The 57,671-nt window shown below is 66.3% G+C and carries 43 protein-coding genes, 1 tRNA gene, 1 other RNA gene and 2 pseudogenes (1 of these 47 running past the window's edge); 24 read left to right on the top strand and 23 right to left on the bottom strand.

The window, feature by feature from the left end:
- A pseudogene (gene hrpB, locus HRJ34_RS14545) lies at window positions 1–1,173 on the top strand (ATP-dependent helicase HrpB); it begins 1,267 nt to the left of the window's first position.
- A gap of 60 nt (window positions 1,174–1,233) precedes the next feature.
- Window positions 1,234–1,533: an ETC complex I subunit gene (locus tag HRJ34_RS14540; protein WP_029548591.1), complete on the top strand. Its 300-nt coding sequence runs from the start codon at window positions 1,234–1,236 to the stop codon at window positions 1,531–1,533.
- A 160-nt stretch (window positions 1,534–1,693) separates the two neighbouring features.
- Here the strand turns inward: HRJ34_RS14540 and HRJ34_RS14535 are convergent, their stop codons facing one another.
- From HRJ34_RS14535 to HRJ34_RS14520, 4 genes are all read right to left on the bottom strand, one after another.
- A complete protein-coding gene (locus HRJ34_RS14535) occupies window positions 1,694–2,215 on the bottom strand; it encodes an NUDIX hydrolase (protein ID WP_226948794.1) in 522 nt (173 codons plus the stop codon).
- On the bottom strand, window positions 2,212–2,892 hold the full coding sequence (locus tag HRJ34_RS14530; RefSeq protein ID WP_012049639.1) for a TPM domain-containing protein: 681 nt from the start codon (window positions 2,890–2,892) through the stop codon (window positions 2,212–2,214). Before HRJ34_RS14530 ends, HRJ34_RS14535 begins: the two co-directional genes overlap by 4 nt.
- Window positions 2,892–3,695 carry a TPM domain-containing protein gene (locus HRJ34_RS14525; protein ID WP_226948793.1) on the bottom strand — a complete coding sequence of 268 codons (804 nt, stop codon included), beginning with the start codon at window positions 3,693–3,695 and terminating at the stop codon, window positions 2,892–2,894. The genes HRJ34_RS14530 and HRJ34_RS14525 overlap by 1 nt, the downstream gene beginning before the upstream one ends.
- Before the next feature lie 151 nt (window positions 3,696–3,846).
- Window positions 3,847–4,440, bottom strand: coding sequence for a LemA family protein (locus HRJ34_RS14520; RefSeq protein ID WP_012049641.1), 594 nt, complete (start codon window positions 4,438–4,440; stop codon window positions 3,847–3,849).
- 135 nt (window positions 4,441–4,575) lie between these two features.
- Here HRJ34_RS14520 and mscL point away from each other — a divergent pair, with 135 nt between their 5' ends.
- The 10 genes from mscL (at window position 4,576) to HRJ34_RS14475 (ending at window position 14,427) form a co-directional block, all read left to right on the top strand.
- A complete protein-coding gene (gene mscL / locus HRJ34_RS14515) occupies window positions 4,576–5,004 on the top strand; it encodes a large conductance mechanosensitive channel protein MscL (protein ID WP_012049642.1) in 429 nt (142 codons plus the stop codon).
- Between the two features lie 11 nt (window positions 5,005–5,015).
- Window positions 5,016–5,358, top strand: a transfer-messenger RNA (tmRNA) gene (gene ssrA, locus HRJ34_RS14510).
- Window positions 5,359–5,709: 351 nt separating this feature from the next.
- Window positions 5,710–7,527 (top strand): DUF885 domain-containing protein, encoded by a 1,818-nt coding sequence (locus HRJ34_RS14505; protein ID WP_208631585.1) that lies wholly within the window; start codon window positions 5,710–5,712, stop codon window positions 7,525–7,527.
- 359 nt (window positions 7,528–7,886) lie between these two features.
- A complete protein-coding gene (locus HRJ34_RS14500; protein ID WP_030093295.1) occupies window positions 7,887–8,843 on the top strand; it encodes an IS110 family transposase in 957 nt (318 codons plus the stop codon).
- Between the two features lie 78 nt (window positions 8,844–8,921).
- The gene (locus HRJ34_RS14495) at window positions 8,922–9,620 is read left to right on the top strand and encodes a glutathione binding-like protein (protein ID WP_208631584.1); all 699 of its coding nucleotides are present in this window, start codon (window positions 8,922–8,924) and stop codon (window positions 9,618–9,620) included.
- A 148-nt stretch (window positions 9,621–9,768) separates the two neighbouring features.
- Window positions 9,769–9,903, top strand: coding sequence for a hypothetical protein (locus HRJ34_RS29470; protein ID WP_264319399.1), 135 nt, complete (start codon window positions 9,769–9,771; stop codon window positions 9,901–9,903).
- A gap of 49 nt (window positions 9,904–9,952) precedes the next feature.
- Window positions 9,953–11,143, top strand: a complete 1,191-nt coding sequence (locus HRJ34_RS14490; protein ID WP_208631583.1) for a DUF459 domain-containing protein — start codon at window positions 9,953–9,955, stop codon at window positions 11,141–11,143.
- On the top strand, window positions 11,140–12,552 hold the full coding sequence (locus tag HRJ34_RS14485) for an SGNH/GDSL hydrolase family protein (protein ID WP_208631582.1): 1,413 nt from the start codon (window positions 11,140–11,142) through the stop codon (window positions 12,550–12,552). Before HRJ34_RS14490 ends, HRJ34_RS14485 begins: the two co-directional genes overlap by 4 nt.
- 134 nt (window positions 12,553–12,686) lie before the next feature.
- Complete coding sequence (locus tag HRJ34_RS14480; protein ID WP_208631581.1) at window positions 12,687–14,084, top strand: MBOAT family O-acyltransferase; 1,398 nt, start codon at window positions 12,687–12,689, stop codon at window positions 14,082–14,084.
- A gap of 13 nt (window positions 14,085–14,097) precedes the next feature.
- On the top strand, window positions 14,098–14,427 hold the full coding sequence (locus tag HRJ34_RS14475; RefSeq protein WP_208631580.1) for a hypothetical protein: 330 nt from the start codon (window positions 14,098–14,100) through the stop codon (window positions 14,425–14,427).
- A gap of 74 nt (window positions 14,428–14,501) precedes the next feature.
- Here the strand turns inward: HRJ34_RS14475 and ybaK are convergent, their stop codons facing one another.
- Both ybaK and HRJ34_RS14465 read right to left on the bottom strand, forming a co-directional pair.
- Window positions 14,502–14,975 (bottom strand): Cys-tRNA(Pro) deacylase, encoded by a 474-nt coding sequence (gene ybaK, locus HRJ34_RS14470; protein ID WP_208631579.1) that lies wholly within the window; start codon window positions 14,973–14,975, stop codon window positions 14,502–14,504.
- A gap of 190 nt (window positions 14,976–15,165) precedes the next feature.
- The gene (locus HRJ34_RS14465; protein WP_012049650.1) at window positions 15,166–15,735 is read right to left on the bottom strand and encodes a cell wall hydrolase; all 570 of its coding nucleotides are present in this window, start codon (window positions 15,733–15,735) and stop codon (window positions 15,166–15,168) included.
- A 383-nt stretch (window positions 15,736–16,118) separates the two neighbouring features.
- Between HRJ34_RS14465 and HRJ34_RS14460 the strand changes: the two genes are divergently transcribed.
- The 3 genes from HRJ34_RS14460 (at window position 16,119) to HRJ34_RS14450 (ending at window position 18,910) form a co-directional block, all read left to right on the top strand.
- Window positions 16,119–17,339, top strand: coding sequence for an AI-2E family transporter (locus tag HRJ34_RS14460; protein ID WP_012049651.1), 1,221 nt, complete (start codon window positions 16,119–16,121; stop codon window positions 17,337–17,339).
- Window positions 17,340–17,401: 62 nt separating this feature from the next.
- Window positions 17,402–17,478, top strand: a tRNA-Asp gene (locus tag HRJ34_RS14455).
- Window positions 17,479–17,734: 256 nt separating this feature from the next.
- A complete protein-coding gene (locus HRJ34_RS14450) occupies window positions 17,735–18,910 on the top strand; it encodes a GGDEF domain-containing protein (RefSeq protein ID WP_226948792.1) in 1,176 nt (391 codons plus the stop codon).
- A gap of 217 nt (window positions 18,911–19,127) precedes the next feature.
- Here the strand turns inward: HRJ34_RS14450 and HRJ34_RS14445 are convergent, their stop codons facing one another.
- The 5 genes from HRJ34_RS14445 to HRJ34_RS14425 all read right to left on the bottom strand — a co-directional run bounded on the left by HRJ34_RS14445 (window position 19,128) and on the right by HRJ34_RS14425 (window position 30,890).
- Window positions 19,128–19,478 carry a hypothetical protein gene (locus HRJ34_RS14445; protein WP_012049653.1) on the bottom strand — a complete coding sequence of 117 codons (351 nt, stop codon included), beginning with the start codon at window positions 19,476–19,478 and terminating at the stop codon, window positions 19,128–19,130.
- A gap of 357 nt (window positions 19,479–19,835) precedes the next feature.
- The gene (locus tag HRJ34_RS14440; RefSeq protein WP_208631577.1) at window positions 19,836–20,441 is read right to left on the bottom strand and encodes a hypothetical protein; all 606 of its coding nucleotides are present in this window, start codon (window positions 20,439–20,441) and stop codon (window positions 19,836–19,838) included.
- A gap of 200 nt (window positions 20,442–20,641) precedes the next feature.
- Window positions 20,642–24,913, bottom strand: a complete 4,272-nt coding sequence (gene rpoC / locus HRJ34_RS14435; RefSeq protein WP_016745217.1) for a DNA-directed RNA polymerase subunit beta' — start codon at window positions 24,911–24,913, stop codon at window positions 20,642–20,644.
- A gap of 76 nt (window positions 24,914–24,989) precedes the next feature.
- Window positions 24,990–29,357, bottom strand: a complete 4,368-nt coding sequence (gene rpoB / locus HRJ34_RS14430) for a DNA-directed RNA polymerase subunit beta (RefSeq protein WP_208631576.1) — start codon at window positions 29,355–29,357, stop codon at window positions 24,990–24,992.
- Between the two features lie 453 nt (window positions 29,358–29,810).
- Entirely contained in the window at window positions 29,811–30,890 is a 1,080-nt protein-coding gene (locus HRJ34_RS14425) for a GGDEF domain-containing protein (protein WP_226948791.1), read from the bottom strand.
- A 158-nt stretch (window positions 30,891–31,048) separates the two neighbouring features.
- Between HRJ34_RS14425 and HRJ34_RS14420 the strand changes: the two genes are divergently transcribed.
- Window positions 31,049–32,041, top strand: a complete 993-nt coding sequence (locus HRJ34_RS14420; protein WP_012049657.1) for a L,D-transpeptidase — start codon at window positions 31,049–31,051, stop codon at window positions 32,039–32,041.
- Window positions 32,042–32,177: 136 nt separating this feature from the next.
- Here HRJ34_RS14420 and HRJ34_RS14415 read toward each other — a convergent pair whose 3' ends face one another.
- Window positions 32,178–33,602, bottom strand: coding sequence for a hypothetical protein (locus HRJ34_RS14415; protein ID WP_152523672.1), 1,425 nt, complete (start codon window positions 33,600–33,602; stop codon window positions 32,178–32,180).
- A gap of 26 nt (window positions 33,603–33,628) precedes the next feature.
- Window positions 33,629–34,945 carry a KGGVGR-motif variant AAA ATPase gene (locus HRJ34_RS14410; protein WP_208631575.1) on the bottom strand — a complete coding sequence of 439 codons (1,317 nt, stop codon included), beginning with the start codon at window positions 34,943–34,945 and terminating at the stop codon, window positions 33,629–33,631.
- Window positions 34,946–35,958: 1,013 nt separating this feature from the next.
- Between HRJ34_RS14410 and HRJ34_RS14405 the strand changes: the two genes are divergently transcribed.
- Window positions 35,959–36,768: an SDR family NAD(P)-dependent oxidoreductase gene (locus HRJ34_RS14405; RefSeq protein WP_208631574.1), complete on the top strand. Its 810-nt coding sequence runs from the start codon at window positions 35,959–35,961 to the stop codon at window positions 36,766–36,768.
- A gap of 50 nt (window positions 36,769–36,818) precedes the next feature.
- Here HRJ34_RS14405 and HRJ34_RS14400 read toward each other — a convergent pair whose 3' ends face one another.
- From HRJ34_RS14400 to acs, 5 genes are all read right to left on the bottom strand, one after another.
- Complete coding sequence (locus tag HRJ34_RS14400) at window positions 36,819–38,594, bottom strand: SLC13 family permease (protein ID WP_208631573.1); 1,776 nt, start codon at window positions 38,592–38,594, stop codon at window positions 36,819–36,821.
- Window positions 38,595–38,816: 222 nt separating this feature from the next.
- Entirely contained in the window at window positions 38,817–39,197 is a 381-nt protein-coding gene (gene rplL, locus HRJ34_RS14395) for a 50S ribosomal protein L7/L12 (protein WP_012049663.1), read from the bottom strand.
- A 56-nt stretch (window positions 39,198–39,253) separates the two neighbouring features.
- A complete protein-coding gene (gene rplJ, locus HRJ34_RS14390) occupies window positions 39,254–39,769 on the bottom strand; it encodes a 50S ribosomal protein L10 (RefSeq protein WP_029995434.1) in 516 nt (171 codons plus the stop codon).
- A gap of 311 nt (window positions 39,770–40,080) precedes the next feature.
- Complete coding sequence (locus tag HRJ34_RS14385; RefSeq protein ID WP_016745224.1) at window positions 40,081–40,623, bottom strand: cytochrome b; 543 nt, start codon at window positions 40,621–40,623, stop codon at window positions 40,081–40,083.
- A 53-nt stretch (window positions 40,624–40,676) separates the two neighbouring features.
- Window positions 40,677–42,614 (bottom strand): acetate--CoA ligase, encoded by a 1,938-nt coding sequence (acs, locus tag HRJ34_RS14380; protein ID WP_208631572.1) that lies wholly within the window; start codon window positions 42,612–42,614, stop codon window positions 40,677–40,679.
- 131 nt (window positions 42,615–42,745) lie between these two features.
- Between acs and HRJ34_RS14375 the strand changes: the two genes are divergently transcribed.
- Window positions 42,746–44,650, top strand: a complete 1,905-nt coding sequence (locus HRJ34_RS14375; protein ID WP_208631571.1) for an ABC-F family ATP-binding cassette domain-containing protein — start codon at window positions 42,746–42,748, stop codon at window positions 44,648–44,650.
- Between the two features lie 350 nt (window positions 44,651–45,000).
- On the opposite strand, the gene HRJ34_RS14370 is transcribed toward HRJ34_RS14375, so the two are convergent.
- The 3 genes from HRJ34_RS14370 to HRJ34_RS14360 are packed head-to-tail and all read right to left on the bottom strand — an operon-like array spanning window position 45,001 to window position 48,356.
- Window positions 45,001–45,936, bottom strand: a complete 936-nt coding sequence (locus HRJ34_RS14370; protein ID WP_208631570.1) for a hypothetical protein — start codon at window positions 45,934–45,936, stop codon at window positions 45,001–45,003.
- 1 nt (window position 45,937) lies between these two features.
- Window positions 45,938–47,014 (bottom strand): hypothetical protein, encoded by a 1,077-nt coding sequence (locus HRJ34_RS14365; protein ID WP_208631569.1) that lies wholly within the window; start codon window positions 47,012–47,014, stop codon window positions 45,938–45,940.
- Between the two features lie 10 nt (window positions 47,015–47,024).
- On the bottom strand, window positions 47,025–48,356 hold the full coding sequence (locus HRJ34_RS14360; RefSeq protein WP_208631568.1) for a DNA cytosine methyltransferase: 1,332 nt from the start codon (window positions 48,354–48,356) through the stop codon (window positions 47,025–47,027).
- Window positions 48,357–49,011: 655 nt separating this feature from the next.
- On the opposite strand from HRJ34_RS14360, the gene HRJ34_RS14355 reads away from it, so the two are divergent.
- The 5 genes and pseudogenes from HRJ34_RS14355 to kdsA all read left to right on the top strand — a co-directional run bounded on the left by HRJ34_RS14355 (window position 49,012) and on the right by kdsA (window position 54,344).
- On the top strand, window positions 49,012–49,299 hold the full coding sequence (locus HRJ34_RS14355) for a hypothetical protein (protein WP_208631567.1): 288 nt from the start codon (window positions 49,012–49,014) through the stop codon (window positions 49,297–49,299).
- Between the two features lie 85 nt (window positions 49,300–49,384).
- Window positions 49,385–49,483: pseudogene (locus tag HRJ34_RS29625) on the top strand (HGGxSTG domain-containing protein); the annotation flags it as partial.
- A gap of 438 nt (window positions 49,484–49,921) precedes the next feature.
- Window positions 49,922–51,448, top strand: a complete 1,527-nt coding sequence (locus HRJ34_RS14350; protein WP_226948790.1) for a glucan biosynthesis protein — start codon at window positions 49,922–49,924, stop codon at window positions 51,446–51,448.
- 133 nt (window positions 51,449–51,581) lie between these two features.
- Window positions 51,582–53,456, top strand: a complete 1,875-nt coding sequence (mdoH, locus tag HRJ34_RS14345; protein WP_208631565.1) for a glucans biosynthesis glucosyltransferase MdoH — start codon at window positions 51,582–51,584, stop codon at window positions 53,454–53,456.
- 36 nt (window positions 53,457–53,492) lie between these two features.
- Window positions 53,493–54,344 carry a 3-deoxy-8-phosphooctulonate synthase gene (gene kdsA, locus HRJ34_RS14340; protein WP_208631564.1) on the top strand — a complete coding sequence of 284 codons (852 nt, stop codon included), beginning with the start codon at window positions 53,493–53,495 and terminating at the stop codon, window positions 54,342–54,344.
- Here the strand turns inward: kdsA and HRJ34_RS14335 are convergent, their stop codons facing one another.
- Complete coding sequence (locus tag HRJ34_RS14335; protein WP_208631563.1) at window positions 54,345–55,667, bottom strand: glycosyltransferase family 4 protein; 1,323 nt, start codon at window positions 55,665–55,667, stop codon at window positions 54,345–54,347.
- Window positions 55,668–55,704: 37 nt separating this feature from the next.
- On the bottom strand, window positions 55,705–56,877 hold the full coding sequence (locus HRJ34_RS14330; RefSeq protein WP_208631562.1) for a glycosyltransferase family 4 protein: 1,173 nt from the start codon (window positions 56,875–56,877) through the stop codon (window positions 55,705–55,707).
- Between the two features lie 86 nt (window positions 56,878–56,963).
- On the opposite strand from HRJ34_RS14330, the gene HRJ34_RS14325 reads away from it, so the two are divergent.
- Window positions 56,964–57,626 (top strand): ABC transporter ATP-binding protein, encoded by a 663-nt coding sequence (locus HRJ34_RS14325; RefSeq protein WP_012049678.1) that lies wholly within the window; start codon window positions 56,964–56,966, stop codon window positions 57,624–57,626.
- The last annotated feature ends 45 nt before the right edge of the window (window positions 57,627–57,671 follow it).

Below are 57,671 nucleotides of genomic sequence, written 5' to 3'. Positions count from 1 at the left end.
TGATCCGCGCCGCCGAGGGCGGTTTCGCCGAGACCGCGGCCGAGGTCGCGGTGCTGCTTTCGGAACGCGGGCTCGGCGGCTCGGATGCCGATCTGGAGCTCAGGCTGCGGCGCTGGCGCGGCGAGCGCGGCAAGCGGGCCGAGGGCGCGCGCCAGCTCGCCGGGCGCTGGGCGCGGCTGGCGGGGAAGGGTGGCCGCGACGACGCGATGATCGCCGACTGCGTCGCGCTCGCCTATCCCGACCGGGTCGCGCGGCGGCGCTCGGCCTCGGGCGAGGACTGGATCTCGCGCGGCGGGCGCGGCTTCCGGCTCGATCCCGCCTCGCCGCTGGCGCGCAACGAATGGCTCGCCGTTGCCGAGATCCAGGGCGCGGCCTCGGGCGCGCGCATCCTGTCGGCGGCGCCGATCGACCCCGACGAGGTCGAGCGGCTGTTCGCCGATCATATCGAGGTCCGCCGCACCGCCCGCTTCGATCCCGCGACCGGCGCGGTCGAGGCTCGGCGCGAGCGTCGGCTCGGCGCGATCCTGCTCGCCGCCGGGCGCGACGAGACTGCTTCGCCGGCGATGATCGGCGCCGCGCTGATCGACGCGGTCCGCACCCGCGGGCTCGACCTGATCGACTGGTCCGAGGGCGCGGCGGCGCTGCGTGCCCGCGCCGCCTTCGCGGCCGAACAGGGCGGCGAGCTGCCCGACCTGTCCGATGCGACGCTGATGCTCACCCTCGACGACTGGTTCGCGCCGCTGGTCGAGGGCAAGCGCCGCCTGTCGGACATATCGGCGGCCGAGCTGTCGAACGCGCTCCACGGCCTGCTCGGCTGGGACGGGCGCCAGGCGCTCGACCGGCTCGCGCCCGAGCATCTCCAGTCGCCGGCCGGCAGCCGCCACGCGATCGACTATGCGGCCGAGGGCGGCCCGGTCGGTGCGGCCGCAGGCGCTGTTCGGCCCGTCGGCGCATCCGATGGTGGCGGGCGGGCGGGTGCCGCTCACCCTGCGGTTGACCTCGCCGGCCGGCCGGCCGATCCAGACGACCAGCGACCTGCCCGGCTTCTGGGCGGGAAGCTGGACCGCGGTCGCCAAGGAGATGCGCGGCCGCTACCCCCGCCATCCCTGGCCCGACGACCCCGCCGCCGCCGATCCGACCCTGCGGACCAAGAAAGCGGCGCAGCGTCCTTGACGGGGGCCGCCGCGCTGCGGCATGGCGCGGTCAACACGGACTCTCTTCGGAAACGGTCACATGGCGCACGCACGTATCTATCAGCGGATCAAGAACGCGATGCAGTCGGGCCGCGCGCGCACCAACAGCTGGGTGCTCGAATATGAGCCGACCGAGGCGAAGCGCCCCGATCCGCTGACCGGCTGGGCCGGTTCGGGCGACACGCGCGGCCAGGTCCGCCTGTCCTTCCCGTCGCTGGAGGCGGCCAAGGCCTATGCCGATCGCGAGGGCCTCACCGCCCATGTCGTCGCGGGGCCGGAGCGGACGCTCAAGCTCCAGGCCTATGCCGACAATTTCATGGTCGGCCCGATCAACCTCTGAGGCTTTTCCGAGCCCGCTTCTCTTCGTCATTCCCGCGAAGGCGGGAATCCACCGGGCAGCGATTTCCGAAGCAACAGAGGCTCGACCAAGCGGCCACATGGATTCCCGCTTTCGCGGGAATGACGGTTGGGGGAGGCTCGGGCGGCCTCAAAAACGATGGTCAGTCCGCCACGATCCCGCCGGCGAGCAGCAGTAGCACCCGCACGTCGATCATCTTGCCCAGCGCCCGTTGCTCCGCGACGAACGCTTCGACGCCGTCGAGGGGCACGCGGTGGACGACGATGTCCTCGCCCTCGACCCCGCCGCCGTCATGCACCCGCTCGAGCCCGGTCGCGCGGACCAGCGTGAAGGTCTCCGACACCATGCCGGGCGAGGAGGAGAATTCGCCGATCTCGTCGATCCGCGCGGCGCGATAGCCGGTCTCCTCCTCCAGCTCGCGGGCGGCGGCGGTCTCGACCGGCTCGCCCTCGGTCTCGTCGCCGATCAGCCCGGCGGGAAGTTCGATGCAGGCGCGCTTCAGCGGCACGCGATATTGCTCGACCAGCAGGACATGGCCGTCATCGATCGCCAGGATCACCGCCGCGCGGATGTTGCGCGCCCGGCCGACATATTCCCATTTGCCTTCGCGCTTGGCCGTGATGAAGCGGCCCTGCCACATGATCTCGACCGGGTCGGCGGTCACAGATAGATCATCCGGTTGGGGATCTCGTCGGGGTCGGTGCCGGTGCGGGGGAAATGTTCGGCCAGCACGTCGCCGATCGCGCCCACCGCCGCGACCATGCCGTCGGCCGGGCGGTCCGCCTTGCAGCCGTCGATCAGCAGCGCCATCGCCGCGCCCCAGGCGTCGGGCGAGACCTTCGCGACGATCGCCTCGTCGGCGACGATCTCGGCGCGATGCTCGGCCAGCGACAGGTAGAGCAGCACCCCGGTGCGGCTCAGCGTGCGCTGCTCGGTCGACGCCTTGAACAGCGCGACCGCGCGGGCGCGCACCCGCCGGGTCTTGGTCCGGCCCGGCGTGAACGCCATGCGCAGCGGCCACCAGCCGACGATGTAGCGGGTGCCGAGGAATTTGATCGTCGTCGCGAACACCAGCACGGTCATCCACTCGCGCATCGTCCAGACGTGCCAGCCGCCGGTGACGCGGTCGAGCAGGCCGATGTAGAATCCCGGAAAGGCCGCGTAGACGGCGAGCGCGAGCAGCGCGACCAGCGCCGCCCAGATCAGCGGCACGTCGTTGTAATTGTCCGACCGCTCCGAGACGATCGTCGCGATCTCGGCGTCGGAGCGCGCCTCGGCCGCGGTGACGGCGTCGGTCACGCGCTGGATGTCGGCCTCGCCGATACGCACCTTCTGGGCCATCACCAGCTCCCCGAGGATCCGCCGCCGCCGAACGACCCGCCGCCGCCGGAGAAGCCGCCACCGCCACCGCCCCAGCCGCCGCCGGAACCGCCGCCCCAATGATCGTCGTCGCCGCCGCCCCAGCCGGGGCCCCACAGCACGATCGGCCCGCTGCCGCCGCGATAGCGCCGGCCGCCGCCGAAGCGGCTGGCGATGCTCGACCCGACGATGAACAGCAGCACGATGATCCAGAAGATCAGCGCGACGGGCACGCCGCCTTCATTCTGCTTGCGGTCGTCGGCGACGATCTTCTGCGCGCGCGCCTGGGCCTGGTCCGGGGGAAGCTGGAGCAGCTGGATCAGCGCGTCGGCGCCGGCGGCGATGCCGCCCGCCATGTCGCCGTCGCGGAAATGCGGCAGGATCTGGCGCTGGATGATCACGCTCGACAGCGCGTCGGTGACGATTCCCTCCAGCCCGTAGCCGACCTCGATCCGCACCTTGCGCTCATTGGGGGCGATGAGCAGCAGCAGCCCGTCATTGGCCTTCTTGTCGCCGATCCCCCAGGCGCGGCCGAGCTTGTAGCCATAATCCTCGATCGGCTGATCCTCGAGGCTGGGCACCGTCGCCACCACCATCTGCCGCCCGCTCTGCTTGTCGAGCTGCTCGAGCTTGGCGGTCAGCGCCGCCTGCTGCTCGGGCGAGAGCAGCTTGGCGGCGTCGACCACGCGCCCGGTCAGCGGCGGGAATGTCTGCGCGAAGGCGGGGACGGCGAGGAAGAAGAGGGCGAGGAGGAGGGCGAAAAAAAGAGTCCCCCTCCCTTTCAAGGGAGGGGCTAGGGGTGGGTGGCGGAGCCGGAGGCTCGATGCCTCCGGCGCAGCATGGCGCGACGACCGGGGACGCTCGCTACGCTCGCGACCCACCCCTGCACCCCTCCCTTGGAAGGGAGGGGAAATTGCGCTTGCCGGCACGCTACCCTCAGAACTGCACCGTCGGCGCCTTGTCCGAACCGGCGCTCGCCTCGAACGGCTGCATCGGCTGGGCGCCGTGGAAGACCTTGGCGCCGATCGCGGTCGGGAAGGTGCGGATCAGCGTGTTATAGGCGCGCACCGACTCGTTATAGTCGCGGCGGGCGACGGCGATCCGGTTCTCGGTGCCCTCGATCTGGCTCTGCAGCGCCAGGAACTGGTCGCTCGACTTGAGCTCGGGATAATTCTCCGACACCGCCAGCAGCCGGCCCAGCGATCCGCTGAGCTGCGCCTGCGCGTCGGCGAAGGCCTTGACCTTGGCCGGGTCCTGCAGGTCGGCGCCCGAAAGCTGGATGCCGGTCGCGCGGGCGCGGGCGTTGGTGACGTCGGTCAGCACGGTCTTCTCCTGGGCGGCATAGCCCTTCACCGTGTTGACCAGGTTGGGGATCAGGTCCGCGCGGCGCTGATATTGCGCCTGGACGTCGGCCCATTTCGCCTTCGCCTCCTCCTGCGCGGTCGGCACGCTGTTGATGCCGCAGCCGCTCACCGCGATCGCGGCGACGGGGGCGAGCAGGGCGGCGGAAAAACGGCGGTCGATGGTCATATGCGGATCTTTCCCTGATATCGACAGTATTAGCCGGCAGGTAAGCGCGGCGTAACGAACTTCAATGGCCTGCTTGACCTTTATGGCATGGGCGTGATGATCGCGCCACGGCCAAGCAAATGGGGAACAGAACATATGTTGCAGGATTTCAAGGCCTTCATCAACAAGGGCAATGTCGTCGATCTCGCCGTCGCGGTGATCATCGGCGCGGCCTTCGGCAAGATCGTCTCGTCGCTGACCGACGACCTGATCATGCCGCTGATCGGCTACTTCACCGGCGGGCTCGATTTTTCGAGCCACTTCATCCGTCTCGGGGAAATCCCCGCCAACTTCACCGGCTCGGTCACCAGCTATGCCGACCTGAAGAATGCCGGCGTCCCGCTGATCGGCTTCGGCCAGTTCATCACCGTCGCCGTCAACTTCCTGCTGATCGCCTTCGTGGTGTTCCTCGTCGTCCGCGCGGTGCAGCGGTTCAACAAGGCCGAGGAAGCCAAGCCGGCCGAGCCCGCCGAGGACGTCGTCCTGCTCCGCGAGATCCTGGCCGAGCTCAAGAAGAAGGGCTGATCGCCAATAGGGGCCTTCAAATCCGCTGCGCACCCTCCTATATCGGGGGTGCCGGGTTCGCCCGGCTATGGCGATAAATGATGTCGTGGAATAGATGCAGCGGACCCGGGGGCAGTACCCGGCGGCTCCACCACAAATCCCGGATTTCCGGGGCTCGTGACGGGGCCGAACCAGGATCGACGTGTATTCAAAGACGATGTTTTTGCCCGGCCTGAATGCGCCGTTAAACCGTTCGAACCTACAAGTGCCAACGATAACGAGGCGCTCGCGATTGCCGCGTAACTGAGTCCTAACGGACGACGTTACAAGGCTTAAGCGCGGTTCGGTCCGCACCGGGCAACAGAAGCGGAATCCAGCGGTTCGGGGAGCACCGGGCAACAGAAGCTCCCCACTCTATTCGAGTGGCCTCAGGCGCCGGCGCGGACATCCGTCCGCTTGGCTTTCCTCGGATAAGCTCGGGCGGCCATTCGGCCTTGCGGGACGCTGCGCGTCCCGTGCCATCGCATGAGATGATCGTCGGAGCCCGACAGGGCTCCGCAAGCGCGAACGCGCGCCCGAGCTTATGCGAGGAAAGCCAAGTGCGCGGATGCGCACGCCGGCGCCTGAGGCTAAACAGATACTGTCTTTACACCGTAATACACTCTTGCCTCCGGCGATTCCGCCGATAGTCTCCCGCGCCATAACCCGCTCAGGGAGAAGCATTTCATGGATAGACGTCAATTCATCGGCTCGACCGGTCTCGCCCTTCTCGCCGGCATGATGCCGCGCCTGGCCGAGGCCGCGGCGACCGGCACCGCGGCCGACAAGCAGCTCGCCGCGATGGTCGAGAGGATGTTCGAGAAGCAGCTCGACGACAGCCCCGAGACCGCGACCAGCCTTGGCCTCGACAAGGGCGCCCGCGCCGGACAGAAGAGCAAGCTCGACGGCTACACCAAGGCCGACCAGGCCAGGACCCTTGCCGAGGACAAGGCTTCGCTCGCCGCGCTGCGCAAGCTCGACCGCGCCGCGCTGTCGCCCGCCGCGCAGCTCAACTACGATGTCGTCGTCTATATGGTCGAGCAGACCACCAGGGGCGGCTCCAAATATCCCTATGGCAGCAGCAGCGAATATTATGTCCCCTATGCGATCAGCCAGCTCAGCGGCCCCTATGCCTCGGTCCCGGACTTCCTCGATTCGCAGCATGTGATCGAGACCAGGGACGACGCCGACGCCTATGTCGCGCGCCTGCACGAATTCGCCCGCGTCCTCGACGAGAGCACCCGCTTCCAGCAGGACGACGTCCGCTACGGCGCCTTCGCCCCCGATTTCTGCCTCGATCTCGCGCTCGGGCAGCTCCGGGCGCTGCGCGACCAGCCGGCGGCGAAGACCGTCCTCGTCGACTCGCTCGTCCGCCGGACGGCCGAGAAGAAGATCGGCGGCGACTGGGGCGCCCGGGCCGAGACGATCGTCACCGCCGAGATCTTCCCCGCGCTCGACCGGCAGATCGCGCTCGTCACCGGCCTGCGCAAGGCGGCCAGCCATGACGCTGGCTGCTGGCGCCTGCCCAAGGGCGACGAATATTATGCCGACGCGCTGATGAACGCGACGACGACGACGCTCTCGCCCGAGGAGGTCCACCAGATGGGCCGCGAGCAGGTCGCCGAGATCAGCGGCCAGATCGATGCGATCCTGAAGAAGGAGGGCATGACCAAGGGGACCGTCGGCGAGCGGCTGACCGCGCTCAACAACGATCCGAAGCAGCTCTTCGCCAACACCGACGCGGGCCGGGCCGAGCTGATCGACTATATCAACGGGCTGGTGAAGGCGATGGAGGCGAAGCTGCCCGAGGCGTTCGCGACCCTGCCCAAGGCGCCGCTCGAGGTGAAGCGGGTGCCGCCCTTCATCCAGGACGGCGCGCCCAACGGCTATTACAACTCGGCCGCGCTCGACGGTTCGCGCGGGGCGATCTACTATATCAACCTCAAGGATACCGCCGACTGGCCGCGCTACGGCCTGCCCAGCCTGACCTATCATGAGGGCACGCCGGGCCATCACCTCCAGATCAGTCTCGCCCAGGAGGCGAAGGACCTGCCGATGCTGCGCAAGGTCGCGCCGTTCGGCGCCTATGTCGAGGGCTGGGCGCTCTATGCCGAGCAGCTCGCCGACGAGATGGGCGTCTATGAAAAGGACCCGATCGGCCGCGCGGGCTTCCTGCAGAGCTTCCTGTTCCGCGCGGTCCGGCTGGTCACCGACACCGGCATCCACTTCAAGCGCTGGAGCCGCGAGCAGGCGACCGACTACATGGTCGAGGCGACCGGCTTCGCCCGCCCCCGCACCCAGCGCGAGGTCGACCGCTACTGCATCTGGCCGGGCCAGGCGTGCAGCTACAAGGTCGGCCATATGAGCTGGGTCAAGGCGCGCGAGAAGGCGAAGGCGATCAAGGGCGCGGCGTTCGACCTGCGCCAGTTCCACGAGGTGCTGCTCGAAGGCGCGCTGCCGCTGACCATCCTCGAACAGGTCACCGAGGCGCGGGCGAAGGCCTAACTTCCCTCTCCCCTGGGGGAGAGGAGTTTGACCTCGATCCGCGATGCCCCCTTCCGTCATTCCCGCGAAAGTGGGAATCCACGGTTGCGGGGCATCCGTTCTCTTGCGGGCCGCCGTCCATGGATTCCCGCTTTCGCGGGAATTGTCTCTCGGGAAAATGATTTAAGAGTGGGTGGCTGGCGAGACGAGCTGCGGGGTGGCCACCCCGCAGCTCGTGGCGGCAAGGCGCCCGTGCGGGAATAGGTCGAAACGACCGACGTCATCCAGGGCTCTTGTCGCCCCAGCTTCGCATCGCTTGCTGACTTGAATGGGCCGCCTTTCGGCACGCCCGCAGACAATTCGAAGCATGGGACCCCAAGATGATACGATATGCCGACGAAATCCAGACAGCTCTTGGCCTCGACGTATCCCAGGACAGCGTGACCCTGTTCGACAGCGTAACCGGCCAGACCCTCACCATAGCCAACGAGACCCAGGCCCTCACGGCCGCGCTCGATCCGCTGCGCAACCGCGATCTGGCCGTATGCGAAGCGACCGGAGGCCATGAGGACAAGCTCCTCGCCGTCCTCTGCGGCCTCGCCATCCCCGTTCACCGCGGTGATGCCGCCAAGATCAAGGCCTATATCCGCTCCTTCGGCAAACGCGCCAAGACCGACCCCATCGATGCCCGCTGGCTCAGCCGCTACGCCATCGACCGCAGTCCCGGCCTGATGCGCTGGCAACCTCCCGAGCCTTGCCAGGCCCAGATCAGCCTCCTCGTCTCACGACGCCTCGATCTCGTCGCCATGAAGCGCCAGGAAACCAATCGCCTCAAGGCCCCTCGTGGGCATCTCGTCGCCGACGACATCCGCGACCATATCGCCGATCTCGAACACCGTATCCGCACCATCGAGGTTCAGATCGAGGAGCTCATCAACCAACACCGCGACCTCAGCTCCCGCGCTCGCGCCTTGCGATCCATCCCAGGCGTCGCCGCCGTCCTCGCTCCTCTCCTGATCGCAACCATGCCCGAACTCGGCTCTCTCAACCGCCGGCAGGCCGCAAGCCTCGCTGGTTGCGCCCCTCATCCCAGAGACAGCGGAAAACTCCAGGCCCGCCGACACAGCTCAGGCGGACGAAGGCAGATCAGGCCCGCCCTCTTCATCGCCGCCCTCGCCGCCGCTCGCGGCAAAAATCCTCTCGCAGACTTCTACAACGCACTCGTCCGCGCTGGAAAACCCAAACGCCTCGCTCTCGCCGCCCTCATGCGCAAAATCATCTGCATCGCCAATGCTCGCATCCGCGACGCTGCCAATCTCCAGCCTCAACTGACTTGATGACGGAAGAAGAACGGGCTTGACTCCCGCCTCTGGCGTACCGATCTGTAACATCCTCGACGCCATGAGGAGCTTGCGATGATCGACGTCTATTATTGGGGCACGCCCAACGGCCACAAGGTCACGCTGTTCCTCGAGGAAGCCGGGCTCGATTACCGCATCCATCCGGTCAACATCGGCAAGGGCGACCAGTTCGCCCCCGACTTCCTCAGGATCGCCCCGAACAACCGCATCCCCGCGATCGTCGACAGCGATCCGGCGGGCGGCGGCGCGCCGGTGTCGCTGTTCGAATCGGGCGCGATCCTGCTCTACCTTGCCGAGAAGACCGGCCGCTTCCTCCCCGCCGACCTGCGCGGCCGGGCCGAGGTGCTGCAATGGCTGTTCTGGCAGATGGGCGGGCTCGGGCCGATGGCCGGGCAGAACCATCATTTCAACGTCTACGCGCCCGAGAAGATACCCTATGCGATCGACCGCTACGTCAAGGAGACCGCCCGGCTCTACGGCGTGCTCGACAAGCGGCTCGCCGATCGCGCCTATGTGGCGGGCGGCGATTATTCGATCGCCGACATGGCGAGCTATCCCTGGATCGTGCCGTACGAGCGCCAGGGCCAGGACCTGGATGCCTTCCCCAACCTCAAGCGCTGGTTCGACGCGATCGCCGCGCGGCCGGCGACGATCCGCGCCTACGCCATCCCCGACCGCTTCCGCGACCTCCCCGAACCGAGCGAGGAGGAGCGCCGCCGCAACCTGTTCGGAACCCAGCCGGCGAACGCCTGACGCCCCGAACCACCCCCACCACCGTCATGCTGAACTTGTTTCAGCATCCACCAGGCCACATGCCTTGGCCATGAGGCTCTTGCGGCACGGTCTCTCCCGATCGCCGGGCTCATCCCCGCTCGCCGGTGGATGCTGAAACGAGTTCAGCATGACGAAGAAGGGAAGGCGATCCGCGCTCGCCAACCTGCCCAGCCGTGACCCTGCCGCGCCGAGCCGCCCGAAGCGGCTCGACAGGCGCGCGCGCGCCATATTAAGGACGGGGACGGCGATCGCGTTCCGCTGAGTTCCTCCAGCCGCGTCGGTTCGTTTCGGGAGTGTGTGCGGGTGGGTCGATGAAGTCGGCGCTGTTTCTGTTCGATCGGACGGCGGTATTGTTCCTGGGCGTCGCGGCCGGCGCCGCGATCGGCTACGCCTTCGGCGTCCGGCAGCAGGTCGAGGTGCCCGTCGCGGCGCCGTCCGAACTGGCGGTCGCCGGGCCGGAAGGCGCCGTCCCCGGCGCCGCGCCCGCGACCGCGCCGGACGGGAAGCCCGCGCCCGTGGCGCCCGGCCAGCTTCCGCAGCCGCCGGTGGTCGCCGAGAACCGGCCGATCCAGCCCGGCATCGTCAACGCGATCGCGGCCGGCCGTCCGGTCCGCGTCGGCGTGTTCGGCGACAGCTTCGGCGACGGCATCTGGTCCGCGCTCTACAACCAGCTCAGCCGCAAGGCGGGCTACCAGGTGATCAAGTACAGCCAGCAGGCGACCGGCTTCACCCGCTACAAGACGCTCAACCTCGAACAGCATGACCGCGCCCGTCTCGCCGACGCGCCGGTCGACGTCGCGGTGATCTCGTTCGGCGCCAACGACATGATGGGCGTCGCCGACGGCGGCCATGTCTATGCGCTGCTCACCCCCAACTGGAAGGCGGCGATCGCGCGCCGGGTCACCTCCTACGTCGCCATGCTCCGCTCGCAGGGGGCGATCGTCTACTGGGTCGGCCTGCCGAAGATGCGCGAGGCGGCCTATGACGCCGACGTCGTCCGCATGAACGCCTTCTATCGCGACCTGATGGGCCGGCTCGGCGTCGCCTTCATCGAGACCGCCCCCTATTCGGTCGATGCCGATGGCCGCTACGCCGCCTATCTGCCCGATCCGGCGACCGGCAAGCCGCAGCTGATGCGCGCCAATGACGGCATCCATATGTCGATGAACGGCTATGTCCGCATCACCCGCGGGCTGGCCGGGCGCATCCGTTCCTATGTCGATCAGGCGCGCGGCCAGGCGGGCGACGGCGCGCCGCCGCCGCCGGCCGTGGCGCCCGCGCCGCTGCCCACGCCGCTGGTGGTCCCGCCGCCGGTCAAGCCCGCGCCCGCGCCGAAGGCTCCCCGGATGGAGGACCCGCTGGCCGATCTGCCCGAGCCGCCCAAGGCCGCCAAGGCGCCGCCGCCCGAACCGGCGATGGCGCCCGCCAAGGGCGCGCCGGCCGACCTGCTGCCCCCCGAGATGCGCGACGAGGCGACCCGCCCCGACGCCGATCGCCGATGATCGGCCTGTTCGCCCTGGCCGCCGCGGCCGCTGCGGCGCCCGCCGTCACCGCCGATTGCGCGGGCGGCCTGTGCAACTATGCGGTGCTCAAGCCCTATTTCGACAAGCTGGCGGCGGCGCGCGGCGGCGGCGGCAAGCCGGTCCACATCCTCCAGATCGGCGACAGCCACACCGCCGGCGACGCGATCACCGGCGCCTGGCGCGACATGCTCCAGGCCCGATACGGCAGCGGCGGGCGCGGGGTGATGCCGCCGGGCAAGCCCTTCCAGGGCTATAATCCGCGCGGCGTCAGCGTCGACATGTCGGCGGGCTGGATCGTCTCCTCGATCTTCGGCCCCGGCTCGCAGAGCCCGCGCGGCGCGCGCGGCCTGTCGGGGTTCAGCATCACCTCGACCGCCGAGGGCGCGCGGATCGGGCTCACCGCCTCGGCGCTCGAGACCTTCAACCGCTTCGTGATCTGCGCGATCGCCGAGCCGGGCGCCGGCACGCTCGCGATCAGCGTCGGCGGGGAGGTCGAGCGGATGGAGCTCGGCTCGCTGATCACCCGCCCCGAATGCAAGGAGATGCGCTTCGACCGGCTGCAGCCGGCCGTGTCGGTGGTGACCGAGGGCGGGCCGGTGACGATCACCAGCTGGGCCACCTTCCGCGACGCGGGCGGGGTCGCGCTCTCCAACGTCGGCGTGGTCGGGTCGCAGTTCATCCATTTCAGCCGCAACGACGACGCCGTCGTCGCCGAGGAGCTGCGCAGCTACGATCCCGACCTGATCGTCATCGCCTTCGGCACCAACGAGGGCTTCGCGCCGCGCGTCAACCCGCAGGAATATGAGATCGCGCTGCGCAGCCAGATCGGCCGCATCCGCCGCCTCGCCGGCCGGGTGCCGATCCTGCTGCTCGGCGCGCCCGACGCGCTCAGCCGGCGCAGCGAGCTGCTCAACAACGCGCCGACGGTGACGCCGGCGCCGTGCATCGAGCCGGTGACGCTGCCGCCGCTCGCCGCCGAGCCGCCCGAACAGCCGCGCGCGCCGGACGGCATCGACGACGTCCTCGACGCGCTCGGCGAGCAGGCCGCGGTGGCGAAACCGACCGCGCCGCTGCTGCCCGCGCCCGCCGCCGCGGTGGCGAGCCAGCCGCGCATCGGCTGGGCGATCACCGCCCGCCCGCTCTTCCCGCCGCCGGGGCTGAAGGTGGTGCGCGAGGTCCAGCGCAAGGTCGCGCGCCAGCTCCGCCTCGGCTTCTGGGACTGGGAGGCGCGGATGGGCGGCCGCTGCACGGCGGTGAGCTGGGTCAAGCTGCAACCGACCCGGATGCGGCCCGACTATGTCCATTTCAACACCGCCGGCGGCCAGGAGATCGCCACCCGCCTCCAGGCCGACCTCGACGCCGCCGCCAATGCCGGGGGGCGCTGGTGAAGGGCCCCTCCCTTGACCGTCATTCCCGCGAAAGCGGGAATCCACGGTCACGGAGCATCCGGCCTCCTGCGGGCCGCCGTCCATGGATTCCCGCTTTCGCGGGAATGACGGCGGGGGCGGGGATGGCTCGCTAGATGCTGTTCCCCACCCTCGACTTCGGCCTGTTCTTCCTCGTCGCCTTCGTCCTCGTCTGGGCGGTGTCGGCGAGCAACGAATGGCGCAAGATCCTGCTGCTCGTCGCGAGCTGGGTGTTCTACGGCGCGTGGGACTGGCGCTTCGTCGCGCTGCTGATCGCCTCGGCCTTCCTCAACTGGGGATCGGCGCGGCTGATCTACGAGGCGCGGTCGCGGGCGACGCAGAAGGCGATCGTCGCCGTCGGCGTGGTCGCCAATCTCGGCATCCTCGGCTTCTTCAAATATTACGACTTCTTCCTCGAACAGCTCGGCGCGCTGCTCGCCGGCTGGGGGATGGCGCGCGATCTGCCGCTGATGCAGATCGTGCTGCCGGTCGGCGTGTCCTTCTTCACCTTCCAGGGCATGTCCTACCTGATCGACGTCTATCGCGGGCGGCTGCGGTCGGCGTCGCTGCTCGACATCACCCTGCTGATGTCCTTCTTCCCGCACCTCGTCGCCGGCCCGATCGTGCGCGGCGCCGACCTGCTGCCGCAGTTCGAGAGGACGCCCCGGCTCAACCGCGAGATGGTGGCGATGGGGCTGCTGCTGATCGTCTGGGGCCTGTTCAAGAAGGCGGTCGTCGCGTCGGAGCTGTCGGTCAACCTCGTCGATCCGGTGTTCTTCGACCCCTCGGCCCATTCGAGCCTCGACCTGCTGCTCGCCGCCTATGGCTATGCGGTGCAGATCTATTGCGACTTCTCGGCCTATAGCGACATGGCGATCGGCATCGCGGCGCTGTTCGGCTATCGCTTCCCGCGCAACTTCAACCAGCCCTATCGCGCCGCCTCGCTCCAGGATTTCTGGCGGCGCTGGCACATCAGCCTGTCGAGCTGGCTGCGCGACTATCTCTATATCGGGCTGGGCGGCAATCGCGGCGGCCTCGCCATGCAGTGCCGCAACGTCATGATCACCATGCTGCTCGGCGGCTTCTGGCATGGTGCCAAGTGGACCTTCCTGATCTGGGGCGGCCTCCATGGCGGCGTCCAGGTGATCGAGACGCTGTGGCGCAAGGCGGGGCTGCGCGGCCTGCCCCGGCCGCTCGCGATCCTCGTCACCTTCCATGTCGTGACGCTCGGCTGGATCTTCTTTCGCGCCGACAGCTTCGAGGGCGCGATCGCCTTCCTCGGCGGGCTCGCCGGCGGCGACTGGAGCAACGGGCTGACGACGCCGCTGCTCGCCGGACTGATGCTGCTCGGCATGGCGTTCCACTTCACCCCGCCGCTGCTCGCGCAGGGGATCGCGCTGCGCCTGCGGCTGCTGCCCGCGCCGCTGCTCGGCCTGTTCGTCGCGGCGGCGATCATCCTGATCGACGCGATGCGCTATGAAGGGGTCGCGCCCTTCATCTACTATCAGTTCTAGAGGAACCGGTCCGATGGCGCGCGAGATCAAGGATCATGAGCTGGCCTCCCCGGTCGATCTGCCCGGCGAGCCGGTCGAGCGCGGCGATCCGCTCGCCTGGACGGCGGTGACGATCATCGTCGCGGCGCTGGTCCTGCTGTTCGCCAATGCCGGGACGCTGTCGGCCTGGGTCGACGAGAAGCCGGTGACCCAGGCGCAGCAGCAGGCCTCGGGGCTGGCGGCGGGCTGGAAGGACATGATGGCCGCGACCGGCCTCACCGCCCCGCGCGAGGCGCTCCACGCCCGCTGGAAGCAATTCCAGGCCGCCCGCTTCGGCGACGAGGCCCCCGGCGGGACGCAGTAGCCCCGGAAGTACGGCCGCTCCCTCCCCCGTCATTCCCGCTTTCGCGGGAATGACGGTTGGGATGTCGACCCATCCTAAGCCACCAGCTCCGCCACCACCGCCCCCAGCGCCTTCGCCGCGTCCGTGGGCGACAGCCGCACCTGCAACCCGCGCTGGCCGCCGTTGATATAGACCAGCACCTCCGCCATCGCCGCCCGCTCGATCGCGACGGGGACGCGTTTCTTCTGGCCGAACGGGCTGATCCCGCCGACATGATAGCCGGTGATCCGCTCGGCGTCGGCGGGCTTCATCATCTGCGCCGCCTTGGCGCCGAGCGCGGCCGCCGCCTTCTTCATCGACAGCTCGCGGTCGGACGGGATCACCGCGCAGGCGGGGCGGCCGTCGATCTCGATCATCAGCGTCTTGAGCACCCGGCACGGGTCCTCGCCCAGCGCCTCGGCCGCCTGCAGCCCGACCCGCTCGCCGCCGGGGTCATAGTCGTAGCTGCGGACCTCGTGGGCGATCCTGGCCTGGGTCAGGAACTGGGTGGCGCGGGTCGAGCGGGACATGGCGCTACTTAAAGCCTTTCCGTCATCCCGGCGAAAGCCGGGATCTCACTTCTCTTCGTCCCGTGGCCCTTGGCGCGGAGAAAGGCAGGGAGATCCCGGCTTTCGCCGGGATGACGGGAAAGATACCTTCTTACGCAAAGGGCCCGGCGTTTCCGCCGGGCCCTCCGCACCCTCTCCGATCTGGTGTCGGTTAACGATAGAAGACGTGGTCGCCGACCATGGTCAGGCGCTCGCGCGTCCGGAAGAAGCGGTTCGGCGACTGGTGCGCCGAATGGTAGAAGACGGCGCCGGGGACGACCTGGTCGCCATTGCCGGCCATCGCCTGCCGCGAAACCTCGACCGCGGTGGCCCAGCGATCGGTGTCGCGGCGCGGATTGTAGGCCGCGGTGCGGAAGAACTGGCCGGGCTGGTTGACCACCTCGCACACGGTCTCGCCGAAGCGATCCTGGCCGACGCGGTTCATGATCAGCTGGGCGACCGCGAGCTGGCCGCTGCGCGACTGGTTGGCCGCCTCGTGCAGCACGACCTTGGCCATGCATTCGAGCTGCCTGTCGACGTTGGTGGTGGTGACCGCCTCCTTGAAGAGGACCTGGTCGATCCCGTCGTCGGCGACGACGTCGTCGGCCACCAACTGGGGTGTAACTTCATAAGCCAGCGTCGGCGTCGACGCCGGAATGGCCGCTAAGCCCATCGCGCCCGTGGCGGCAACGACGAACATCGCAGCCAGCATGAGCGGGTGTTGAGCCAGTTTGGCGGTCATTCAGTACTCCACATCATGCGCAAAAGCCCACGCTCGCCCAGAACCTCAAACATGAGGGCGAGGTGCTCTTTCACGTCTTGTCGGCAGGAGGCGGTAAGTACGTCGTGCCCCAGGCGACCGGATTTCGCCGCGCAATGGGGCAGGGGCTTCACGGAGTCAAGAAAGGCACGATGAGTCGTTTCGTCGCCAAGATGGACCGAGGAACCCCAACATATGGTGTTTTTGTGCAACTGCTAACGCAACCGGCCATATCTTTGCCACGAAGCTGTTGTGCTATCGCAATAATCCGCAAGCAGCGCTTCGCGGCCCGAAAACAATCCGCTGGCGACAGCGGCCGAGGAGGACGGTAGTCGGAATCGGGAGGGAAATAGCGGAGCGAATCGATGCAGGACGACGGCGGCGACAGGCAGGGGCAGCCGGTTGCGGCAAGCTCGCAGCCGGTGGTCGACGCGCTGCGCGAATCGACCGCCCGCCAGGCGGAGATGGCCTATCGCCGCGATCGCCTGCTCGCCTGGCTGGCGCTGACCGCCGGCGCGGGCATCATCCTGGCGATTCCCTTCGCGCTGCGCTCGGGCTCCGAATTCTTCCTGCCGGTGACGATCGCGCTGGTGATCGCGGTGGCGATGGTGCCGCTGCTCGAATGGCTCGAGCGGCGCGGCCTGCCGTCGCCGCTCGCGGCGCTGCTGTGCGTCCTCATCTTCCTGGGCCTCGCCAACGCCGCGATCGCCTCGGTGATCATCCCGGCGACCGAATGGTTCGCCCGGCTGCCGTCGCGCATCCGCCTGATCCGCAAGAACCTGTCGCCGCTGATCGACATCTATTCGGCGTTCGAACGCTTCGTCGACGAGACGATGGGGTCGCTGCTGCGCAACACGGCGCATGGGCGGACGGTGACCGTCCAGTCGCCCAACTCGCTGTTCGACTATGTCGCCAGCTCGGCCCCGCACGCGCTGGTCCAGCTCGTCTTCGCGACGCTCGTCGTCTATTTCTTCCTGTCGAGCTGGACGCGGATGCGCCGCCGCACGATCACCAGCCGGGGCAGCTTCTCCAGCGCGATGACGACCGCGCGGGTGATCCAGGACATGGTCGACCGCACCTCGGCCTATCTGGCGACGATCACGGCGGTGAACATCGGCATGGGCATCCTCGTCTCGCTGATGCTGTGGTTCGCCGGCATGCCCAGCCCGATCATGTGGGGCGGCCTCGTCGCGATCCTCAACTACATCCCCTATTTCGGGCCGATCGTCGCGGCGGGCCTGCTCGCGGTCGGCGGGCTGATGACCTTCTCCGACCTCGGCTACGCGCTGGTGCCGGCGCTGCTGTTCGTCGCGGTCCACCTGGTCGAGGCCAATGTGCTGACGCCGATGCTGGTCGGCCGGCGGCTGACGATCAACCCGCTGCTGATCCTCGTCGCGCTGAGCTTCTGGAGCTGGGTGTGGGGGACCGCGGGGGCGCTGCTCGCGGTGCCGCTGCTGATCATCCTCAAGACGATTCTCGACGCGGCCGGCTGGCCCGACATCGCCGGATTCCTGTTCGCGGACGGCACCTTCACCAACACGCAACAGGACGAGGAAGCGGCTTTGCCGCCCGAGTTCAGAAAATGATGCCGACCCATGTTGACAGGGGGGCGGGGCTCCACTAGGTGCCCCCTCCACCGACACAGTTCGCGGGTGTAGCTCAGTTGGTTAGAGCGCCGGCCTGTCACGCCGGAGGTCGCGGGTTCGAGCCCCGTCACTCGCGCCACTTCTCCTGAAAAAGTGGCCTTTCGACCGGAGCGGACGGTGCGCCGTCCGCCGTGCTCGCGCGTCCGGTAAAACGATCCCCGATCGATATCTTTCGCCGCCTGGGGGCCTCCGTTCGCGGTCCGTCGCGGACTTCAGCCTTTCTTAAACCAATTGCCCGGAAATGGTCTCGTAATGCTTGGTACTCCTGCCGGCCGTTTTCTGCTATGGGTCGGATCGGGATCGGCCGCGTGACACGGGTTGGAAGGAGCCCCTGGTTGAAGCTTTTGCGTGCCCTCATCCGCGGTCGCCGTCGCGTGGTCCGGCCCGGCAGGGAGCGCTTGCCCGAAGGCACCTATATCGAACTCGTCCAGTCGCTGTTCGGTTACACCTTCCCGGCGATGATCATGACGCTGTGCTTCGCGGGCACCGGCGCCTATCTGACGGCGCGCACCGACGACCCGCTGATGCTGCTGTTCTACGGCCTCGGGCTGATCGCCTCGGCGATCCGCCTGTTCGTCCTGTTCGGGCTCCGCCGCAAGGTCCAGACGCCCGGAATCGGCCTCCACGTCGCCCGTTCGATCGAGCGCAGCTTCGGCCTCGCCTATGTCGGCTTCGCGGCGGCCTTCGGCGCCTTCGCGGCGCGGGCCTATGGGATCATCGACCCGGACCTGCACGTACCCCTGGTCGCGCTGGTCTACGGCTATGGCGCCGGGGTGGCGGCGACGGTGGCGCTGCGCCTGTGGGTCAGCGTCCCGGCGGTGGTGATCGCGACCGTGCCGATGATCTTCGTCGCGCTGCTGATGCCGGGGGAGGCGCATTGGGCGGCGGCGCTGCTCACCACGCTGTTCCTGGCCGGCGGCGTCCTGTCGATGATCCAGCGCTATCATGAGACCGCCGCGCAGATATCGATGCGCCGGCTGATGGAGACGCTGGCGCGGCAGGACGACCTGACCGGTCTGCCCAACCGTCTCGTCCTGCGCGAGCGGTTCGAGCGGCTGATCGCCCGCGCCGACGAATCGGAGCTGATCGCGGTCCATTGCCTCGACATCAACCAGCTCGAACCGGTCAACGAGATGTACGGCCACATGGCCGGCGACGCGCTGCTCAAGGCGGTCTCGCAGCGCCTGCGCCGGGTGGTGAAGGGCGACAACCTCGTCATCCATCTCAACGGCGACGATTTCGTCGTCATCCAGCCCGGCATGACCGACGCGGCCGAGGCGCAGGGACTGGCGCACCAGATCGTCGCCACGCTCGACAAGAGCTATGCGGTGGCGGGCGAGGACATCATCATCACCGCCAATATCGGCTATGCCATCGACCTGCAGCATGGCGCCGACCTCGAACGGCTGCTGCTCGGCGCCGAACGCGCCCTGACCGGCAGCAAGCGCGCCGCCACCGGCGTCGCCGCCTATGACGGCACACGCTGGGGCGGAGAGACGGGCGCGGGCTGATCGGGCCCTTTCCGGGATTACTGCCACCCTCTTTCGTCATTCCCGCGAAAGCGGGAATCCACGGTCACGGCACATTTCGTCTCTTGCGAGCCGCCGTCCATGGATTCCCGCTTTCGCGGGAATGACGGACAGGCGAGGGCGTCCGCATCTAACCGCCGCCATGAAAAAGGCCCGCAGGATCGCTCCTGCGGGCCCTTGAAAGCGTCGGCGAGGGGGATCAGTCGATCATCGCCAGGGCGCCGGCCATGCCGCGCTGGGCGACCTCGTGCGAGGTCGCGTTGCCGCTGAGCGTCGCCATGTCGACATTGGGCTGATCGAGCACCGCCTTGTACAGGTCGCGCGCCTCGGCGCCGCGCTTCTCGCCCAGCCGGATCGCGGCGAGGTTGAGCAGCACTTCCGGCGAGCGGTCGCCCTTCTGGTAGGCCGTCTCGAGCTTGCGCTCGATCGTGCTGTAATGACCCTTCGAGATCGATCCCGCGCCATAGGGATCGGCGACCTCGGTCGGCTGGGCAAGAGCCGGAGCCGCGATGGCCAGGGCCGCACCGACGAGAACGCAATTGAACTTCATGGCATCCCTCCGATTCGAAATCGCTGTTTGTTGCATCATGATGACAGAATCGGCGGAATTCGGAAGAATTTTGTTGTTACACTTTTATGACGCTTTCGAAGGATAAAATCGATTGGTACGCTCTTCTTGAGAATTGAGATCGATCAGTGAAGAGGACCAATAAAGGCTGTCGACGAAGGCCATTCTATTGAACGGAAGCGTCGGTGTTTCAGCGGAACGAAAACCATCACCTTTCTATATCCTTCGTTCTCGCTTCCGTTCATCCTGTAGGGCCGTTAAACGAAAGCGAAATCGCGTCTTGGAAGAATCCGTTGATCCCAATCTCGCGAGGGCAGATATGCTGGGTGAATATACCGCTCAGTCGGTAAATTCCTTCGCCTTTTCGGCCATCATATCGGCAATTTCAGCACATTGCTTAGTAAGAATTTCCTGAGCTTCTATGTATTTTTTTTGCACATCAACGCCTGTCATGGAAGATAAATCTTCAACAATTCCTTGAAGCTTTTGGAATTGTGCGCGCATTTTGTTTAGATGTTTACGATTGGCGATAACACTTACCATATCTAGAAAGTCGAGTGCGCTAGAGCGTCGTTCAGCTTGTTTGAGAACATCAATACTAACCTTCATTGCGACTATAAATGTCGTCATTAACCTGATGGCATCCGAGGAATTCGCAGTTGAAAATTCGTGAGATGTATTTTTTGCAACCGCCGAAAGTCTCGCGAACGCGGCGCGAAGTATCCCGCGCTCAACCTTAGCGACCTGTGCACTCTTGCGATGCTCGAAAAAGATTGCACCGAGAACGGCGGCTGCAGCGCCAGTAGCGCCGCCCAAAAGCGTCAGGATCGAGGTCGCATCCGAAATACCCGGATAAGCAATGCCTACGACAAGCCCGAGACTGGCACCCATCCACGCCGTCATGCCGTAAATGATCTCTTGATGAGTGGGTTTTCTCATTTTCATCGCTGCGCCTCGCCCCCGCTGCGTCCGGAACCGCTTATGAGCACTGACGAGAGTAGCGGCAAGACGGGCGCTGCGCTCAATAACGCACAAGCGTTGGAAGATAGTCCCGCACGCTCTCGTCCGCCCACAAAGAAAAACCCCGCCGGATCGCTCCGGCGGGGCCTTTCTCGTTCGACGATCCGACCGTCGGGCCGGGAGGATCACTCCTCGGTCAGGTAATCGCCCGCATCGGCGTCGGTGCCGTGCGATTCGCCGACCACCGCGCCGAGCGGATCGTCGCCGGTGTCGGCCTGGACCGGCTGGCGCAGCTCGGCGGCATGCTCCTCGGCGGCGGTCTGCGGCGCGATCAGCGACTCCTGCCAGTTGCGCTGCGCGGCGCGGAGCGCGGCGTCGCGGCTGCTGGCGGTGACGCGCAGGCGGCTCATGCCGGCGCCGGTGCCCGCCGGGATCAGGCGGCCGACGATGACGTTCTCCTTGAGGCCGTTCAGCGTGTCGACCTTGCCCTGCACCGACGCGTCGGTGAGGACGCGGGTCGTCTCCTGGAACGACGCGGCCGAGATGAACGAGCGCGTCTGGAGCGAGGCCTTGGTGATGCCGAGCAGCACGGGCTTGCCCTGCGCGATCGTACGGCCCTCGGCATCCGCCTTGGCGTTGATCTCGTCCATCTCCTCGCGGTCCACCTGCTCGCCGGGGAGCAGGGTGGTGTCGCCGCCGTCGGTGATCTCGACCTTCTGCAGCATCTGGCGAACGATCGTCTCGATGTGCTTGTCGTTGATCTTCACGCCTTGGAGGCGATAGACCTCCTGGATCTCCGACACGAGATATTCGGCGAGCGGCTCGATGCCGAGCACCTCGAGGATGTCGTGCGGATCGGGCGAGCCGCCGATCAGGTTGTCGCCGCGCTTGACGTAGTCGCCTTCCTGGACGTCGATGACCTTCGACTTCGGCACCAGATACTCGACCGGCTCCGAACCATCGTCCGGACGGATGATGATCTTGCGCTTGGCCTTGTAGTCCTTGCCGAATTCGACGCGGCCCGAGACCTTGGCGATGATCGCGTTCTCCTTGGGCTTGCGCGCCTCGAACAGCTCGGCGACGCGCGGCAGACCGCCGGTGATGTCGCGGGTCTTGGCGGACTCGCGGCTGACGCGGGCGAGCACCTCGCCGGCCTTCACCTCCTGGCCGTCCTCGACCGAGAGCATCGCGCCCGGCGCCAGCATGTAGCGCGCGGTCTCGCCCGAGCTGTCGTCGAGCAGCGTCAGGCGCGGACGGAGGTCTTCCTTCCGGCTGGTGGCGCGATACTCGATGACGACCTTCTGGCTGATGCCGGTGGCTTCGTCGGTCTGCTCGGTGAGCGTCTGGTTGTCGATCAGGTCCTGATACTTCACGATGCCGCCGGTCTCGGTGATCACCGGCATGGTGAAGGGGTCCCATTCGGCGATGCGATCGCCCTTGGCGACGGCCGCGCCGTCGTCGAGCAGCAGGTGCGCGCCATAGGGCAGGCGATGGGTCGCGCGCTCGCGGCCCTCGCTGTCGATGATCGCCACCTCGCCGCTGCGGCTCAGCGAGACGCGGCGTCCGCGCGGATCGGTGATCGTGCGGAGCTCGCGATACTCGATGCTGCCGTCGGCGACCGATTCGAGGTTCGACTGCTCGTTGAGCTGCGCCGCGCCGCCGATGTGGAAGGTCCGCATCGTCAGCTGGGTGCCCGGCTCGCCGATCGACTGCGCCGCGATGACGCCGACCGCTTCGCCGATGTTCACCGGCGTGCCGCGGGCGAGGTCACGGCCGTAGCAGGCCGCGCAGACGCCGCCCTTCGATTCGCAGACCAGCGGGCTGCGGATCTTGACCGACTGGATGCCGATCGCCTCGACCGCCGCGACCATCGCCTCGTCGAGCAGCGTGCCCTCGGCGATCAGGACCTCGTTGGTCTTCGAATCGACGATGTCCTCGGCCGCGGTGCGGCCCAGGATGCGCTCGCCGAGCGACGCGATGGTGGCGCCGCCCTGGACGATCGCCTTCATGTCGAGCGCGCGGTCGGTGCCGCAATCGACCTCGACGACGACGCAGTCCTGCGACACGTCGACCAGGCGGCGGGTCAGATAGCCCGAGTTCGCCGTCTTGAGCGCGGTGTCGGCGAGACCCTTGCGGGCGCCGTGGGTCGAGTTGAAGTACTCGAGGACCGTCAGGCCTTCCTTGAAGTTCGAGATGATCGGCGTCTCGATGATCTCGCCCGACGGCTTGGCCATCAGGCCGCGCATGCCGGCGAGCTGCTTGATCTGCGCGGCGCTACCGCGGGCACCGGAGTGCGCCATCATGTAGATCGCGTTGATCGGCTTCTCGCGGCCGTCGGCGCCCTTCTTGACCGCCGAGATCTCCTTCATCATCTCGGCCGCCACGCGGTCGCCGCAACGCGACCAGGCGTCGATCACCTTGTTGTACTTCTCCTGCTGCGTGATCAGGCCGTCCTGATATTGCTGCTCGAAGTCCTTCACCAGCAGACGGGTCTCCTCGACCTCCTTCTCCTTGGCTTCGGGGATGATCATGTCGTCCTTGCCGAACGAGATGCCGGCCTGGAAGGCGTGGCGGAAGCCCAGCGCCATGATCGCGTCGGCGAACAGCACCGTCTCCTTCTGGCCGGTGTGGCGATAGACGATGTCGATGACGTCGCCGATCTCCTTCTTGGTCAGCAGGCGGTTGACCGTCTCGAACGGAACCTTGTGGCTCTTCGGCAGCGTCTCGCCGAGCAGCATGCGGCCCGGCGTCGTCTCGACGCGCTTCATGTACTGGTTGCCGTCCTCGTCGGTCTGCGGAACGCGGCTGATGATCTTGGTGTGCAGCGTCACCGCCTTGGCGGCCAGCGCCTGGTGGACCTCCTGCATGTCCGCGATCAGCGATCCCTCGCCCGGCTCGCCTTCCTTCAGCATCGACAGATAATAGAGGCCCAGCACCATGTCCTGCGACGGGACGATGATCGGCTTGCCGTTCGCGGGCGACAGGATGTTGTTGGTCGACATCATCAGGACGCGCGCTTCGAGCTGCGCCTCCAGCGACAGCGGCACGTGGACCGCCATCTGGTCACCGTCGAAGTCGGCGTTGAAGGCCGAGCAGACCAGCGGGTGGAGCTGGATCGCCTTGCCCTCGATCAGCACCGGCTCGAACGCCTGGATGCCGAGGCGGTGGAGCGTCGGCGCGCGGTTGAGCAGCACCGGATGCTCGCGGATCACCTCGTCGAGGATGTCCCAGACCTCCTTGCGCTCCTTCTCGACCCACTTCTTGGCCTGCTTGAGCGTCATCGACAGGCCCTTGGCGTCGAGCCGGGCGTAGATGAACGGCTTGAACAGCTCGAGCGCCATCTTCTTCGGCAGGCCGCACTGGTGCAGCTTCAGCTCCGGACCGGTGACGATCACCGAGCGGCCCGAATAGTCGACGCGCTTGCCGAGCAGGTTCTGGCGGAAGCGGCCCTGCTTGCCCTTCAGCATGTCGCTGAGCGACTTCAGCGGGCGCTTGTTGGCGCCCGTGATCGTCCGGCCGCGGCGACCATTGTCGAACAGCGCGTCGACCGACTCCTGCAGCATGCGCTTCTCGTTGCGGACGATGATGTCCGGCGCGCGCAGCTCCATCAGCCGCTTGAGGCGGTTGTTGCGGTTGATGACGCGACGATAGAGGTCGTTGAGGTCCGACGTCGCGAAGCGGCCGCCGTCGAGCGGCACGAGCGGGCGGAGATCCGGCGGGATGACCGGGATCACCTCGAGGATCATCCACTCGGGGCGGTTGCCCGACTCCAGGAAGCTCTCGACGACCTTGAGCCGCTTGATGATCTTCTTGGGCTTGAGCTCGGACTTGGTCTCGGCGAGCTCCTTGAGGAGGTCCTCCTTCTCGCCTTCGAGGTCGAGCTCCTCCAGCATGCGGCGGACCGCCTCGGCGCCGATCCCGGCCGAGAAGGCGTCCTCGCCATATTCGTCCTGCGCCTCGAGCAGCTCGTCCTCGTTGAGGAGCTGATACTTCTCCAGCGGGGTCAGGCCCGGCTCGATGACGATGTAGCTCTCGAAATAGAGCACCCGCTCGAGCTGCTTGAGCTGCATGTCGAGCAGCAGGCCGATGCGCGACGGCAGCGACTTGAGGAACCAGATGTGCGCGACCGGGGCGGCCAGCTCGATATGGCCCATCCGCTCGCGGCGGACCTTCGAGACGGTGACCTCGACGCCGCACTTCTCGCAGACGATGCCCTTGTACTTCATGCGCTTGTACTTGCCGCACAGGCACTCGTAATCCTTGATCGGACCGAAGATGCGCGCGCAGAACAGGCCGTCGCGCTCGGGCTTGAACGTGCGGTAGTTGATCGTCTCCGGCTTCTTGATCTCACCGAAGGACCAGCTGCGGATGCGCTCCGGGCTGGCGATGCCGATCTGGATCTGGTCGAAGGTCTCGGGCTTCGCGACCGGATTGGCGAAATTGGTCAGTTCGTTCATTTTTCAGTCCCTCTGAAGGGTCGATCTCTCGGGCGGGGGAGGGGGCGGCGCCGGCCGGAACCGGCGCCTGCCCGGATCACTCCGCTGCTTCGGCCAGGCCGTCGTCGTCGTCGGACTGGTCCTCGATCGAGGACAGCTCGACGTTGAGGCCGAGCGACCGCATTTCCTTGACGAGCACGTTGAAGCTCTCGGGGATGCCGGCCTCGAAGGTGTCGTCGCCCTTGACGATCGCCTCGTAGACCTTGGTGCGGCCGACCACGTCGTCCGACTTCACCGTCAGCATCTCCTGCAGCGTGTAGGCGGCGCCATAGGCCTGGAGCGCCCACACCTCCATCTCGCCGAAGCGCTGGCCGCCGAACTGCGCCTTGCCGCCCAGCGGCTGCTGGGTAACCAGGCTGTACGGGCCGATCGAGCGCGCGTGGATCTTGTCGTCGACGAGATGGTGGAGCTTCAGCATGTAGATGTAGCCCACCGTCACCTTGCGGTCGAACTGGTCGCCGGTGCGGCCGTCGAACAGTTCCACCTGGCCGCTCTCGTCGAGCCCGGCGCGGCGCAGCATCTCGGCCACGTCCGCCTCGCGGGCGCCGTCGAACACCGGCGTCGCCATCGGCACGCCGTTCTTCAGCAGGCCCGCCATCTCGACGATCTGGTCGGTCGAGCGGCCTTCGATGTCGGCATGATATTCCTTGCCGTACACCTCCTTCAGCCGGTCGACGACCGCCGCCGGCGGGGTCGCCGCCTGCGCGTCGGGATTGGCCTCGCGCCAGGCTTCGAGGGCGCTCGTCACCTGCTTGCCCAGGCCGCGGGCGGCCCAGCCGAGGTGCGTCTCGAAGATCTGGCCGACGTTCATGCGGCTCGGCACGCCGAGCGGGTTGAGCACGATGTCGACGGGGGTGCCGTCCTCCAGGAAGGGCATGTCCTCCTGCGGCAGGATGCGGCTGATCACGCCCTTGTTGCCGTGGCGGCCGGCCATCTTGTCGCCCGGCTGCAGCTTGCGCTTCACCGCGACGAACACCTTGACCATCTTGAGCACGCCCGGGGGCAGCTCGTCGCCGCGCTGCAGCTTCTCGACCCGGTCCTCGAACTTCTTGACGATCAGGCCGACGGCGTCGTCATACTGGGCCTTGACCGCCTCCAGGTCCGCCTGGCGGGCGTCGTCCTGCACCGCGAACTTCCACCATTCGCGCTTCTCGACCTCGGCGAGCAGCTCCTCGTTGATCTCGGAGCCCTTCTTGATGCCCTTCGGCGCCGCGGTCGCGATCTGGCCGAGCAGCATCTCCTTGAGCCGCGCGTAGTTGGCGCGGTTCAGGATGGCGCGCTCGTCCTCGCGGTCCTTGGTCAGGCGGTCGATCTCCTCGCGCTCGATCGCCATCGCGCGCTCGTCCTTGTCGATGCCGTGGCGGTTGAACACGCGCACGTCGACGACGGTGCCCGACACGCCCGGCGGCAGCCGCAGCGAGGTGTCGCGGACGTCCGACGCCTTCTCGCCGAAGATGGCGCGGAGCAGCTTCTCCTCCGGCGTCATCGGGCTCTCGCCCTTCGGCGTGATCTTGCCGCACAGGATGTCGCCCGGCTCGACCTCGGCGCCGATATAGACGATGCCCGCCTCGTCGAGGTTGCGCAGCGCTTCCTCGCCGACGTTCGGGATGTCGCGGGTGATGTCCTCCGGCCCGAGCTTGGTGTCGCGGGCCATCACCTCGAACTCGTCGATGTGGATCGAGGTGAAGACGTCGTCCTTCACGATCCGCTCGGAGATCAGGATCGAGTCCTCGTAGTTGTAGCCGTTCCACGGCATGAACGCGACGAGGACGTTGCGGCCCAGCGCCAGCTCGCCGAACTCGGTCGACGGGCCGTCGGCGATGATGTCGCCGGCGTTGACTACGTCGCCCACCTTCACCAGCGGGCGCTGGTTGATGCAGGTCGACTGGTTCGAGCGCTGGAACTTCATCAGCGTGTAGATGTCGACGCCCGACTTGCCGGCGTCGACCGCGCCGGTGGCGCGGACCACGATGCGGGTCGCGTCGACCTGGTCGACGATGCCCGAGCGCTTGGCGGCGATCGCGGCGCCCGAATCGCGGGCGACCGTCTCTTCCATGCCGGTGCCGACGAACGGCGCCTCGGCGCGGACCAGCGGCACCGCCTGGCGCTGCATGTTCGACCCCATCAGCGCGCGGTTCGCGTCGTCATTCTCCAGGAACGGGATCAGCGACGCGGCGACCGAGACGAGCTGCTTGGGGCTGACGTCCATCAGCGTGACATGGTCGCGCGGCGCCATCAGGAACTCGCCGGCCTCGCGGGCGGAGATCAGGTCCTCGACGAAGCGGCCCTCGCCATCGAGCTCGGCGTTCGCCTGCGCGATGGTGTGCTTGGCCTCCTCCATCGCCGACAGGTAGACGACCTCGTTGGTCACCTTGCCGTCGACGATCTTGCGGTACGGCGTCTCGATGAAGCCGTATTTGTTGACCCGGCTGAAGCTCGCCAGCGAGTTGATCAGGCCGATGTTCGGGCCTTCCGGCGTCTCGATCGGGCAGATGCGGCCATAATGGGTCGGATGGACGTCGCGGACCTCGAAGCCCGCGCGCTCGCGGGTGAGGCCGCCCGGCCCGAGCGCCGAGACGCGGCGCTTGTGGGTGACTTCCGACAGCGGGTTGGTCTGGTCCATGAACTGCGACAGCTGCGACGAGCCGAAGAATTCGCGCACCGCGGCGACCGCCGGCTTGGCGTTGATCAGGTCGTTCGGCATCGCCGTCGACACGTCGACCGACGACATCCGCTCCTTCACGGCGCGCTCCATGCGGAGCAGGCCGACGCGATACTGGTTCTCCAGCAGCTCGCCGACCGAACGGACGCGGCGGTTGCCGAGATTGTCGATGTCGTCGATCTCGCCCTTGCCGTCCTTCAGGTCGACCAGCGTCTTGACCACCGCCAATATGTCCTCCGAGCGGAGGGTGGTGACGGTGTCCTCGGCGTCGAGTTCGAGGCGCATGTTGAGCTTGACGCGGCCGACGGCCGACAGGTCGTAGCGCTCGGAGTCGAAGAACAGCCCGGCGAACAGCGCCTCGGCGGTCTCCTTCGTCGGCGGCTCGCCGGGGCGCATGACGCGATAGATCTCGCTCAGCGCATGGTCGCGGTCCTCGACCTTGTCGGCCTTCAGCGTGTTGCGGATCCACGGGCCGGTCGAGACATGGTCGATGTCGAGCAGGTCGACATGGTCGAAGCCGGCCTTGTCGAGCGCTTCCAGATTCTCCGGCGTCACCTCGTCGCCGGCCTCGATGTAGATGCGGCCGGTCGACTCGTCGATCAGGTCATAGGCCGAATAGCGGCCGAAGATCTGGTCGGTCGGGATCAGCAGCGTCTCGAGCCCGTCCTTGCCGGCCTTGTTGGCGGCGCGGGGGCTGATCTTGGTGCCGGCCGGGAAGACGACCTCGCCGGTGTCGGCGTTGACGACGTCGAACGCCGGCTTCTGGCCGCGCCAGTTCTCGGCGACGAAGGGGACCTTCCAGCCGTTCTCGCCGCGCACGAAGCGCTGCGTGCGGTAGAAATAGTTGAGGATGTCCTCGCCCGACATGCCCTGCAGGCGGATGCGCGCGACATGGCCGATCTTCTCGCCCTCGGCGGTCTGGATCAGGCCGCCCGGGATGATCGCGCCGGTCGGGTCCTCGACGGTGACGAGCCTGCCCGCGACCGCCTTGACCCGGCAGGCGCGGTTGACGCCCGAGATGGCGACGATGTCGCCGGCCTCGAACTTGCCCTTGTCGGGATTGACCTCGATCACCGCGTCGCCCAGCGCGCGCAGCAGCGAGGTGACCGGCAGCTTGCGCTTGCGGTCGATGCGGACGTTGACGATGTCCTTGGCGTCGAACTCGAAGTCGAGCCACGAGCCGCGATAGGGGATGACGCGCGCGGCGAACAGATATTTGCCCGAGGCGTGGGTCTTGCCGCGGTCATGGTCGAACAGCACGCCCGGCGAGCGGTGCATCTGCGACACGATGACGCGTTCGGTGCCGTTGATCAGGAAGGTGCCGTTCTCGGTCATGAGCGGCATGTCGCCCATGTAGACGTCCTGCTCCTTGATATCGAGGACCGAGCGGGTCTCCGTGTCGGGATCGACCTCGAACACGATCAGGCGCAGGGTGACGCGCATCGGCGCCGCATAGGTCATGCCGCGCTGGCGGCACTCGTCGGTGTCGTACTTCGGGTCCTCCAGCTCGTACTGGACGAAGTCGAGCTCGGCGGTGCCGGCGAAGTCGCGGATCGGGAAGACCGAGCGGAGCGTCTTTTCGAGGCCCGAGACATAGCCGTCGGCCGGGCGCGACCGCAGGAACTGCTCGTAGGATTCGCGCTGAACCTCGATCAGGTTCGGCATCTGGACGACTTCGTGGATGTTCCCGAAGACCTTGCGGATGCGCTTCTTGGCGGTCGCCGGAACTGCTTGGGTGGCCATGCGTATCTTCCCTCGCGTCAAAAACTTTTTTCCGCCTCGCAGCGGCCCGCAGCCCGATTCGCGGGGGAGCCCCCACGACGAAAAGTGCGGGTCCGGGCTGATCGGAACCGCACTGCCAGCGTTCTGGAAACCCTTGAAAACCTTCTCCAATTCGTCGCGGACCATTCGCTGGACGGTCCGTGTCCCGGAGGGCCAAGGGCGGCACCCGCGCTCTGCGCGTCGGGCATCTGCCGATGTAAGTAGGACGCGCTATATAGTCCCGGCCATGGGCTTTGGGAAGGGGGTGGGGCTGCTTGCCCCCTCTTTCCGTCGTTCCCCCATTTTCTTCCGTCATTCCCGCGAAGGCGGGAATCCACGGTCACGGCACATTTCGTCTCCTGCGGGCCGTCGTCCATGGATTCCCGCTTTCGCGGGAATGACGGCGGGGAGCGGGATGATGCCCCATGTCCTCCCTCAGCCCGCCCCGGCCAGCGCCACCCGGTTGCGCCCTCCGCGCTTCGCCTCGTACATCGCGGCGTCGGCGGCCTGCAGCAGCGCGTCGATCGTGTCGAACGAGGACCGCGACGCCGCCAGCCCGATCGACACCGTCACCGACAGCGTGGCGCCGCCCGCGTCGACCTGCATCGCCGCCACCGCGGCCCGCATCCGCTCCGCCGCCGGCGCGGCCTCGGCCAGGTCGGCGCCGGGCAGCAGGATGGCGAACTCCTCGCCGCCGATCCGAGCCACCTCGCCGGGCGCGCGCACCGCCGCCTCCAGCGTGCGGGCGAGGGCGACCAGCACGGCGTCGCCGATCGCGTGGCCGTAGCGATCGTTGATCGCCTTGAAATGGTCGACGTCGACGAAGGCGACGCTGAAGCCGCTGTCCGGCCGCAGGTCGCCGGCATGGGCCTGCATCGCCTCGCGGAAGGCGCGGAGGTTCAGCAGGCGGGTGAGATGGTCCTGCTTCGCCGCGGCGTCGAGCGCGAGGTTCTGGCGGGAGATCATGGTGAGCGCCCGCGTCGTCTGATGGCTGAACGCCTGGAAGAACAGCCCGATGATGCAGAGGGTGATGACGAAGGTGCTGGCGGCCAGCGGCGACACCCGGATGCTGCCGTCGGCCGACGCGGCGGCGAACACGCCGATCGCCACCAGGATGGCGATCCACGCCGCCGCGCGGCCGATGATCAGGAAGATCGCCCCGACCAGCGGGAAGAACAGCAGCATGCGGAGCTGGTCCTCGACCACCAGGAACTGGGCGGCGCTCGCATAGAGCAGGGCGCCCGCGAAATAGACGACCGCGACCGGCAGGAAGCTCGACGGCCGGCGCCAGGCGACCAGCAGGGTCGCGCTGCTCATCGCCACGAACAGCAGGTTGTTGCGCGTCTGCTCGGGGCCCAGCGGCACCCATCCCAGCGAGGCCGGGATCTGCATCAGCCCGCCCCAGAGCAGGCCGCACAGGATCACGATGATCAGGAAGCGGCGGCGAAGCCCTGCCGTCTCCTCCATCGCCGGACCCCTTTCGACACTATCCCCGCCGGGCAGCACGACCGACATCCCTCCCGCCGGATTCGACCTGTCCCCTCTGCTCTATAACGCTCCCGGGGGCATGCAATCCCTTTGTTCCGGCACGGGACCGCTGCGAGGCTCTTGCGATCCGATCGGCGCTGCAACAATCTGGGGACGACCCGAACCGTAGTTGTAGAGATGCGATCATGACCCGGACCTTCTTCCTCCTCGCCGCCGCCGCCGCTGCCGTGCTGGTCGCGCCCGCCGCGCCCGCCGCCGCCGCCCAGCTCCAGGGCGCGCCCTCGCTCCAGGGCGCGACGGTCGGGGAGACGGTGGCGGCGATGAAGCCGGGCGACTTCCTCTGGGCGCCGCAGGTCGCGCCCGAGGGGCCGGTGGTGATCGTCGTGTCGATCGCGCAGCAGCGCGCCTATGCCTATCGCAACGGCGTGCCGATCGGCATCTCGACCGTGTCGACCGGCAAGAAGGGGCATGAGACGCCGACCGGCGTGTTCACGCTCCTCCAGAAGAATGTCGACCACAAGTCGAACCTCTACAACAACGCGCCGATGCCCTACATGCAGCGGCTGACCTGGGACGGGATCGCGCTGCACGCGGGCAACCTGCCGGGCTATCCCGCCTCGCACGGCTGCGTCCGCCTGCCGATGGGCTTCGCCAAGCTGCTCTACGGGGTCACCAAGCTCGGGCTGACGGTGATCGTCACGGCCGGCGCCGACGTGCCGCGCTTCGCCCCGAGCCCCGCGGTGCTCAGCAACACCGCGTCGAAGGCCGAGAGCGATCTGTTCGGCGGTTCGCTGTGGCAGCCCGAGCGCTCGACGACCGGGCCGGTGTCGATCGTGATCAGCAGCGCCGACAAGCGGATGCTGGTGCTGCGCAACGGCGTTCCGATCGGCTCCGCCCCGGTCAAGATCGCCGGCGCGGTGACCGGCACCACCGCCTACACGCTCGGCGCGATCGAGGGCGACAATTACAAGTGGATGAAGCTGCCGATGCCGGGCGAGGCATTGAACGCCCCGGTCGAGGTCACCCCCGACGAACGCGCCCGCCTGACCGTCCCCGAGGACATCCGCGTGGCGATGGCCGCCGTCGTCGCGCCGGGGACGACCGTGGTTGTCACCCCCGACACCCTCCAGACCGGCGGCGCCGGCAAGAAGATGACGGTGATGACGGCGGGGAAGTGAGGGGGGGCGGAGCGTGACTGATGTTCGGACGAAAGTGGGGACATGTGATGGCTATCCTGTCGTCGATTTTTGGCAGTTAACGAGCAGGCAACTCCTTGATAATTAACGCGTAAAGCTGCAACTTAGGGTAAAAAGGTTACGAGCGTCGCCTCGGTGCAAGTCCCCCTTTTCGTTTGATCTTGGCCGTTACGCGAAAAATGTCCGGAACGTTGACGCGGCCTTCGCTGCGACGCTCTATCACCCCTAGCTCCTCAAGGGCTTGAAGAAGGGCGGCCTCCGCAGCGCGAGGGCTGCCATCGTCCGTCAGCGTTGATAACTGGACTGGAGCTGCCGGCCTCTCAGGATCATGCCGACGTCTAATCTTTTGAACAGTGTTGGCATCATGCCAACGTGTAATGAGCTCCTGATCCGGACAGGGCACGATTAACCCTTCCAGGGGCGGAATGGCATCTTCAACCCAAGGGTGATCTTCCTTAATCTCCTCGCGTCGCGTTTGCGACGCCTTGAGTACACCCTGATTGATGCTGACTCGATCAACGGCGAGCGGATTGCGGTCCGACGTACTCTCGGCCGCCTCCTTAAGTGCGATCAGAAAGCTTCTCAGGCTGGTTTCGCCGTGACCGTCCGCCAAGTGTCGTGGCAGCCACAAATAGGTCCGGCCGCGTTTGGCATTAACTCCCATGAATTCGCCTGCGATGAGAGCAAATAGGCGCTCTTGCGCCGCTTCGTCCTCTCTGAGCAGCAGAGGGACAGCTCCCCCTGATTTGCCCACGATCCCCGCTTCCTGCGCAAGAGTTGCGAGGGCTTTACTTGATCCCGTATCTTGCCAGAGGCGAGAAAAAAGGGCGCCAAATAAATCTTTATATGACCAATCAAGTTCGACCGCTGCGGTTCGCAGCTTCGAAAAGTCCGCAAATGTCTTTTGTCGCATGTCGTTGAATTGGTCGCGACGCATGAACATTTTGAGACGAATCGTTTTACTGGAAACAAGTTCCAGTGCAACGCGAGCTAAGCCTACAGTGAGTTCTCGGATAGTATTCCAATCGTTGGCCATCACGTCCAGTGCGTCGAACACGATGAGTGCCCGCCGCTTGCTTGCAAGCAGGCGATTTTCAACATCGCTGATCAGTTCTGAATATTCCTCAGGGTCATCCATCAGCCATTGGACCCGGTCAGTAAGTCGATCTGGCCCTTCCTTCGGTGCAAGCGCCTTCAGAACGACGCTTCGCCATATCCACGCAGGATCATCGCATACCTTAAGTGCTTGCTTCAAAACGGGTGCGGTGGGCGCGATCGAACTGGAAGCGATCGATCCCTCATGGAAACCGAGGAACACATCAAAAGAGTTTAGATCGAGCTTGGGATATGAGGCGGCTGCGGCGGCGCGCGTTTTGGGGTCTGCCAGAACGGCAGCCCAAAAACTCTTACCTACGCCGCGGCTACCAACCACAAGTACTCTATCTGGGTCGAGGGCGTCCGCATGCGAAGGCGGCGCATAAATCTCATTGATATCAGGCGTTTCAGCCGCGCGATGTGCGACTGACGGGTTCAGTGCCTTCATCACGGATCGTATAGATGTCTGGTCGATCACCGCGGGCTGCTTTCTTCGGGAAAGGAGAGGGCAAATAGTCGATCGACAAAACTGCCAAATGTTCGATCGTAAAAATCTCTTTGCAAGGATGATCGCCGATTGGTTGGATCAAATTCAGCAAAATCGGCATCCAGCGGAATTGGCCATGGAAAATGTGGCGCTTCGGGATCGTCGATATCGAAGTTGAATACAGATAAGGAGGGCTCAGCCTCCTCTTCATAAAGACTGGCGGCAAATATCTCGTAACTCAGCTCGCGATAGGGTCGCCAAGCCTCTTCTCCGCGGCCCGCTTTAGCATGTATCATTCTGAGCTTGGCGCGCCAGTCGTGCGCATTATCCTCCTCGGGCACAAATTTTGCGAGATGGGCGAGTAGATAGCCGTAGCACTCAATTGTTTGGGGCGTGTTTACACCAAACAATAAAACATCACCTCCAAGACCTATCACGGCTGGGGCAGTGCTTTCGCTGAGGCCTGAACGAGCGTCGACAAATATTACGTCACTACGACCTCGCTTTTCTAGTCTCTCTATGAGAGATCGCATCTGCTTTAGATAGGAAATCGGTTCTGCAGCGTTGCTAGACTGGCTGAGGTATGCACGACCAAGTTTTGGGATAGTACTACCAGGACTATCTTGCCCGCTGCGGCCTAACGCAGGCATGACTTCAATGAGGCCACGACCAGCTGTGAGCGGTGACGGCGCCAAACATTGTTCGAGAAAATCGTCCGAGACGCCTGACATACGGTTCTCGATAAGATAGTCGAGGAGGCCATAGGGTGGCAAATCCATTGATCCAAGAAGAATGCTGCCGAGACCGGGAGCCTCCAGATCACAATCTATGATGAATACATTCTTGCCGCGTGCAGAGAAGTCGGATGCAGCGATTGCAAGGGCCGTCGATCTACCTACCCCGCCCTTACAGCTAAAAAAGGTTAGGAGAGGTAATGAGGAGGCTGGGTTGAAATTTGGACGAGTCCAATCTTGTCCGATGATTTGTCGATCAATAAGTCTCACTTCGACTACTCGGGTTTCATCGATCGACACCCGTTCTAGAATCGTATCGGTGTTCCCTTTAAGGCTGTCGTCGAAAAGTTCCTCCGGAGTCGCTGAGGGGAGCTCTGCATACGCCGACAGCACAGTTCGCACGCGTTTATCAAACTGGGCACGCTTAGAACCAGCGTAATTGCCCCTGATCACGAATGTCAGCGTGCCGGCCGCGTCTCTCAACACGAGACCGGTCGCAAGGCATTTATCGCCAAGTATCTCAAGGATCAGGCGCGTCATTGCGGGTAGGGCTTGATCAAAAGTCATCATCTATTCGGGACCGCTTAACTTGAGTCTCGCTGCACCAAGCGTTCGACGGGCTTGATCGCGCCACCGATTGTAGTGTTCTTTGCCGATAGTACCATCCTGACTGTAACGGTCGTTTACCGACCACCCCGAAAAGAATGCCGATCCGAACATAGTCAGTAGGCCGTGCATCGCCGCCTGGTTGGGATCTCGTGCTGAGAACCGGCGTCGCATTGCCGCCGCCAGATCGGGCAGATGGGTTTTTGGTGTGTCCGACAGTGCGGTAACACCAAAATGATATTTGAGCGCACACTCTGCCGCAAAGCCGATCAGATGGCTTGCATTGTCAAATCGCTGATCGTGGGCAAGCCTTTCCGAATCATGATAGTGTCGAAGCGCGGCATCGCGATAGTTTTCAACTATTCACCATAGTAGCGGTTTTTCAATCGTCTCTGCAACGGCATGCGCAGGCTGGGCGATGGCTCTGGAGCTTCACCGGTTGTTACAGACCTGCAAACTGAATGAGCCCCCTTTCCAGATTTGGTCCGCAGTCCTGAATGGCTGCTGTTGGCAGCGCCAGAACCTCCACTGCAACGGCCACATCCATATCGCCAGCGCGGCGTTGCCACCAGCACGACGAACAGCGACAGTAGCGCCCCAGACGGGCGCAATCTTTGAACTCGTAGCCGCCCGGGCCCAGCATCAGCGTGTTGCTCTGGTGGCTGATCGGCTGAGGAAGTTGCAACCGGCGCCGAAGGAAGGCGGAGCGTAGCGAGGTCGCGCGCGAACATCGCGCCGAACGGGGCCATCATCATCGCTGGCGCCGCACTATCGAGGAATGGTAGGAATTCAGGCATCGGGGGGCAACGCTATCCCCTCTCCTTTCCGCTTCGTTGGCCAACGCAATGATCCGCCGGCTTGGCTCATGGGACTCCCTGCACACCACCGGCTATGTGATGTCTCGCCTTCTTCGGAGGCGCCCCACTAGTCCTTGTCGCCCGGAGCGGTAAGGTCGCGGGCCAGCACGGGAGAGGCGAATGGACCTGGAACTTCGTGGCAAGCGCGCCTTCGTCAGCGGCAGCAGCTCCGGCCTCGGCAAGGCGATCGCCCTCGAACTGGCGGCCGAGGGGTGCGATGTCGTCGTCCATGGGCGTGACCGGGCGCGCACCGAGGAGACGGCGCGCCTCGTCGCCGAAAAGGGTGTGCGGACGGCGGCGACCTTCGGCGACCTTGCCGATGCCGACGCGGGCGATCGGGTAGCCCGCGATACGCTGGCCGCGTTGGGAACGGTCGACATATTGGTCAACAATTGCGGCGCGGTTCTCCAGATGCACAACCCGTCCTGGGACGAGGTGCCGGCGGAGGAGTGGGAACGCAGCTACCGCGTGAATTTCATCGCCGGCCTGCGCCTCGCCCAGCATTTCGTGCCCGGGATGAGGGAGCAGGGCTGGGGTCGCGTCATCAACATCTCCAGCACCGGCGGCTCGCACATCGCGGGCTTCATGCCGGACTATGCCGCGCCCAAGGCCGCGGTGAACAATTTCACGGGCAACCTGTCGAAATCGCTGGGCCCGCATGGCATCACCGTCAACGCGGTGATCCCCGGCACCATCCTGACGCCAGCGGTCGACCGCTGGCTCGACGAGTTGAAGACCCAACTGAACTGGGGCGACGACTTCGCGGAGAATGAACGCATCTATACGTCGGAGATCACGCCGCAGTCCGTGAAGCGTCTGGGCCGTCCGCGCGAAATAGCGGTAGCCGTCGCGCTCCTGGCTAGTCCGTTGTCCGGCTATACGAACGGCGCGGCCATCCGCGTCGACGGCGGCAGCGCCCAGTTCTTCTGAATCCTTGTCGGATCGCGGGGGGCCTCCATTCGCCGGCCGCGTCCCGCCCCTCACCGCAATGGCCACACCCACATCACCAGCGGCGTCCCCACCAGCACGACGAGCAGCGACAGCGGCGCCCCCAGCCGGGCGTAATCGCCAAACCGGTAGCCGCCCGGGCCCAGCACCAGCGTGTTGCACTGGTGGCCGATCGGCGTGAGGAAGTCGCAGCCGGCGCCGATCGCGGTGGCGATCAGGAAGGCTTCGGGGCGGTAGCCGAGGTCGTGCGCGAACACCGCCGCGATCGGGGCCATCACCAGCACCGTCGCCGCATTGTTGAGGAACGGCGTCACCGCCATCGCCGCCACCAGGATCAGCGCCACCGCGCCCCACGGCGGCAGCGTCGCCGCGACGTCGGCCAGCCGGGTCGCGATCAGGTCCGACGCGCCCGTCGTGCGCAGCGAATCGCTGACCGGGATCAGCGCGCCGAGCATGATCAGGATCGGCCATTCGACCGCCTCATAGGCCTCGCGCAGCGGCAGCGCCCCCGTCGCCATCACGATCCCCGCCGCCGCGAAGAAGGCGACCGCCACCGGCACCAGCCCCGCCGCGGTCGCGGCCATCGCCACCGCCAGCACGATCAGCGGCAGCCAGCTCCGTCCCGACGCGCCCAGCCGCAGCGGGCGCTGCGCCAGCGGCAGCACGCCGAGGTCGCGGAGCCGGTCGGGCAGCAGCGGGAGCGGCCCTTGCAGCACGATCACGTCGCCGGCGCTGAGCTTGGTCTCGCCGAGCTGGCGCGTCAGCCGCTCGGCCGCGCGCGACACCGCGATCAGGTTGACGCCGTAGCGCTCCTGCATCCGCATCCGGCCCGCCGTCTGGTCGATCAGCACCGACGAGGCGCCGATCACCCCCTCGATCACGCCGATCGCGTCGCCCTCGCTGCCCTTCGGCCGCTCGCGATCGTCGCCGACCAGCGCGAGCCCGTCCCCCGCGATCGCGCGCTCCAGCGCGTCGGGCGCGCCGGTCAGGATCAGCGTGTCGTCCTCGTGCAGGACGAGCCCGGCCGCGGGCACGGTGCGGATGCCGGCGCGCAGCACCCGGGCGATGCCGATGTCGCGATCGTGCCGCTCGACGAATTCGCGGACGGTCTCGCCCTCGGCCGGCGATCCCGGGGCGATCGTCGCCTCGGTGACGTAGCTGGAGATGTCGAGCGCCTCGCCCAGCGTCGCGGTCGCCCGGCGCTCGCGCGGGAGCAGGCGATAGCCGAAGCGCAGGAAGAGCAGCCCGACGAGCAGCAGGCCGAGGCCGGTCGGCAGATAGTCGAACATGCCGAACGGCTGGCCCGTCATCTCCTCGCGCACGCGGCTGACGATGATGTTGGGCGAGGTGCCGACCAGCGTCATCAGCCCGCCGAGCAGCGACGCGAACGCCATCGGCATCAGGAAGACCGACGGGCTCGCGTCGTTCTTCTTCGCCATCTGGACCGCGGCGGGCATCAGCATCGCCAGCGCGCCGACATTCTTGACCAGCGCCGAGGCGAGGCCGACCGAGGCGGTCAGCACCAGCAACTGGCTCCGCACCCGCTTCACATGCCCACCGACGAAGCCCAGCGCGCGCTCGATCAGGCCCGATCGCTGCATCGCCGCCGACAGGACCAGCGCCGATCCGACGATGATGACGATGTCGTCGGAAAAGCCGCTGAACGCCTGCTTGGGGCTGACGATGCCCAGCGCGATCGCCGCCAGCAGCGCGAGGATCGCGGTCACGTCGTAGCGGAACCGGCCCCAGACGAAGAGGCCCATCATCCCGGCGAGGGTGGCTATCGAGAGCCATTGCGGCGTGGTCATCCCCGACATAACGCGCCAGCGCGGCGTTGTTCCCAGAGCGATTTCCAGGCAGCTGGAAACATCTGCCGGCCCGGAAATCGCGGGTAGACAATAAGCTGGAGCGGCCGCTCTAGCCCGGAACGTCGGGCGGGCCATCACCTCGGCAACGGACGCGGGCAAAAGGAAAGGGCGGCCTCCCCTCGGGGAGACCGCCCTTCCTGAAATCGCAAGAAGCGAAAAAGCTTACTTGAGTTCGACGGTCGCGCCGGCTTCCTCGAGCTGCTTCTTGAGCTTCTCGGCCTCGTCCTTGTTGACGCCTTCCTTGACGGCCTTCGGAGCCGACTCGACCAGGGTCTTGGCTTCGGTGAGGCCCAGGCCGGTGATCGCGCGGACTTCCTTGATCACGTTGATCTTCTTGCCGCCGTCGCCGGTCAGGATGACGTCGAACTCGTCCTTGACTTCGGCTGCCGGGGCGCCGGCGCCGGCGCCGCCGGCCGGGGCCGCAACCGCGACCGCCGCAGCGGCCGAAACGCCCCACTTCTCTTCGAGGAGCTTCGAAAGCTCAGCGGCCTCGAGGACGGTGAGGGCCGAAAGATCGTCAACAAGCTTCTGCAGGTCTGCCATTTTAAGTCTCCATGCGGGCCATCGGCCCAATATGTTTCCGTGATGCTATCGAAAGATCAGGCGTCTTCTTTCGCCGCATAAGCGCCGAACACCCGGGCCAGCTGGCCGGCCGGGGCCTGGACGATCTGGACGACCTTGGTCGCGGGCGCCTGGATGAGGCCCACGATCTTGGCGCGCAGCTCGTCGAGCGACGGCAGCTCGGCCAGCGCCTTCACGCCGGCCACGTCGAGGACGGTCTCGCCCATCGCGCCGCCGACGATTTCCAACTTGTCGTTGGTCTTCGCGAAATCCACGATCACCTTTGCGGGGGCGACGGGATCGGCGGAGGTGGCGAGCGCGGTCGGACCGACCAGGAGATCGTTGATCGCCTGATAGGTCGTGCCCTCGAGGGCAATGCGGGCGAGCTTGTTCTTCGATACCTTGTAGCTGGCGCCGGCTTCGCGCATCTTCGTGCGGAGCGCAGTGGACTGCGCGACCGTCAGGCCGAGATTGCGGGTGACGATCACCACGCTCGTGCCCTCGAAGGTGCTCTTCAGTTCGGCGACCAGCTCGGCTTTTTGAGCTCGATCCATGCCTTACTCCTTAGAACCACCCCTGCAGCACATCCGCAGGGGCTGTTGAGCCAAGGGACCGATACGCCGTCCCCTGACCCGTCCGAGGGGTCGGTCGCCTGGCCGGGGCCCTGGAAGGAGCACGGCAGACCCGGCCTGAACCCTGAGGCGCGGCCGGTAAACTTTTCCCCGTCTGGGCAGGAGATTAAGCGGGGCATAGTCCCCGCACCTGCTGTCTCGGACGGTACAATCCCGCACCCGCTTCAGGCGGATTCGGAATATGAAGGCGCGCCCCTACAGGATCGGGGCGGCGCTGTCGAGTCTCGCGAGGCCTAAGCCCCCGGCGCCGATCGCCACATCCGCGTCAGCACCCCGTTCCTGAGGATGAAGTGGTGGCGGAGCGCCGCGCCGACATGGCCGACCAGCAGCGCCGCCCACAGGAAGCCGAGCACGACATGCGCGCTGTGCGCCCCCGCGACGATCGGCGATCCCTTCTCGACCGCGAACTTGGGGATGTCGAACAGGAAGAAGAAGCTCAGCGGATATTTGCCGGCCGAGCTGAAGATCCACCCGGTCAGCGGCATCGCGATCATCAGCGCGTAGAAGGTCCAGTGCAGCCCGCGCGCCGCGCGTTGTTCCCAGCCGGGCACCGACGCGGGCAGCGGCGGGGCGGGGTGGGTGAGGCGCCAGGCCAGCCGGCACAGGCTCAGCGCCAGCACCAGGAAGCCGATCGACTTGTGGATCGGCATCGCCGGGAACAGCTCGCCCAGCGGATCGTGGAAGATGCCGAGGATCAGGTTGGTGAGGACCAGCGCCCCGATCGTCCAGTGGAGCGTCCGGGCGACGCGGTTATAGTGGAGCAGGGCCTCGGTCATGGCGTCATCCTGTGCGGGGCACGGCCGGATCGGCCGGACCTGCCCCGATAGGATCAGCTTTTGATCCGGTTCGCAACCAGATCGTCGACCACCGCCGGATCGGCGAGGGTCGATGTGTCGCCCAATGCGGAGACGTCGCCCTCGGCGATCTTGCGGAGGATGCGGCGCATGATCTTGCCCGAGCGGGTCTTGGGCAGGCCCGGCGCGAACTGGATCGCGTCGGGCGTCGCGATCGGCCCGATCTCGGTCCGCACCCAGTCGCGCAGTTCCTTGCGTAGCGCCTCGCTGGCTTCCTCGCCCGCGTTCAGCGTCACATAGGCGTAGATGCCCTGGCCCTTGATGTCGTGCGGGAAGCCGACCACCGCCGCCTCGGCGACCTTGGCATGGAGCACCAGCGCGCTCTCGACCTCGGCCGTGCCCATGCGGTGGCCCGAGACGTTGATGACGTCGTCGACCCGGCCGGTGATCCAGTAATAGCCGTCCTCGTCGCGGCGGCAGCCGTCGCCGGTGAAATACTTCCCCTTGTAGGTCGAGAAATAGGTCTGGAAGAAGCGTTCATGGTCGCCCCAGACCGTCCGCATCTGCCCCGGCCAGCTGCGCGTGATGCACAGATTGCCGTCGGTCGCACCCTCCAGCACCTGGCCCTCGGCGTCGACCAGCTCGGGCACCACCCCGAACAGCGGCCGCGTCGCGCTGCCGGGCTTGAGGTCGGTCGCGCCCGGCAGCGGCGCGATCATCGCCGCGCCCGTCTCGGTCTGCCACCAGGTGTCGACGATCGGGCAGCGCCCCTCGCCGACCACCTCGTGATACCAGCGCCACGCCTCCGGGTTGATCGGCTCGCCGACCGTCCCGAGCAGCTTGAGCGATTTGCGGGAGGTCCGCGCCACGAACTCGTCGCCGTCGCGCATCAGCGCGCGCAGCGCGGTCGGCGCGGTGAAGACGATCTCGACCTGGTGGCGGTCGACCACCTGCCAGATGCGGCTCGCATCGGGCCAGTTCGGCACGCCCTCGTACATCAGCGTCGTGCCGCCATTGGCGAGCGGCCCATAGACGATATAGCTGTGCCCGGTGACCCAGCCGATGTCGGCCGCGCACCAGTATATCTGCCCCGGCCGATAGTCGAAGCACAGCTCATGGGTCAGGCTCGCCCAGAGCAGATAGCCGCCGGTGGTGTGGAGCACCCCCTTGGGCTTGCCCGTCGATCCGCTGGTGTAGAGCACGAACAGCGGGTCCTCCGCGTCCATCGTCTCCGCCGGGCAGTCGGCCGACACGCCCTGCGCCGCCTCGTCGTACCAGACGTCGCGCCCGGCCTGCATCGGCACCTCGGCGCCGGTCGCGCGGATCACGATCACGGACGTCAGGCTCGGCGCATGCTGCGCGGCCGCGTCGACGTTTGTCTTGAGCGGCACCAGCTTGCCGCCGCGCCGCCCGCAATCGGCGGTGATCACGATCGAGCTGTCGCAATCCTGGATGCGGCCCGCCAGCGCCTCGGGCGAGAAGCCGCCGAACACCACCGAATGGATCGCCCCGATCCGCGCGCAGGCGAGCAGCGCGAACGCCGCCTCGGGGATCATCGGCAGGTAGACGGTGACGCGGTCGCCCTTCTTCACCCCCTGCGCCTTCAGCACGTTCGCGAAGCGGCAGACCTCCGCATGCACCTCCCGGTAGGTGAAGCGCCGCGGTTCGTCGGTCGGCGCGTCGGGCTCCCAGATGATCGCCACCTGGTCGCCGCGCTCGGCGAGATGGCGGTCGAGGCAGTTGGCCGCGACGTTGATCTGCCCGTCGGCGAACCACTTCACCCCGAAATCGGCCTCGTCGAAGCTGCTCTCGTTGGTCCTGGTCGGAAAGCGCACCCAGTCGAGCCGCTTCGCCTGCTCCAGCCAGAAGGCGTGGGCGTCGTTGATCGATCGGGCGTAGAGCGCCTTGTAGTCGGCATCCTTCACCTTCGCCCTGGCGGCCCATTCGGCGGGAACGGGATAAAGATCGGTCATGCGGCCCTCTCGCTATTTTCGAATCGCCGCTCCCTATTGGTTCAGCCTCGTCGCGGCTTCAAGCGCCCCGCCGGAATTCCGCCGCATCGGGGCGGTTTCGCTGCGCCGCGAAATCCTCTATCGGGCGCGCCATGCTGAATTTCTCGAATCTCACCGTCCGTCTCGGCGGCCGCACGATCCTCGACCGCGCCTCGGCGGCGCTGCCCCCGCGCGCCCGCGTCGGGCTGATCGGCCGCAACGGCGCCGGCAAGTCGACCCTGATGAAGGTGATGATCGGCTCGCTGGAGGCCGACGACGGCGATCTCGACAAGCCGCGCGACCTGCGCATCGGCTATATCGCGCAGGAAGCGCCGAGCGGCAGCTCGACCCCGATCGACACCGTCCTCGCCGCCGACAAGGAGCGCGCCGCGCTGCTGCTCGAAAGCGAGACCTGCGAGGATCATGATCGCCTCGGCGACGTCTATGAGCGCCTCCTCGCGATCGACGCCTACACCGCCCCCGCGCGCGCCTCGACCATCCTCGTCGGCCTCGGCTTCGACGAGGAGATGCAGAACCGCCCGCTCGACAGCTATTCGGGCGGCTGGAAGATGCGCGTCGCGCTCGCCGCCCTGCTCTTCTCGGAACCGGACCTGCTGCTGCTCGACGAGCCGTCGAACCACCTCGACCTCGAAGCGACGCTGTGGCTGGAGAATTTCCTGAAGAGCTACCCGGCGATGATGGTCGTGATCAGCCATGAGCGCGATCTGCTCAACAATGTCGTCGACCATATCCTCCATCTGGAGGGCGGCAAGACCACGCTCTACACCGGCGGCTATGACAGCTTCGAGCGGCAGCGGGCCGAGCGCGCCGCCCAGCTCGCCGCCGCCCGCGCCGCGCAGGACGCGCAGCGCGCCAAGCTGCAGGACTATATCGCCCGCAACAGCGCCCGCGCCTCGACCGCGAAGCAGGCGCAGTCGCGCGCCAAGGCGCTGGCGAAGATGCAGCCGATCGTCGCGATGGTCGAGGACCCGAGCCTGTCGATGGACTTCCCCTCGCCGGCCGACGGGCTGAAGCCGCCGCTGATCACGCTCGACATGGCCAGCGTCGGTTATGTCGCGGACAGGCCGGTGCTGCAGCGGCTCAACCTGCGCCTCGACCCCGACGACCGGATCGCCCTGCTCGGCCGCAACGGCAACGGCAAGACCACGCTCGCCCGCCTGCTCGCCGCCCAGCTCAGGCCGATGGACGGCGGGATCGCCGCGGCCGGCAAGATGCGGGTCGGCTATTTCACCCAATATCAGGTGGAGGAACTCGACGTCGACGATACCCCGCTCGAGCATATGACCCGGATCATGAACGGCAAGACGCCGGCCGCGGTGCGCGCCCAGCTCGGCCGCTTCGGCTTCTCGGGCGACCGCGCGACGCAGAAGGTCGGCAAGCTCTCGGGCGGCGAGCGCGCCCGCCTCGCGCTGGCGCTGATCACGCGCGACGCGCCGCACATGCTGATCCTCGACGAGCCGACCAACCATCTCGACGTCGACGCGCGCGAGGCGCTGGCCCAGGCGCTCAACGCCTATGAGGGCGCGGTGGTGATCGTCAGCCACGACCGCCACATGATCGAGCTCGCCGCCGACCGGCTGGTCCTGGTCGACGGCGGCACCGCCCGCGAATTCTCCGGCACCCTCGACGACTATACCGACCTGATCCTCGGCAAGAACCAGCCGAAGGGCGGCGAGAGCGCGGGCGCCGGGAACGGCGGCAACGGCGGCGGCGCGGGCAAGGCCGCGAAGAAGGACAAGAAGGCCGCGGCGCAGGCGCGCGAGCAGCTCTCGACGCTGCGCAAGTCGGTCAAGTCGATGGAGGACCGCATCGCGACGCTGACGGCGCGCCGCAGCGAGATCGACCGCGCGATGTTCGATCCCAAGTCGGCCAGCCCGGCCGACGCCAAGCGCACCACCAGCGACCTGATGAAACTCCGCGCGGACGTCGAGCGCGAGTTGGAGACCGTCGAGGCGGAGTGGCTGGAGGCGAACGAGGCGTTGGAGGCGGTGGGGTGAGGGGAGCGCACGTCTGAATATGGGCTGGTAGTTGACCGTCGGCCTCCGATCGCAACGAGCGACAAGTGGATATTGCATGATTGCGACGACAGCCGCACGCTGCTGAGTTGAATTGGAGGGGAATTGAGTGCGCTTCACACGCGATACCTCAACAAGGACTTCGATGTTGGCATAAGCGTGGCCTGGATCCTGGAGGCCTGCGCGCGCGGATACGAAATCACCCCCCCCTTGCGCATTTGAGTGCCGAATGAATGATCTTCGCCTGCCTTTCAGAGCGGGTGGTGCACCGTCACCGGCGAAGATAAGCACTATCTTTTCGCTTTGGTGCTCCAGGATTATCCAACTCTCGCTTAAGCGGCGCGAGGCAACGCATCCACACGAGGCTGCATCCAAGCAATCACCTCCGCGCTAAGCTCGTCCTCAAGCTGAAGTGCACCGCCCTGCACTGCACTCAAAAGGCGAAGGCGATCAAAAACCACAATCTGTCCGATCAACGCGGCTGTTTTGAGTTCTTTGGGATCCACGACAAACGGAGCTGCTATCCCGGTGCTCGGCCTGACCGCTGCGTTGAGCAGCTTTTGCCACAGGTCAGGATTGGGCGTACTAACCTTGGTCCGCCAGTTTTTTCCACTTGCGCATTGGAGAAAAAACATCGGCGCAGCTTCGCGCTGATCAGGAAATTCGCGATAGCAGACTAAGTCTAAGCCACCGTCGTTTCCGGCCGTCAGCAGCCAATCATCAAGGTCGGCTGCTCCAGCGGTATAAATCCGCTCGCACAAAGCAGCTACGATGCCGGGAATATTCTTGGTGTCGTCAGGAGACCAACCTGCTCGATACGTGGTCCATCCCGGAAGCAGGTGCGGGCAAATCTGTTCGACGACTTTCTCAAAAAGATCGCCTTGTACTCCATGAGCTTGGTGGCCCTTCGCCCACTCGGGATAAATGCGTAGAATTGACAGCAACACGAGAAATGACCGGACAGGATCATCTTGCCACGTTCTGCCAGATTCAATTCTTGATCCCGTCATCGTAACGTAATCCGGAACCCCACCCCAGCGCTTTCTCCGGTCCATTTCGTCCCAACCTTCATCAGCAATCAGATGGGCCAAATCCTGATTGGTATCGGGACAAATCTGGTTCTCCATCAGGAGATCGACCACATCTCCCTTGGTTACCACTTGATCGTCGAACAGGGTGCAGGCTTCGAGCCAATCACACATTGCGTTGGCATCTACGTTGGACTGGTTGGCCGAGTAGCCGAATTTAACCTCCGGAATTGAGAGCATACTATTCGATCTCAAGCGTCTTACGGATTTGATCCGCGTTCGCGATCATGCGCTTAGAGATCGCCAGAAGCTTCTCGTCATCCTTGTATAGGTGTATCGATGAGAGGGCTTCTTGAAGGTTGTACGCTGCGGTGGAGATCAAATCGTACACCTGCTCCTGATCGCCGCCCGCAATTATGAATGCCTTCTCGAGGCTTGGGCGCCTAACGCTACGGAGATAATCCAATCCTTCCGTAGATGCTAAGACCCGCGCAAATCTATCTACTTCGCGAGAATCCGGAACGATCGGGGCTGTCTCCTGATCTCCAAACAGCCAGAGCGAAAATTCCTTGAGCTTGTCGAGGTTCTCGTCCTCGACCGGATTTTTCACATCCTTAGGTTCGATGCCGAACTTGCCCTCGATCCCGAGAAATTTTTGGACGTTTTTCGACCGCAAAGACAGAAAAAGCACACTAAACCGGTTCTCTACCTCTTTGGCGTCTAGGCCTTCGGTCTCTTCCATCTGAACTAGGATTCGGTAGGCGATGTAGTTGCGTTCGACGGTATCGGTTTTGCTGCCGATTTTTCGCATCACCTCGCGATAGGTCAGACCTTTGTCGTCGATAAGCTTAGCAATGAATTGGGCTTTTTCGGGGGGCGCCCATTCCTTGATGCCAGTGACATGTCGGAATCCAAGGAACGCATCCACCTCCCCTCGGTCAGCATATCTGATGAACGGCACATCGTCGAAAAGGCCCGCTGGCTGGGGCACGCCTTCGATCATTTCGAGCCATTTGCGCGAGGTTTCCTCGCCCGCATAGGTCTTGCGAAGGCGCATCAATGCCGCGATGCGCCTATTGCCCTCGACTACGACAAGATCTTTATCGCCAATTTTCTCTTCGATGCAGAGGACCGCTTCATGGGGCCAAAATCCGCTCTCCAAAAATGATGTCGCGAGTTCTTCGAGCGACCAGTCCTTCATCAGATCGTATATCTGATCTTGAGCAAGGTCCTTTGAATGAGCCGTTCGTCCCAATCGAGGGTTTAGCGGGTCAAGGGCGATTGCATCGAGTTTCGTATATTCGATTTTGCTTGGCACGAACTCGCTCCTAGTGGCTTTGCGCCGCTTGCAGGACTGTCAAAATCTTATTCTCGCCGCCAGCAGCGCTAGTCTGCAAAAGTCGCTCCGCGACCAAGGCAACCACATCCGCATTGACCGCGTTTCCTAGCGCTTTGAACGCTGCTGTTTTCGTTTCAGGCAGATGTGGCAACTCTTCCAAGCTCTGCAAGCGCGCACATTCCCTGACCGTCATATAGCGCCTTTCCCATGCGATGACTGGAACCTGGCTTGTGGTCAGCGCCACTAGGGATGGAGCTGCAGAGGGATTCTTCACTCGTATACCGGATGCCCTAAACTGAATCACCTTATCCCAGATTGTCCTTTTCCCGTCTTTCCAGTTCCATTCGAGTTTCTGGAAGCTCGTCGGAAAGCTCTGGACTTCGGGCAACCAATCATGGAGGCGGTCCCGATTATCCGAAAAGAACTGGCGGTTCTGTTCGATAAAACGAACCTTCCACTTCGGCAGCGGGCTCATCGCGCTTGAGACGTAAGCTGGCAAAGTTTCAATTTGCTCAACCTCTGTCAGCCCTGATAGTTTTTGGCCGAACGCCCCTTTGAATCTCGCCAAGTAGCGGCGATTGAGTTGGCGCGGTGCGCGAGGTTCAAGAGGATAGTTGGCGCCAAACTCCATTGCCCAAATCGGAAACGAGGGGAGCGATTCGACCTGTTTGGTGCGATCTAGAAATTCTTCCCAGACCTCCAGATACTTCACGTACTGGTCGGGAAGCGGAGTAGCTTCGTTCGGCCGGCGATCTAGGACCGTGTTGATGTGGAGCGGGCTGTCATTCGCAATCTTGTCCGGCCACGTGAAACCTCCAAGCCCGCCCAAAGAGGCGACAATGATTGCGCGGTTCCGTATCTGGGGCACGCCGATTTCATGGGGTGAGATCTCCGCGCACGCGACATCGTAGCCTCGCTCCCCCAAGCTATCCCGTATGCGCTGCCACGTTTCGCCGCGGTTGTGGCGCAGGATATTGGGGACGTTCTCGAAAAGAAGATGAGCCGGGCGATGCCGGTCGATGATTTTCAGTATGTAATCGAACAGGTCACCAGAGTCCGGACAGGCGAAACCCATCTGATTGCCAGCCTTAGAAAATGGCTGGCAGGGAAAACCCGCACAAAGAACATCATGTGCCGGGACATCCTTCCAGCAGAACCGTATGTCGGCGGCTGGCCGAATCTCGAAGTTCTGAAAATATAGATCGCGAAGGTTCGCATCGATGTCGGCAGCGAAAACGCATTCATGCCCCAAGCGAGACAAGGCGACATGGAAGCCGCCTAGCCCCGCAAACAAATCGACAAATTTGAGTTCAATTCCCATCGCGGTAACGCACCCCATCTCCAAAGGCATCGGAGACAAGAAACGTCACTCCGAGAACTTCAAATGCCCCTCTGATATCCCTCAGGGTTCGATCGTATGGTACACGCTTGCCAAGTTCGAAATCCGAAAGGGTAGCGACAGAGATATTCGCTCGGAAAGCAAATGCGGGTCGTGAAAGGCCAATGGCAGCTCGGGCCATTCGACACTGACAAGGCGTCAACATTCCGTCTCCCCAAACCTCAGTCGGAATATCTAAGGTTGGCCTCTTAGACTGATCTTGGCGAACTGCCTAGTGCCATTCAGCATTGGGACCGTCGCATGTTGCTGGCGAGCCCCCTTAGGTGTGTGGGGTGATCAAAATTAGTCGCCACGCTTTGGAATCTGCTCGTTCGAGCCTGACCAAGTCAAATCAGGTACCGGGATGCATCGATCTTCGGAATCCTAGGGTCGGCTTTTGGCTATGGCCAGCACCGGCTGCGACGGCCGACATTAAGGCGCAGAGCTGACGAATGCGTTCTGTTTAAAGGAAATTGAGCGCGTGGTTTGTTGGGGAGTGGCGCCAAGCCGGGGTTGAACCTTTGTTATTGTTCTTTATATGTTCTTGAATTTTGCCTGTGTTGATGCTAAATATGTCAGCCCCGGCAAAAGGCATCCGATGAACGAAGTGCACAAGCCCAAGGCGCCTGACCGCAAGGCCGCCAGCGACCCGCCCGATCCCCTGGCCCGCATGAACGAGATGCTGATAGCCCAGGCGCTCTCGCTCGATGCGATGTTCACCGAGCTGGTGGGGCATGCGGCGGACAACTACACCAAATGGCCCACCTCGGCCGCGCGCTATGCGCGGCTCGCCTTGCGGGCGCAGGCGAATTGCCGCGCCTCGGTCGAGACGGTGGCCAAGGCCGATCGGGCGAAGCGGCGGGCGCAGGGCGGCGGCACCGCATGATGCCGGACCGGCGCGCCGGACGCCTGGCGGGTGACGATCGCTTCGCCGCCGACCTGATCCCGGCTGAGCCGCCCCGAACCTATCGCTGTCGCAGGCGCCCCGCTGCGGCGCGCGCACCCGGAGCGGGGTGCCGTGCCGGTCGCCGGCGGTGCAGGGGCGGGCGCGCTGTCGCATGCATGGCGGCAAGGGCGGCGGCGCGCCGCGCGGCAATCGCAACGCCTGGAAGCATGGCGCCTATTCCGGCCGCACCCTGGAGATCGCCCGCATCCTCCGCGCGACCAGCCCCGCCGCGATCCGCCGGATGCTGCGCGACGAGAGGGACGCGAGGGAAGCGGGGGGCGCGAGAGGCGAGGGGCCCGACACGGAAAAAATGAAAAACGAGCGGACAACCCCATGCAACGGGAAGGAGGGCCCGTCCGCCGCCGCGTCCCCTGCGCCCGGCCGGCCGTCCGGCGCGCCCGACGGAATGGCGGATTTCCGCCGCCCTGCGCCGCTACAGCCCTCGTTCAGCTTCGATGCCTATAGGAACTTTCGCGCCGCTTATGGGTCTGGACCCCATCCCTTGTGGACCACAGGCGAAACGAAACCTAATCGGACAGGCATGATCGACAGACGGCAATCCATGGCACTGCTGGGAAGCGTCCTGGCCTTCGGCGGAACCGCATGGGCCGCGCCCCGCGCTGCGGCGCGCGATGCGGCCGGGGCTTCGGGGCGCGGCCGCGCGGCCGGTGAACCCTTCAGCTGGGACTGGCTCAAGGGCCATGCCGCCGCGCTGGCGCGCAGCCGGCCGACGCCGATGCCGAAGCCCGATCCACGCGCGCTCGCCAACAATTACGACGCCGCCAACCGGATAAGCTTCCGGCCCGATCGGACGATCTTCGCCGATGACGGCTACGGAGTCCGTCTCTTCCCGCTGCTCAAGGCGGCGCCGGTCCCGGTCGAGATCTCGATCGTCGAGCGCGGCCGCGCCCGGCTGATCGAGCATAGCGAGGACATGTTCCAGGTCGGCCCCGGCGAGGGGCCCGAGCCGCACGTCCTGCCCGGCGTCGCCGGCTTCCGGGTGATGAACCGCGGCGGGGTGGGGGACTGGCTCGCCTTCCTCGGCGCCTCCTATTTCCGCTCGTCGGGGCCGCTCCACCAATATGGCCTGTCGGCGCGCGGCCTCGCCATCGACACCGGCATCGACGGCAAGGAGGAATTCCCCGCCTTCACCCATTTCTGGCTCGAACGGACCCGCGCCGGGATCACCATCTACGCGCTGCTCCAGGGCCCCAGCGTGGTCGGCGCCTGGCGCTTCGACACCCGCATGGAGGCCGACGCCGTCGTCCAGGACGTGTCCTCGGCGATCTGGCTGCGCCGCGACGTCGAGCGGCTCGGCATCGCCCCGCTCACCAGCATGTTCTGGTATGACGAGGGCAACCCCCAGGCGCGCGCCGACTGGCGGCCCGAGATCCACGATTCGGACGGGTTGCTGATCCGCAACACGGCGGGCGAGCGCCTCTGGCGCCCGCTCGGCAACCCGCCGCGCCCGACCATCAACGCCTTCGCCGATCCCAAGGGGGGCAGCGCCTTCGGCCTGCTCCAGCGCGATCGCAGCTTCGATCATTATCAGGACGACGGCGTCTTCTACGAGAAGCGGCCGAGCCTGTGGGTCGAGCCGGTCGGCGACTGGGGCCCCGGCGCGGTGATGCTCTACGAGATCCCGACCGCCAAGGAGACCGACGACAATATCGTCGCCTTCTGGACGCCCGATCGTCCCGCGAAGGCGGGGACCAGCTTCACCTTCGACTATCGGCTGCGCTGGCTGGGCGGCGAGCCGGCGGCCCCCGCGCTGGCGCGGGTGATCGACCGCTGGACCGGCACCGCCGGCCGGCCGGGGCTCGAACCGATCGCCAACGCCCGCCGCCTCGTCGTCGATTTCGAAGGCGCGGGGCTGAAGGGGCTCGATCGCCGCTCGGGCGTCACCGCCGCCGTCTCGGTCGACCAGGGCAGGCTGCTCTCGGTCGATGCCTATCCGGTGGTGGGGCAGCCGGGGCGCTGGCGGATGATCGCCGACGTCACCCGCTCGAACCGCACCGCGAATCTGCGGGCGACGCTGGAAAAGGACGGCCGGGCGCTCAGCGAAACCGTCATCCATCAATTCTATTGAGGCCATCAATTCTATTGAGGAAAGCCCCTATCGTCGCCATTTGTCGGGAGCCTGGGGCGGTCCGACGCAAAGACCGAAAATTTCACGGCCGCATCTGGCATGAGCGGCGGCCGATCGGAGCAGGAACAGGATATTGTACCGGATTGACAAGGATTTAGCGGAGGGTGCCCCCGAGCATGGCCCGCGCGCGCACGGCGACCTTCCGGTCGAAGCGCCGCTCGCCATGCCGGTGCAGGACCTGTCCCGCAGCCCCGATACCGCTACCGCCGATCCGATCGTGCCGGTCGGCCCGCTGTTCCAGCGGCGGCTGTTCCTGATCGTCGGCAGCTTCCTCTTCGGCCTGCTCGCCGCGCAGGAGATGTTCACCCCCTTGCAGTCGGACGGCATCGACTGGGTCGATCTCGGCTTCGCTTTGCTCTTCTTCGGGCTGTTCGCCTGGATCGCCTTCGGCTTCCTCAACGCGGTCGCGGGGCTGTTCGTCCTGCTCGGCCGCGGCCCGGCGCCGGAGGTGTCGCGCAGCCGGCTGGTCCTGCCGCAGGGCCGCACCGCCGTGCTGATGCCGATCTATAACGAGGATGTCGGCGCGGTCTTCCGCCGGCTCGAATCGATGACCGATTCGATCGCCGCGATCGGCGGCGCCGACCGCTTCGATTTCTTCATCCTCAGCGACTCGCACGAGCGCAACCACGCCCGCGAATATCTCGCCTTCCGCCGCCTGCGCGAGACCAGCAAGGCCAACGTCTGGTATCGCCGCCGCCCGCGCAACACCGCGCGCAAGCCCGGCAACATCGCCGATTGGGTGCGGCGCTTCGGCGGCGCCTACGACTATATGCTGGTGCTCGACGCCGACAGCCTGATGAGCGGCGCCGCGATGGCGCGGCTCGCCTCGGCGATCGAGGCGCGTCCGGCGATCGGCCTGCTCCAGACGGTGCCGCAGCTGATCAACGGCCAGACCATGTTCGCGCGCTGGCACCAGTTCGCCTCGTCGGTCTACGGCCCGGTGGCCTCGGCCGGCCTGCGCTGGTGGTCGGGGACCGAGGCGACCTTCTGGGGCCACAATGCGATCATCCGCGTGAAGGCCTTCGCCGAGAGCTGCGGCCTGCCCGCGCTGTCGGAGGACAGCCTGCTCGGCGGCCACATCATGAGCCACGACATGGTCGAGGCGGCGTTGCTGCGCCGGCGCGGCTGGGCGGTCCACATGGTGACGATGCCGGAGGGCAGCTACGAGGAATTCCCGCCGACGATGATCGACCATGCGATCCGCGACCGGCGCTGGTGCCAGGGCAATCTCCAGCATCTCCGCCTGCTGAACACCTCGGGACTGCACTGGGTCAGCCGGCTCCAGCTGTTCATGGGCGCCTCGGCCTATCTCACCTCGCCGCTCTGGCTGCTGCTGCTCGGCGCCGCGATGTTCGAGCAGCTGCGCGCCGATTTCGACGGCTTCGTGCTGATCTCCTCGGGCTGGCTGCTCGGCCTCACCGGGCTGATGCTGTTCGGGCCGAAGATCGCCGCGCTGATCTCGCTCGGCCAGGATCGCGAGCTGGTTCGCCAGCTCGGCGGCTGGGTCAGCATCGCCAAGGGCACCGTCATCGAGGTCGTCACCTCGATCGTCACCGCGCCGGCGATGATGCTGACCCAGAGCATGGCGATCGTCGACATCCTGCGCGGCCGGCAGAGCGGCTGGTCGCCGCAGCGGCGCGAGGTCGACGGGCTCGATTTCGGGGAGGTGACGCGCTTCTACCGCTGGCACCTGCTGCTCGGCACCGTGCTGATGGCGGCGATCCTGCTCGGGCTCGACGGCTCGATCTGGTCGCTGCCGGTCGCGGTCGGGCTGCTGCTCGCGCCCGCCACCGTCTGGCTGACCTCGCGCGCCGACGTCGGCGAATGGCTGGTCCGCCGCGGCTATTTCGTCTCCCCCGCCGATCATCGCCGCTTCGAGGAGGGCCCCGAGCAGGAGCTGCCCGATCTCGTCCCCGAGCCGCGCTTCGCGATCGCGCGCGGCTGCTGATTGCCATCGGGCGGGGCGGGGGACTAATAGGCGCCGATGGAGATATTGGGACATGAGGTCGGGCTCGACGAGCCGCTGTTCGTCATCGCCGGCCCCTGCGTGATCGAATCCGAGGCGCTGGTCCTCTCGGTCGCCGAGCGGCTCCGCGCCATCGCCGACCGGCTCGGCCTGTTCGCGATCTTCAAGAGCTCGTTCGACAAGGCCAACCGCAGCTCGGGCGCCTCCTTCCGCGGCCCCGGCCTCGACGAGGGCCTGCGCATCCTCGAGAAGGTCCGCGCCGAGACCGGCCTGCCGGTGCTGACCGACGTCCACGACGTCGACCAGGTCCGCGCCGCCGCGCAGGTCGTCGACGTCCTCCAGACCCCCGCCTTCCTCGCGCGGCAGACCGACCTGATCGAGGCGGTCGGCGCGTCGGGCCGGGTCGCCAACATCAAGAAGGCGCAGTTCATGGCGCCGCACGACATGGCCCATGTCGTCGCCAAGGCGCAGGGCGCGGCGCGGGCGGCCGGGGTCGAGACGCCGGTGCTGGTCACCGAGCGCGGCACCTCCTTCGGCTACAACAACCTCGTCACCGACCTGCGCGGCCTCGCCATCATGCGCGACACCGGCTGTCCGGTGGTGTTCGACGCGACCCATTCGGTCCAGCTTCCGGGCGGGCTCGGCGCCTCCTCGGGCGGGCAGCGCGAATATGTCCCCGTGCTCGCGCGCGGCGCGGTCGCGGTCGGCATCGCCGGCCTGTTCATGGAGACCCATCCCGATCCGGCGAGCGCCATGTCGGACGGTCCCAACGCCTGGCCGCTCGACCGGCTCGAACCGCTGCTCGCCGAGCTCCAGGCGCTCGACGCCCACGGCATCGAGGCGCGCCGGCGCTGGCCCGAGCAGGCCTAGCTAGTTGGAGAGGACCCGCTCGTACATCGCCGCCAGCCGGGCGCGATAGGCCTCGTCGCTGAACCTGGCGGCCTGGGCGGGCGCCGCCGCCGACAGCCGCGCGGCGAGCGCAGGGTCCTCGTCCAGCGCGCGCATCGCCCCGGCGATCGCCCCGGCGTCATAGGGGTCGACCAGCAGCCCGGCGTCGCCGACCACCTCGGGCAGCGAGCTGATCGTCGAGGAGATCACCGGCGTCCCCAGCCGGATCGCCTCCAGCGCGGGCAGGCCGAAGCCCTCGTAGAGCGACGGGAACATCACCGCCTTCGCGCCGCGCACCAGCCGCAGCAGCATCTCGCGCGGCAGATAGTCGAGCTGGACCAGCCCCTTCGCCGCCGCCTCGCCGTAGAGCGAGACGCCCTTCTTCTGGTCCCCGAAGATCCGCGCTTCCTGTTCCGTCCCCCAATGCCGCGCGCCGACGATGACGAGCGGCGTCTCGCTGCGGCTGGTCAGATAGGCCTCGATGATCCGCGCGAGGTTCTTCTTGGGATCGAGCGCCCCGAAGAACAGGAAGTATCCCCGCCGCTTCAACCCGAACAACCCCTCGACCACGCCCGCATCCTCGGCCGGGTCGCGCGCCAGCAGCTCGGCGGGGACGGGCGCGGTCTGGTAGCTGTTGGTCACCTTGTCGGGCGCGACCCCGGGGAACAGCGCCAATATGTCGGCGCGGCTCGATTCGGAGACCGTGCAGATGTGATCGCCCTCCGTCACGCACAGCTCGATCAGCCGCCGGTAATGCCGCTTGTCGTCGAGCGTCGTGTAGGGAAGCTTGAGCGGCACCAGGTCGTGCAGCGTATAGACGTTGCGCGCGCCCTCGAGCCGGATCGGCACCGGATAGGTCCAGTGCATGATCGCGGGCGGGTCCGGCATCCGCAGCGTCAGGAAGGTCCCGGCGCGGCGCAGGCGGCGGTCGGCGACGTCGAACAGCGCCGGGCTGCTGACCAGCCGGTCGAAGCGCGGCAGCCGGCCGGCGAAGGCCTGCTTCTCGACCGCGTCGGTGACCGGCACCTCATGGGCATGGGCGGGGAGGAAGGAGCGGAACGTCTCGCGGCGCAGCCGGCGGCGGTGCTGCTTGCGGGTCTCGGGCGCGCGCTCCTTGCCGATCCTGTCGTAGAACAGCAGCTCGCGGCTGTCGGCCCGGTCGCCGACGTCGATCCCGAACACGCCCAGCGTCGCATGGCCGAGCGCGGCGACCGCTTCGGCGAGGCCCAGCCCATAGGTCGCCACCCCGGTGCCGCGCGGCATGGCGAGGTTGAAGCCGTCGATCCCGATGGTGAGCCTGGTCATCCCGATCCGTCTGCGCTGGTTGCCCGGCGGGCCCTACTCAGTTGCCGGGCGTTTGGCCATGGCGTTCGAGCAGCCGGCGATGCACCGCGTCGATCCGTTCGGCAAAGGCGGCGGCGGTGAAGGCGCGGCCGCGCGCCAGGCCGGCCGCGCGCAGCCGGGCGAGCTCCTCCTCGTCGCCGAGCCGCGCGATCCCGGCGGCGATCTCGTCGACCGACAGTGGGTCGGCGAGCAGCGCGGCGCCGCCGGCGACCTCCTCGGTCGCGCCGCCGCGCGAGGTCAGCACCGGCGTGCCGAGCTGCATCGCCTCGACGATCGGTAGGCCGAAGCCCTCGGTGATCGTCGGGAAGACCAGCGCCCGCGCCGCCGCGATCAGCGCGACCAGCGTCGGCCGGTCGACATAGGGCAGCCGGACGATGCCGGGGCAGGCGGCGAGCCGGGGCGCGATCGTGTCGGACCGCCAGCCGTCCGGGCCGGCGATCACCAGCGGCAGCGCGAGCCCGCTGCGGGCATGCGCCTCGGCGAGGCGGAGCAGGTTCTTGCGCGGCTCGACGCTGCCGACCGCGAGCAGGAAGCCGCCGGGGGCGAGGCCGTCGGGAAGCGGGTGCGGCGTCGCCGCGATGTCGAGCCCGGGCGGGCAGGCGCTGATCGCCCCGGGCGCGCAGCCGAGCGCGGCGACGATGTCGAGCCGCGCCGCCTCGGACACCGTCAGCATATGGTCGGCGTCGCGGGCGATCGCGTCGAGCAGCCGGCGGTGGCGGACGCCGTCGATCTGGCTGAGCGTCGGGTGGACGATCGGGATCGCGTCATGGACCGTGTAGATATTGGTCCAGCCTTCGATCCGGACCGGCAGCGGATAGGTCCAGTGGACCAGCCCCGGCGCGCCCGGCGCGCGCAGCCGCAGCAGCGTGCCGTGCCGGTCGAAATGGACCTGGGCGAGCCGGAAGACGTCGCGGCCGGCCAGCCCTCCGTCGCGCTTCGCCAGCCGGCGCGGCCGGTCGACCAGCGCGTCGGCCCAGCGCAGCCAGCGCGCCGGCGCGGGCGAGCGGTCCATCGGCCGCCCGCAGCTCGGATCGGCGATGCGCAGTGGCGCGCGCGTCGACAGGACCAGCGCGGTCTCCAGCGCGGCGGCATAGGTCGCGACGCCGGTGCCTGGCCGGCCCAGCATGCGGGCGTCGATCGCGACGGGGACGTTTTGCGTTTGCGCGGGCATCGTCTATGCTCGTGCGCATCGCAGCCTGGGCCTGCAGCGTCCAGCCTTTTGTATCGTGCGGGGCAGGGATTGGAGAAGAGCGCTCGATGATCCGGTTCGAGAATGTTTCGAAGACCTACCACATCCGCAAATTCCAGAAGCAGGTGTTCAGCAACCTGAATTTCGAGATCCGCCGCGGCGAGAGCATCGGCATCTGCGGCGCCAACGGCGCGGGCAAGTCGACCCTGATGCGGCTGATCGCGGGAGTCGAGCATCCGACCACCGGGCAGATCGAGCGGAGCATGACGACGAGCTGGCCGATCGGCTATTCGAGCGCCTTCCAGGCCTCGATGACAGGCAGCGACAATGTCCGCTTCATCGCCCGCATCTATCGCCAGCCCGAGCAGGAGATCCTCGATTATGTCGAGGACTTCGCCCAGCTTGGCGCCTATTTCCACCAGCCGGTGCGCACCTATTCGTCGGGCATGGCCGGGCGCCTCGCCTTCGGCATCTCGCTGGCGATCAACTTCGACTGCTATCTGGTCGACGAGGTCACCGGCGCCGGCGACGAGCGCTTCCGCCGCCGCTCGCACGAGGAACTGATGAAGCGCCGCGCCGAGGGAACGCTCGTCATGGTGTCGCACGATCCGCACATGCTGCAGCAATATTGCGAGCGCGGCGCCGTCCTCTACGGCGGCAACCTGACCTTCTACGACACGGTGGCCGAGGCGAGCGAGGTCCATCACGGGCTTCAGATGCGCGCCGCATGATCGCCGGCTTTCCCTCCCCGTCGGCGGATTAAGGCTTGACGGACC

It is taken from the genome of Rhizorhabdus wittichii (assembly GCF_017607425.1).
Lineage (GTDB): Bacteria > Pseudomonadota > Alphaproteobacteria > Sphingomonadales > Sphingomonadaceae > Rhizorhabdus > Rhizorhabdus wittichii.
The sequence above is the reverse complement of the archived record's forward strand: the minus strand, read 5'-3'. Positions and strand labels throughout refer to the sequence as shown.

What these genes read in the sequence shown, in the direction of transcription:
- HRJ34_RS14540 (WP_029548591.1), top strand. Translation starts at nt 1,234, where the DNA reads ATGGCGCACGCACGTATCTATCAGCGGATCAAGAACGCGATGCAGTCG.
- HRJ34_RS14530 (WP_012049639.1), bottom strand. Translation starts at nt 2,892, where the DNA reads ATGGCCCAGAAGGTGCGTATCGGCGAGGCCGACATCCAGCGCGTGACC.
- HRJ34_RS14520 (WP_012049641.1), bottom strand. Translation starts at nt 4,440, where the DNA reads ATGACCATCGACCGCCGTTTTTCCGCCGCCCTGCTCGCCCCCGTCGCC.
- mscL (WP_012049642.1), top strand. Translation starts at nt 4,576, where the DNA reads ATGTTGCAGGATTTCAAGGCCTTCATCAACAAGGGCAATGTCGTCGAT.
- HRJ34_RS14505 (WP_208631585.1), top strand. Translation starts at nt 5,710, where the DNA reads ATGGATAGACGTCAATTCATCGGCTCGACCGGTCTCGCCCTTCTCGCC.
- HRJ34_RS14500 (WP_030093295.1), top strand. Translation starts at nt 7,887, where the DNA reads ATGATACGATATGCCGACGAAATCCAGACAGCTCTTGGCCTCGACGTA.
- HRJ34_RS14495 (WP_208631584.1), top strand. Translation starts at nt 8,922, where the DNA reads ATGATCGACGTCTATTATTGGGGCACGCCCAACGGCCACAAGGTCACG.
- HRJ34_RS29470 (WP_264319399.1), top strand. Translation starts at nt 9,769, where the DNA reads ATGACGAAGAAGGGAAGGCGATCCGCGCTCGCCAACCTGCCCAGCCGT.
- HRJ34_RS14490 (WP_208631583.1), top strand. Translation starts at nt 9,953, where the DNA reads ATGAAGTCGGCGCTGTTTCTGTTCGATCGGACGGCGGTATTGTTCCTG.
- HRJ34_RS14485 (WP_208631582.1), top strand. Translation starts at nt 11,140, where the DNA reads ATGATCGGCCTGTTCGCCCTGGCCGCCGCGGCCGCTGCGGCGCCCGCC.
- HRJ34_RS14480 (WP_208631581.1), top strand. Translation starts at nt 12,687, where the DNA reads ATGCTGTTCCCCACCCTCGACTTCGGCCTGTTCTTCCTCGTCGCCTTC.
- HRJ34_RS14475 (WP_208631580.1), top strand. Translation starts at nt 14,098, where the DNA reads ATGGCGCGCGAGATCAAGGATCATGAGCTGGCCTCCCCGGTCGATCTG.
- ybaK (WP_208631579.1), bottom strand. Translation starts at nt 14,975, where the DNA reads ATGTCCCGCTCGACCCGCGCCACCCAGTTCCTGACCCAGGCCAGGATC.
- HRJ34_RS14465 (WP_012049650.1), bottom strand. Translation starts at nt 15,735, where the DNA reads ATGACCGCCAAACTGGCTCAACACCCGCTCATGCTGGCTGCGATGTTC.
- HRJ34_RS14460 (WP_012049651.1), top strand. Translation starts at nt 16,119, where the DNA reads ATGCAGGACGACGGCGGCGACAGGCAGGGGCAGCCGGTTGCGGCAAGC.
- HRJ34_RS14445 (WP_012049653.1), bottom strand. Translation starts at nt 19,478, where the DNA reads ATGAAGTTCAATTGCGTTCTCGTCGGTGCGGCCCTGGCCATCGCGGCT.
- HRJ34_RS14440 (WP_208631577.1), bottom strand. Translation starts at nt 20,441, where the DNA reads ATGAAAATGAGAAAACCCACTCATCAAGAGATCATTTACGGCATGACG.
- rpoC (WP_016745217.1), bottom strand. Translation starts at nt 24,913, where the DNA reads ATGAACGAACTGACCAATTTCGCCAATCCGGTCGCGAAGCCCGAGACC.
- rpoB (WP_208631576.1), bottom strand. Translation starts at nt 29,357, where the DNA reads ATGGCCACCCAAGCAGTTCCGGCGACCGCCAAGAAGCGCATCCGCAAG.
- HRJ34_RS14425 (WP_226948791.1), bottom strand. Translation starts at nt 30,890, where the DNA reads ATGTCGGTCGTGCTGCCCGGCGGGGATAGTGTCGAAAGGGGTCCGGCG.
- HRJ34_RS14420 (WP_012049657.1), top strand. Translation starts at nt 31,049, where the DNA reads ATGACCCGGACCTTCTTCCTCCTCGCCGCCGCCGCCGCTGCCGTGCTG.
- HRJ34_RS14415 (WP_152523672.1), bottom strand. Translation starts at nt 33,602, where the DNA reads ATGAAGGCACTGAACCCGTCAGTCGCACATCGCGCGGCTGAAACGCCT.
- HRJ34_RS14410 (WP_208631575.1), bottom strand. Translation starts at nt 34,945, where the DNA reads ATGATGACTTTTGATCAAGCCCTACCCGCAATGACGCGCCTGATCCTT.
- HRJ34_RS14405 (WP_208631574.1), top strand. Translation starts at nt 35,959, where the DNA reads ATGGACCTGGAACTTCGTGGCAAGCGCGCCTTCGTCAGCGGCAGCAGC.
- HRJ34_RS14400 (WP_208631573.1), bottom strand. Translation starts at nt 38,594, where the DNA reads ATGACCACGCCGCAATGGCTCTCGATAGCCACCCTCGCCGGGATGATG.
- rplL (WP_012049663.1), bottom strand. Translation starts at nt 39,197, where the DNA reads ATGGCAGACCTGCAGAAGCTTGTTGACGATCTTTCGGCCCTCACCGTC.
- rplJ (WP_029995434.1), bottom strand. Translation starts at nt 39,769, where the DNA reads ATGGATCGAGCTCAAAAAGCCGAGCTGGTCGCCGAACTGAAGAGCACC.
- HRJ34_RS14385 (WP_016745224.1), bottom strand. Translation starts at nt 40,623, where the DNA reads ATGACCGAGGCCCTGCTCCACTATAACCGCGTCGCCCGGACGCTCCAC.
- acs (WP_208631572.1), bottom strand. Translation starts at nt 42,614, where the DNA reads ATGACCGATCTTTATCCCGTTCCCGCCGAATGGGCCGCCAGGGCGAAG.
- HRJ34_RS14375 (WP_208631571.1), top strand. Translation starts at nt 42,746, where the DNA reads ATGCTGAATTTCTCGAATCTCACCGTCCGTCTCGGCGGCCGCACGATC.
- HRJ34_RS14370 (WP_208631570.1), bottom strand. Translation starts at nt 45,936, where the DNA reads ATGCTCTCAATTCCGGAGGTTAAATTCGGCTACTCGGCCAACCAGTCC.
- HRJ34_RS14360 (WP_208631568.1), bottom strand. Translation starts at nt 48,356, where the DNA reads ATGGGAATTGAACTCAAATTTGTCGATTTGTTTGCGGGGCTAGGCGGC.
- HRJ34_RS14355 (WP_208631567.1), top strand. Translation starts at nt 49,012, where the DNA reads ATGAACGAAGTGCACAAGCCCAAGGCGCCTGACCGCAAGGCCGCCAGC.
- HRJ34_RS14350 (WP_226948790.1), top strand. Translation starts at nt 49,922, where the DNA reads ATGGCACTGCTGGGAAGCGTCCTGGCCTTCGGCGGAACCGCATGGGCC.
- kdsA (WP_208631564.1), top strand. Translation starts at nt 53,493, where the DNA reads ATGGAGATATTGGGACATGAGGTCGGGCTCGACGAGCCGCTGTTCGTC.
- HRJ34_RS14335 (WP_208631563.1), bottom strand. Translation starts at nt 55,667, where the DNA reads ATGACCAGGCTCACCATCGGGATCGACGGCTTCAACCTCGCCATGCCG.
- HRJ34_RS14330 (WP_208631562.1), bottom strand. Translation starts at nt 56,877, where the DNA reads ATGCCCGCGCAAACGCAAAACGTCCCCGTCGCGATCGACGCCCGCATG.
- HRJ34_RS14325 (WP_012049678.1), top strand. Translation starts at nt 56,964, where the DNA reads ATGATCCGGTTCGAGAATGTTTCGAAGACCTACCACATCCGCAAATTC.